This window comes from Paenarthrobacter sp. FR1 (assembly GCF_051106045.1).
GTDB lineage: Bacteria > Actinomycetota > Actinomycetes > Actinomycetales > Micrococcaceae > Arthrobacter > Arthrobacter nitroguajacolicus_A.
This window is the reverse complement of record NZ_JBPFSF010000005.1, coordinates 1-55,186: the sequence shown is the minus strand read 5'-3', so window position 1 is coordinate 55,186 and position 55,186 is coordinate 1. Positions and strand designations below refer to the sequence as shown.

Sequence of the window (55,186 nt, the reverse complement as noted above, 5' to 3'; positions counted from 1 at the left end):
TTCTCGTCCCAGTCGAGGGTCATGAAGGCCCACTGCGGATCAACTGTGGGGTTCACTACCGTCAGGTTGAGCTGGTGGCGCTCGCCGATCTCGCCCCAGTAGTCCACGGAAGCTCCGCCCATGGGGTCGGCGCCGATGCGGACGCCGGCCTCGCGGATGGCGTCGAGGTTAAGCACGGACGGGAGGTCGTCCACGTAGCTGCTGAGGAAATCGAACTTGCCGGTTGTGTCGGCGGCCAGGGCATCGTTCAGCGGCATCCGCTTGACGCCGCGGAGCCCGTTCTCCAGAAGTTGGTTGGCGCGGTCGGCAATCCAGCCAGTGGCGTCAGTGTCTGCGGGGCCGCCATGCGGAGGGTTGTACTTGAAGCCACCGTCGCCGGGCGGGTTGTGGCTGGGAGTGACCACGATGCCGTCGGCCTGGGGAGTGCCCGGCCCGGCTTCGCGGTTGTACTTGAGGATGGCGTGGCTCAGGGCCGGTGTCGGTGTGTAAGCGTGGCGGGCATCCACCAAAACGGTCACGCCGTTGGCGGCCAGCACCTCCAACGCAGAGTTCTGCGCCGGCTCACTCAAAGCGTGGGTGTCACGTCCAATGAACAGCGGGCCGGTGATGCCCTGGCGTCCGCGGTATTCAACGATTGCTTGTGTGATCGCAAGGATATGCGGCTCGTTGAACGACGCTTTCAAGCTGGATCCACGGTGTCCCGACGTTCCAAACGCCACACGCTGCGCGGGATCGCCCAAGTCCGGAGCTACGTCGAAATACGCGTCCAGCAGTGCTGTGATGTCAACAAGGTCCTGGGGAAGGGCAACTGTGCCCGCTCGGCTAGCCATGGGGTCCAGCATGCCAGACCGCACGGCTTGCTGACAGGAAATGTCCGGGATCTGGCCCCTGTGACGCTGAATGGCGGAGAACCGGCCCAAAAGGCAGCAAGGTTTACCCCGCGTTCAGGCAACGTTGCTAGCCACAAGGAAAAGCTCCCTCCCGGTCCGAAAACCGGGACGGAGCGAACTCATTCCGAAAGATCCCGAGCGTTAGACGGCGGTGTAGCCACCATCAACCAGTACGTACGAACCCGTCATGAAGCTGGCCTTGTCCGAGAGGAGGAACGTGGTGACGTTCGCGATCTCCTCGGCCTGTCCCAAACGGCCCAGGGGGTGCTTGGCTTCGAGTCCGTTGATGACTTCCTTCGGAGCAGCGGCCAGCAAAGGTGTATCGATGTAGCCGGGGCCGATTGCGTTGACACGCAGGCCTTGGGCCCCATATTCGGCCGCAGCGTTCTTGGTCATGCCCACCACGCCGTGCTTGGCTGCCGTATACGCGGCATTGCCGGGAGCTGCGACGGCACCATGAATCGACGCCATGTTCACGATGGCACCTTCGGACGCGCCAGCGGCAAGGATGGCCGGTACCTGATAGCGCATTCCGTAGAGGACTCCGCTCAAGTTGATGGCGATGACCCGATCCCAGTCTTCGATGTCGATTTCTCCAACAGGAGCGCTGGCCCCGCCGATACCGGCGTTGTTGACGGCGTAGTTGAGGGCGCCATAGGTCTCCACGGCGAAGTCGACGGCCTTCTTGCTGTCCTCGGCCACCGCAGTGTTGCCTTGGAACGGAACTGCCGTGCCGCCGTCGGCCGTGATCTGGTCCGCGACGCGTGTGGCGGCGTCGAGGTTCACGTCTACCACCACAACGTTGACGCCGTTCTTTGCGAGGTCCTTGCTGATCGCTTCCCCGAGCCCTGAACCGCCGCCAGTGATGAGCGCGGTCTTGCCTTCGAAGTTACCCATGATTCCTCCTTCGCGGGACGGATCCCGCAAATTTCCTTGGTGAGCGCTGCTTAAGTCGCTACTGGTACAAACCAAGTGGGACTCGGAAAAATTCCATGCGTATGCATGAATATGACCTACATCGCATTTACTGCCCTGCTCATGGGCCAGCCGCTACCTTCTGCGGCACCCCGGACGGCGGTAGTGTTGGGATCAAAGACCAAGATGCAGGGGGATTCCTATGTCAGATCAGCCATCCAAGGGCAACGAAGACAAGCCGGCCGGTTACGAGCCGCCGCAGTACGTTCCGCCCGCACAGTTCAGTGCCCCGGAGAGCGCTCCCGGGGAGAACGTTCCCGGCCAGGGCGTGCCCGAGCAAGGCGCCAACCCCACTCAGCCGCTCCTGCCATACGAGCAGAACGCCTACACGCAGAACGCCCAGGGCCAAAACGACTTCTACACGCAGCCGCAGCCGCCCACCAGCCAGGGTGCGTACACGCCGGGCGACTACAGCCAGCAGCCTCCGTCGCCCTACGGCCAGCCGCCCAGCCCATACCAGCAGCAGGCATTCGGCCAGCAGCCGTACGGCCAGCCCCAGTCGCCCTACGGCCAGCCGGCCTACTATGCCATGCCCACGCAACCCAAGGGCCTGAGCATTGCCAGCATGTGCTGTGGCATCGCTGTCTATGTGGGCTTCGGCTTCTTCATCCTTCCGCAGATCGCGGCCGTGATCCTGGGCCACCTCGCCCTGAAGCGCGAGCCCGCGGGCAAGGGCATGGCGATTGCCGGCTTGGTGATGGGATATCTCGGTGTGGCGCTGACCATCATCTTTGGCATCATCTTCTTCGCTGCCATCGGCGCCTCAAGCAGCAGGTACAACTACTAAATCCGTAGCAGACAAAGAAACGGACCAGCGACACCCGGATGTGGGCGTCGCTGGTCCGTTTGTGTGTCGTCAGCCGGGAGCGCTAGCTGTACTAACCCGGTAGGTTGTTGACGCGGTTGGCTGGGGAGGCGCCTTTGAGTGCGGTGTGTGGCCTGCTGCGATTGTAGTGCTCGATGAAGTCCTGGTAGCAGGCTTGGCGTTCGGTTTCTGATGTGTAGTGCCGGGCGTAGGCCCATTCCTCCAGGAGGATGCGGTTGAAGCGTTCGACTTTGCCGTTGGTCTGGGGTCGGTAGGGTCTGGTGCGTTTGTGTCGGATGCCGGCTTCCGTCAGGGTTTGGGCAAAGAGGCGGGACCGGTAGCAGGAGCCGTTATCGGTGAGGACCCTTTGGATCTTCACGCCGTGGGCGGCGAACGCTGCAATCGCGTTGCGCATGAAGGCCGCGGCCGTTTCCTTGGTCTCATCCGGGCAGATTTCGGAGTAGACGTAGCGGGAGTGGTCATCGACGGCGTGGTGGATGAACGTGAAGCCGCGGAGCAGGCCCCTGTTCTTCCGGGCGCCTTCGGACAGGTTCCGGGCACGGGCGTTGGCTTCCCCTGCTACCCGGCCCAGGCTTCGGTGGCCTCCGCCGTCGGGGATCCTGCCGAGTTTCTTCACATCAACGTGGATCATCTCGCCCGGCTGCGTGTACTCATAGCGGTGGGCGTGTTCCCGGCGGATCCTGATCCCGGTGGAACGGTCCGTGAAGCGCAGCGGCGGGCAGTGGTAGCGGCGCAGGATCCGGTGGACCGTGGAGATGTTCAAGTGCAGGTGGTAGGCGATCCTGGCCGGTCCCCAGCGCTTGGAGGTTCTCAGGCCCACCACCCGGCGTTCTGTTCGCATTGCACTGCGGTGCGGACAGCTCAACGGTCGACAGGGCCGGTCCTGCATCCCGGCTTCGCCGAACTCGACGTAACGCTTCGCCCAGCGGGCCGCGGTCGGGACAGAGACGTTGAACCGCTCAGCCGCGCGGCGCAACGGCCAATGATCGTTCACCACGCACCGGGCGAGCTTCAACCGGCCGGCAGGGGCAAGGATCGCGTTAGAGTGGGACACGAGGACCTCCTGGACATTGTGTTTGCTCTCGACAAGCTCCACACAACACCCGGAGGTCCTCTTTATCGCGTTACTCCCAGCCCCGTGTCATCAACCTGCCGGGACAATACAGCTAGCGGACGCCGCCCATGAGCTTCTTGATCGCCGGCGAAGCCGCAGCCAGGCCAAGGGCGAGGACCATTGCCACACCGCCGATGCCCAGGAAGTACGGGAGCTCGTCCTCGGGGTTGTACAGGCCGGCAAGGATGCCCGCCAGCGTGGTACCGAGGGAGACCGACAGGAAGAACAGTGCCACCATCTGCGTGTGGAAGGCCTGCGGGGCAAGCTTGGTGCTCACGGACAAGCCGATGGGGGACAGGAACAGCTCCGCCAACGTGAACATGAACAGGATGCCGACCAGTGCCAACAGCGGCGTCTTGCCGTCGCCGGCCAGCGGGATGAACGCAAGGAAGGCCAGGCCCATGATGAACAGGCCTGCGGAGAACTTCAGCGGTGAGCTCGGCTGCTTGGAGCCCAGCTTGGTCCAGAGGGCTGCCATGACGCCGGCGAAGATGATGATGAACACCGGGTTGATGGACTGGACCCACGCGGCCGGCATTTCCCAGCCGAAGAGGTTGCGGTCCAGCTTCTCCTGCGAGTAGACGGCAATAAACGTGAACTGCTGCTGGAACAGCGCCCAGAACGCAGCGGAGGCGATGTACAGCGGAATGAAGGCGACAACGCGCTTTCGCTCCACCCCCGTGACCAAGGGGCTGCGGAAGATCAGGAACAGGTAGATCACCGAGGCTGCAATGGCTGCGTACGCCATGCTGCGGGCCAGGTTGTTGGCATTGACGAAGCCCGTGCCGAGCAGAACGCCGATGACAATCAGGATGCCCAGGAAAATCAGTCCGTAGCGGGTACGGTCCTTGGCAGGCAGCGGGTTGGGAACGCGGTGCGCCTCTTCGGGAAGGCGCTTCCGGCCCAGCGAGTAGATGACCAGGCCGATCGCCATACCTACGGCAGCGGCGCCAAAGCCGATGTGGAAGCCGTAGCTGGTCTGCAGGAAGCCGGTGACCAGCGGGCCGATGAGGCCACCGATGTTGATGCCCATGTAGAAAATGGAGAAGCCGGCGTCGCGACGCTCGTCCTTCTCGCTGTACAGGGTGCCCACCAAGGCGGTGGCGTTGGCTTTCAGGCCACCGGAGCCGATGCCAACCAGCACCAAACCGGCGATCAGGCCCGGAATGCCCGGGATGAGGGCCAGTGCGATGTGGCCGGCCATGATCATGATGGCCGAGCCGAACAGGACCTTTTCGGAGCCGAAGAGACGGTCGGCGAGCCAGGCGCCGAGGATCGTCGACAGGTAAACGCCACCACCGTATGCACCCACCAAACCAGCGGCGAGGCCCTGGTCAATGGAGAGACCGCCCTGCTCGGCGGTGAAGTACATGTAGTAGAGCAGGATTCCCTGCATGCCGTAGAAGGAGAATCGCTCCCACATTTCCACGGAGAAGAGGCTGGCCAACATCTTTGGGTGGCCGAAGAATGACGTATCGCCCGCTGGCTTGGCGGACTCAGCCGTGGTTTGAGGTGTGCTCATTTTCTCAATGCTGGCACTGACTGCGGGCATTGTCACATCGATATATGCCCGGGGCAACCACTTTCCATATGTTAGACGCTCTTCTTACCGGGCCTCGAGGGCGGCCGCGATCTGGAGAAGCAGCAGTTCAGATCCCATGCGGCCAATGATCTGAATCCCCATGGGCAACCCGGTGGCAGTGGTGTGCACCGGGATGCTGATCGCAGGCAGCCCGCATACGTTCACCATGGAGGACCACGGCGCGTACTCGCACTGCCGTTTGTAGTCCTCATCTGCGTCGCCGGCCCACTCGCTCGGCCACGGTTCGCCGCTGTGCCCGCCACCGGTGAACCAACCAATGGGACGCGGCGTCTGCGCCAACGTCGGCATGAGCATGAGGTCCCACTCCGAGTACTGCGCGATGGTGTCGTGTTGGAACTGCCGGAGGAAACCCAGGGCTTCGTTGACCTTCAATGCGCTCCGCTGTTGCGCCCGACGCCGGAACGTCCGGGTCAGCGGGGTCAGCAGCGCCTCCCGCTGGGGTGCTATTCGGGCACTCCCGACGCCGGCAGTCCAGGCAGCGGTGAACGCCTCGGGATAGCGGTTGTCATAGCGGATCTCCGCCTCGGCGATGCTGTGGCCGGCCTCTTCAAGCAGCTTGGTGCCGTGCGCCAGGGCATCCAGCGCCTCCTGCTCGATTCCGAACGGAAATGTGCCCGCCCACGGACTGTCCAGGCTCAAGCCGATCTTCAACGGTTCCGGCGCCCGTCCAACATTGGCGAGGTAGCCGCCGTCGGGCGCTTGCTCCAGGGGAACCAGCGCGTCCATGAGCAGGGCTGCGTCAGCAGCCGTCCGCGCGAGTGGTCCGGCAACCACCAGCTTGGCGGAGTCACCCGCGCTCGCGCCGGACGGCACCACACCCCGGCCCGGCTTCAACCCGACCAGACCGCAGGCGCCGGCCGGAATGCGTATGGACCCGCCGCCGTCGGTTCCTGGCGCGAACGGAACCAGCCCCGCGGCCACCGCGGCAGCGCTGCCGCCCGACGACCCGCCCGAGCTTCGTCCCAAGGCGTGAGGATTGCGCGACGGCGGTGCGACGCGGTTCTCGCTGTAAGCCGTCAGACCAAACTCCGGAACCTGGGTCTTACCAAGCGAGATGACGCCTTGGCCCTTCAATGCTGCCGCCAGGGCACCGTCTTCCGGCGCGGCCTTGTGCTCCAAGGCTGCGCTGCCGTGCGTCGTGGGAACGCCGGCCACGTCGGTGAGGTCCTTGAACGCCGTGGGTATGCCATGAAGCAGGGGCAGCTGTTCCAGGCGGCCTTCCCGGGCGAGACTGGCGTGCAGGTTATCCGCGGCCTTGGCATCCATGAGGGCTTGTTCGGCAGTCACAGTGACGAAGGCACCCAGCTGCTTATTGTGGGCCTCAATGACCGAGAGGAAGTGCGCCGTGGCCTCACGTGCCGACAGCTCGCCGGACCGGAGGGCATCGCGGAGTTCAACAGCGGTCAGACGCGAAAGGTCCTGCAGGGAAAGATCAACCAAGGAAACGCGACTCCAACCGTTCCTCCACAGCAACAGCGTCCACGCTCTCGCCAGCGCCGGCGGTGACCCGGAAAGCGGCCTTGTTCTTCACTTCGGACACCACCTCCACTAGCTCGGTTCCCCGGTAAACCAGTCCAACGCCGTCGTCCGTGCAGTGCGTTTCGCCCAGCGTTCCGCTGGCCACCAGCTTATGGATGGCCGGCGCGCGGCGCGGTTCCGAGTCGTAGTGGACGCCGTTGCCGTAGGGAAGGAAGCCCAAGGCGTTGGTGACAGGGCGCAGTTCAGGTCCGAACGAATCCGTCACCCCGCCCTGGAACCAGCAGATGGAACCTGCGGAGACTCCGGCCAGCACTGCGCCGCCCTCCCATGCCTTTCGGAGGATCCGGTCCAGTCCGTGCGCACGCCAAACGGCAAGCAGGTTCACTACGGAGCCGCCATTCACCCAGACAACGTCCTGTTCAAGAAGGTGCGCCTCTGGGTCCTCGATATTGGGCATGGTGAAGAGGTTGAGGTGGCTGAAGTCGAATCCCGCAATGCGTGCAGCCTGATCCATTTCCGCGGCCCACCATCGCTGATCGCCGGATGCCGTCCCGAGGTGCGTAACCCGGGGCGCGCGGCCGGAGACCCCGGACAGTTCCACGGCGTAGTGCATCAAGTGGTTGAACTCGATCCTGGTACGGTCGCCCGGTTTGTATCCGCCGGATGTCGCCAGAATGGTGGGTTGCCCAGCAGCCATGGGTTACTCCTTAAAGCTGATCGCGGGGGAGTGCTTGGGTCCCAGTCTTAACGTCCGGGCAACCGTTCGCAAGCGCAGGCACAGTGTCCCGCTTGGGGACTAGGCTGGATGCTGACCTTAATCGATGGGAAGGACCCGCCATGAGCGACTTCGAAACCGTGCCTGTGGGCGACATTCCGGCCGACGCCAGCATCCTGGACGTCCGCGAAGACTACGAATGGGTGGCTGGCCACGTGGAAGGCGCGCGCCACATCCCCATGGACCAGCTGCCGGCACGCCTGGACGAACTTGATCCGGACGACGACCTCTTCATTATCTGCCGCACCGGTGGCCGGTCCTTCCGGGCCGTGCAGTGGCTGGTGGGGCAGGGCTACTCCGCGGTGAACGTGGCCGGCGGCATGGATATGTGGTTCGAAGCAGGCAAGCCTATGGTGTCCGACAATGGCCTCAAGCCGGTAGTTTTGTAGCCCACGTATATAACCAGCAAGGAATATTGGATGTCAGCTACGTATACCTTCCTCGGCCCCGAGGGGACCTTCACCGAGGCTGCCCTCATGCAGGTTCCGGGTGCTGCCGACGCCACCCGGATTCCTTGCACCAACGTGAACACGGCACTGGAACGGGTTAGGGTCGGCGAAGCTGACGCAGCAATGGTTCCCATCGAAAACTCGGTGGAAGGCGGGGTGACCGCCACACTGGACGCGATTGCCACGGGCCAGGAGCTTCGGATCATCCGAGAGGCCCTTGTTCCCATTACCTTCGTGCTCGTGGCGAGGCCCGGCGTCGAACTTTCCGACATCAAGCGGATCTCGACGCACGGCCACGCGTGGGCGCAGTGCCGCCTGTGGGTGGATGAGCACCTGCCCAACGCCGACTATGTTCCCGGGTCGTCCACGGCAGCATCTGCCATGGGCCTGCTGGACGAAAATGCACACTATGAGGCCGCCATTTGCGCTCCGTTGATCGCCGCCGAACAGCCCGGCCTCAACATCCTGGCCGAGAACATTGGTGACAATCCTGATGCAGTCACCCGGTTCATCCTGGTGAGTCGGCCGGGACTGCTGCCGGAACGCACCGGCGCGGACAAGACCACGGTTGTAGTGCCGCTGCCCGAGGACCATCCCGGTGCGCTCATGGAAATCCTGGACCAGTTCGCCTCCCGCGGAGTGAACCTGAGCCGCATCGAATCGCGCCCTACCGGACAGTACCTGGGCCACTATTTCTTCAGCATCGACGCCGACGGTCACGCCTCGGACTCACGCGTGGCTGACGCCCTGGCCGGCCTGCACAGGATCAGCCCGGCAACGCGGTTCCTGGGCTCCTACGCCCGCGCGGACAGGCAGGCGGCCGTCGTTGCTCCGCATACTTCGGACGCTGCCTTCGCCTCGGCCCATGCGTGGGTTGATTCGATTCTCAAGGGCCAATAGCGACGCCGCGGGGCGGCAAATCATTGACGCTTCAACCCCTTTCGCAGCCATGCAAGTGTGCGTATGCTTGCCTGATCCATAAACGATGGATGAATACCAAACGAAGGGAGCGGTCATGACTGTCCACAGCGATGACAAAGACGGCCAGGGCATGATCGTCAATCCCAAGCCCTCAAGTGAAAACAACGATGACTGGGACGGCGACGAAGCTGATCGTGCGGATCGCCTGCGCTTTGAAGAAGAACAAGCCATGATCAAGGAGCAGTCCGAGGCCCGCGCGGCGGCCAAGGCGGCGGCTGAAGAAGCCGAGAAGACCGCAGCGCAGCCTGACAAAGGCGCTGTCTAAACGATTTTGGCCTTTGGCACCCGGACCAGCAGGGAGCCTGGTTGCACGCGTACGGTGACCTCTGTCGCTTCACCGGAGGGGTCGCCGTCGAGCTGTGTAGCCATGGGTTCCTGGCTGCTGATGGTGACTTTCCCTGAGCGGTAGAAGCTCATCATGGGCAGGTTGCGGTTGTGCTTGAACAGGACCTTTGTGTACATCAAAAGCCAGCCGAACGCACTGCGCGGGCTCATGACCACGATGTCCAGCATGCCGTCGTCCACCATGGCTTGGGGAATGAAGTCGATACCCCCGGGAATCAAGCCGCAGTTGGCAAAGAGCACGCTGCGGATCTTCCGGGCCTGCTCCGGTTGATCATCCATGGTGATGGTGACCCGTTTGCGGCGGCCGGGCAGGTGACGGACACCGGCCTCCGTGTAAGCCAGCCAGCCAACTGTCTTCTTGAGGTCTTCCTTGGTGTCCCCAACAACCTCGGCATCCAGGCCCATCCCGGCGATGACCAGGAAGGTGTGGGCAGATGCTTCACCGGTGATGCTGTTGGCGATGTTCATGGTGGCGGTGTCAATGAACCGCTGATGCCCAAACAAGGCAGTCTGGATGCAGTCCTCCATGTTGGTCACGTCCAGGTCGACGTTGCGTGCCAGCAGGTTTCCCGTGCCCAGTGGGATGAGGCCCATCGCAACGTTCTTGTGCGCCAGGCACTCAGCCACTACGCGGACTGTGCCGTCGCCCCCGCACGCCAAAACGACGTCGGCGCCGTGCGCCAAAGCCTGCCGGGACTGGCCGTAACCCGGGTCATCCACGGTGGTTTCAAAAAAGGTGGGGGCATCCCAACCGGCGAGTTCGCAGGCGTCGATGATCGCTTGCCGAGCTTCCGCCGCGTTGTTCTTCACGGGGTTCAGGATCACGGCAACTTTCTGGTCCCCTGCGCCTGGCTTGTGGGCGTCCTCCCGCACCGCGCTCCTGATGTGCCGGGCTTTCAATCGGCGCACACCCCACCAACTGGAGACGGCAAACGCCACGCCCCCAGCGAGAATCACGTACAGGATCCAGTCGCTCATGGTACTCCAACACTATCCTCCTGGGCAGTGCTGCCTTTGCCTCCCACTTGGAGCGGCCCGCCTTTACCCGTCCCGGGCCGGAAATCCGCGGCTGATTCGATACTCTTGTGTGGTGATCGACGTAAAAGACCTCAGCGAAAATCCGGACAAGTTCCGTGCCAGCCAGCGCGCCCGTGGCGCCGACGAGTCCGTTGTGGACGCGATCATCTCCGCTGACTCTTCCCGCCGCGCTGCTCTGATCCGCCACGAAACCCTCCGCGCGGAGCAGAACGCGTTCGGCAAGAAGGTGGCGCAAGCCAAGGGCGAGGAAAAGCAGGCGCTGCTGGCAGAGGTCAAGGAACTGGCCAACTCGGTCAAGGCCGCTTCCGCCGAGGCCGAAGCCGCGCAGGCCAAGCGGGATGAACTCCTGCGCGTCATCCCCAACCTGGTGGTGGACGGCGTGCCCGAGGGCGGCGAGGACGACTACGTGGTGGTCAAGACGGTGGGCACCCCGCGTGAATTCACCGACTTCGAGCCGAAGGACCACCTGGAAATCGGCGAACTGATCGGCGCGATCGACATGGAGCGTGGCGCCAAGGTTTCCGGCTCGCGCTTCTACTTCCTCCGTGGCGTTGGCGCCCGGCTGGAAATGGCGCTGCTGCAGATGGCCATGGAACAGGCCATCGACGCCGGATTCGTCCCCATGATCACCCCCACTTTGGTGCGCCCCGAGACCATGCAGGGTACCGGTTTTGATGTAAAGCACGACGCCGAGATCTACCGTCTGGCTGAAGACGACCTTTACCTTGTGGGAACCTCGGAAGTGGCCCTGGCCGGCTACCACGCCGACGAAATCCTGGACCTCTCCGCTGGCCCCATCCGCTACGCCGGCCAGAGCTCCTGCTACCGCCGCGAGGCCGGTTCGCACGGCAAGGACACCCGCGGCATCATCCGTGTGCACCAGTTCAACAAGGTGGAGATGTTCATCTACACCACGGTTGAAGAAGCAGCAGCCGAGCACGAGCGCCTGCTGGCCTGGGAAGAGGAAATGCTGGCCAAGTGCGAGCTTCCCTACCGCGTGATCGACACCGCCGCCGGTGACCTGGGCATGTCCGCAGCCCGCAAGTTCGACTGCGAAGCCTGGGTGCCCACGCAGAACGCCTACCGCGAGCTCACCTCGACCTCCAACTGCACCACGTTCCAGGCTCGCCGCCTCAACATCCGCGAACGCGTGGTCAACGACGAAGGCGTAGCCAAGGGAACCCGTGCCGTTGCAACGTTGAACGGCACGCTGGCCACCACGCGCTGGATCGTGGCCATCCTTGAGCACCACCAGAACCCGGATGGCTCCGTCAACGTTCCCAAGGCGCTGCAGAAGTACCTCGGCGGGCTTGAGGTTTTGCCGGTTCTCTAGTGGTGTTTGCGGGCAACAACGATCAGCTCGCCGTGCCCGCTGCCGACTTCCTCCCCGGCCCATCCACCCAGGATCCGCTCAACCGTGAAGCCGGCCGTGCAGAGATCGTGCCGCAGCTGTTCCTCTGTGCGGAACTTCAGGACTGAGGTTTCGGCGTCCTCGGGATGACCGGCGCTGACGCGGTGCTCTGTGAAGGTGACCAACCCCGACTCCTCCACGGTTTCGCCAATCCAGGTTTCCACGGCTGACCCATCGGGGAGGGTCCGGGTGGCTCGTGTATCGGCTGGTGTCCAACGCTCCCACGCTCGAGCAGCAGGATCACGGGAATCGAAGGCCAATCGTCCGCCGGGTACCAGTGCCCGGTGTACGTCGGCAAGTGTGCGGGACCAATCGGCGTCGTTAGTAATCGCCTGGGCGACGTGCGCCGTCATGATCGCGACGTCGAAGACTTCATCTTCGGGGATCTGAGCCGACGTGCCGTCGATCCACGTCACGTCCTCAGCGCCGCGTTTCCCGCGAGCTGCCGCAAGGGAGTTGATGTTGGGGTCGATGCCGACAACGCGATGGCCTGCGGCCGCAACGGCGAGGCTGACCCGGCCCGTGCCGCAACCCAGATCCAGCACCCGGCTGTGGGGCCGCTCATTCACGAAACCCAGGAAGAAGTCGTCATCCGCCGCCCATTGGTTCTCGGCATCATAGAGGTCTGAGAGCTGGGCTCCGGTCATTTGTGGAAGCATCCGCCTACCCTACAGTTCCGGGCTGCATTCATCGGGCGAATGGGCACAAAAAAGGAAGGGAACTATCCCTTCCATATTCAATTTATAACGCACAGGGGGGCTTGCGGCAAGGGCCCCCTGGTGCCGAACAATTGATCCACGAACCCCATCACCCACGGAAAAGGGAGTCGTGCCATGCCCGAAACCAGCCCACTGAAAACCAGCGCTTTCGCCCTTCCGGAACACCTCGCACGCAAGGCGGATCCTGAGTTGATCAGCCGTGATGAACAGCAATTCGAGGCAATTGCCGCGAGCCTCTCCGAATCCATTGCCGAGATATCCAGCCGACTGGATATCACTCGTAAGCTGCCTGGTGGCCGAGGCCAAGCGGCGTTGGACCGGGATCAGGAGATCCACCGGCTCACTGCGCGGCTCCGTGCGCTCCGCCGCTTTGGATTGGATCTTTGCCTGGGTCGTATGGTCAGCGCCGACAACCCCGAGCCGGTGTACGTCGGGAGGTTGGGCCTCACCGACAACGAGGGGCGCCGGCTCCTGATCGACTGGCGGTCCCCAGCGGCCGAACCGTTCTTCGGGGCAACCCACGCCAACCCCATGGGTTTGGTGAGTCGCCGACGTTACCGCTGGACACGCGGCCGGATCAGTGACTACTGGGACGAAGTCTTCACCGCTGACGGACTGGAAGCCAACGCAGCCCTGGATGACCAGTCCGCGTTTATCGCCAGTCTGGGCAGCAGCCGCTCACCGCGGATGCGGGACGTGTTGGGCACCATTCAAGCCGACCAGGACCAGATCATTCGCGCGGGCTCGCGTGGGGCGTTGGTGGTGGACGGCGGTCCGGGTACCGGTAAGACCGTGGTCGCCTTACACCGGACGGCTTATATGCTCTACTCGGATCCCCGGCTGAGCCATCGCAGCAATCCCCGACGGAGCGACGTCCTGTTCGTGGGTCCGCACCAGCACTACCTCACCTACGTGGCCGACGTCCTTCCAAGCCTGGGGGAGGAAGGAGTTCAGACCTGCACGCTGAAGGACCTGGTCCCGGAAGGTGCCGTGGCCGCCGTCGACAGCGATCCGGAGGTGGCCCGGCTCAAGTCGTCCGTTGAGATGGTGAAGGCGATTGAGTCCGCCGTGAGGTTCTACGAGAAGCCGCCATCCGAGGAAACGGAAGTCGAAACGCCCTACGCCGACGTCCGGCTCAGCAGCGAAGACTGGGCCGAGGCGTTTGACGCAGCAGAGCCGGGAACACCGCATAACGAGGCACGTGACGACGTCTGGGAGGCCCTGCTGGCCATCCTTGCCGACAAGCTGGACGAGCACGACCTCCCCGGGAATGTGCTCCGGAGGTCGTTGTCCCACAACGCCGGGCTGCAGGAGGCATTCAACAGGGCGTGGCCGATCCTCGATTACGCCCTGTTGGTGGCTGACCTGTGGCGGGTGCCCGCCTATCTACGCCTGTGTGCGCCATGGCTGCAGCCGGAAGACATTGCCAAGCTGCAACGCCAGGACCCCGCCGTCTGGACCACCGCAGACTTGCCGCTCTTGGACGCGGCCCGTCAACGGCTGGGCGATCCCCAGGCCTCCCAGCGACGGAGAAAGCAGGAGGCCTTGCAAGCAACCGAACGCGAACTCATGGACCGCGTGGTGGATGACCTGATAGCAGCTGACGACTCCGAAAACATGGAGATGTACATGCTGCGCGGCGATGACATGCGGGACAAGCTCGTGGATGACGAGGCCTTGGAACCAGTCGATCCGGATGTTCTCGCCGGGCCGTTCGCGCACATTGTGGTGGACGAGGCCCAAGAGCTGACGGATGCGGAGTGGCGGATGCTGCTGCTTCGCTGTCCTTCCAGGAGTTTCACCGTGGTGGGGGACCGCGCCCAAGCCCGGCACGGGTTCACGGAGTCCTGGGACCAGCGTCTCAAGAGGGTAGGCATGGGCAACGTGACGCTGGCGGGGCTCAGCATCAACTACCGCACGCCGGAAGAGGTCATGGCGGAAGCGGAGCCCGTGATTCGGGCCGCCCTCCCGGATGCCAATGTGCCCACATCAGTCCGCAGCAGCGGCATCCCCGTAGGTCACGGAGCAACCCACCACCTGGACGCGATCCTGGACACCTGGCTTGCCGGGAACAGTGAAGGGACCGCATGCGTCATCAAGAAGCCCGGGGGAAGGCCCGCGAATCCGGATCGTGACCGCGTCAGGTGGCTCACCCCGGAGCTGTCCAAGGGGCTGGAGTTCGACCTCGTGATCCTCATCGACCCGGAGGGATTCGGAGTGGGCATCGAAGGTGCCGTGGACCGGTACGTGGCAATGACTCGCGCAACCCAGCAACTCGTCGTCCTCCGGAGTGCGGAGCAACCATCAAATGCCGACTGTTCACGGTCCGTTAATCCCCCGCTGTGGCGCCGGTCCTAGTTGAGTGTCGGAGGAGTCTGCTCTACTGGAACCATGACTATTTTGACTGACACTCCAGTTGCTGGCATCGATGACCAGCCAAATAACACCAACAAGCTCATGGTTGCCTTGGACGTTGACGGCACGCTGGTCGATCACGACGGCCACATGTCTCCGGGGGTCCGCTCCGCTGCCCAAGCAGTAGTGGCCAGCGGCCACGACGTCATGATCGCCACCGGCCGCTCACTCAACGCGACGCTTCCGATCATCCAGCAGATCGGTCTGGAACGCGGCTATGCAGTGTGCTGCAACGGCGGCGTGACACTCCGACTGGATCCCACCTTGGAGACCGGTTACGAGATCATCCATAAGGCAACCTTCGATCCTGCTCCGGCACTCAAGGCCCTGCGGGAACGGCTGCCCAATGCCAAGTACGCGCTGGAGGACGAGGATGGAAACTTCCTCTCCACCGAGCGCTTCCAGGACGCCAGCTTCGGCGTGGAGTCCATCGGCGTGGATTTCCAGACCATGCTGGACGCCACGGCGGTCCGCGTTGTGGTGTTCAGCAGCGACAACACCTCGGACGAGTTCAACGAAGCTATCCGACACATCGGCTTGTCCGGCGTGACCTACTCGGTGGGGTGGACGGCGTGGTTGGACATCGCGGCCGAAGGCGTCACCAAGGCCAGTGCCCTGGAAACACTGCGCAAGAAGCTCGGTACGGACCAAGCCAACACGATTGCCGTGGGCGATGGCCGGAACGACATCGAAATGCTCACGTGGGCTGGCCGCGGCATTGCCATGGGCCAGGCTCCCGACGAGGTGCTCGCCGTCGCGGATGAGGTCACCGCGTCAGTGCTCGACGACGGCGCCGCCCTGGTTTTGCGCGGCCTGCTGTAACAGCCACTCGCCGCAGCCGGGGACGGGTTCCGTGGGCGTGCTGCCTAGACTGGGGCTGTGTTCTACGAAGAGTGCCCCGCTCCGCCGAACCTGCAGCCGTTCGTTACCCGGCTGTGGTTCGTTCGCGCCAAGCCCCAGGCCCGGTACGAGAAGATTCTCCCCGGGCCTGAGGCGCACCTGATCCTGAACCTTTCGGACCCCTACCGGCTCATCAGCCCGGACGGGAACGGCGGGGAAACGGGAGCGACGGAAGTTTCCGCAGGCTTCTACGCGGGGCTGCAGCGCAGCTACCTGATCAGCGAGAACCCGGACCGGCTCTTCAACGTCGGCGCCCGCCTGACTCCCTATGGCCTTGCAGCGTTCACCAACCAGCCGCCGTCGAAATTCCAGAACCGGGTGGTGGACGCGGAAAGCGTCTTTCCGGGCTTCACCGAACTGCGCTCGCAGCTAGGGGACGCTGAACCGGGCCAGGCATTCGAAGCCCTGGCAACATTCCTGCAGCACCAGATCAGGCCCGGTTACAGCGCAGACCCCAGGGCCGTCACAGCAGTGGAAACACTAGCCCGGGAAGACCTCGAAATCAGCGTGCTGGCCGCGGAATTGGGAATCAGTACCTCTACGCTTGAACGCATCATGATGCGGGAATGCGGCACTACTGCCAAGGCCTACTCGGATGTGTGCCGCTTCAACAGGATCGTCACCCATGCAGCAGCACTGCCCAAAGGGTCAGTTCCCGGCCGGGAACTCCTGCACTTGGCCGACTACTACGACCAACCCCATCTGATCCGGGCCTTCAGGCGTTTCAGCGGGTTCACGCCTACGCAGTACCTCCAGGTGGTTCAGAGCTACGGCGCCGAATATGCCACGTTCGTTCCGTTGGAAGAAGTAACCCGGTAACTTGCGGGTTTTATACAAGACCGGCTGCTCCGCCCGGGCGTACCGTCCTTTCAGGTACTTTTGAAAGGACACCCATGGACATTCAGATCAATTGGCTCGCCGTGCTGTTGGCTGCCCTGGCAACGTTCGTCGTGGGTGGGCTCTGGTACTCACTGCTTTTCGCGAAGCCCTGGCAGAAAGCCGCGGGCGTCAGCGATGAGCAGCTGAAGTCCGGGACGGCGCGGGTGTTTGTGGGATCGTTCATCCTTGCCGTGGTGATGGCTGTCTTCCTGGCGGCGTTCATTGGCGGGGGCGGCTTCGCGTTCGGCACTTTCGCGGGCCTTGCTGCGGGCTTGGGGTGGGTGGCCACGGCGCTGGGCGTGAACTACCTGTTCGAACGCCGAAGCCTGACGCTGTTCGCGATCAACGCCAGCTACAACGTGGTCACCTTCACGGCCATGGGCGCCATCATTGGCGTGATGCAGGGCTAAGGCCTACTTGAACACGGTCTGAATGGGGCCGCCGCCAGCCGATTCGACGATGGCCTGGGCAACCACGCGCAGTTTGACGTTCCGGTTGCTGGAGGCCTTTTTGATGAGTTCCATTGCCTCCTCCTGGGTACACCGGTTCTGGGCGATGATGATGCCCGTGGCTACGTCGATCACCGTCCGGGACTCCATCGCCGCGCGCAGATTCGCGGCTGTCTGGCTGTGCTGCGCGATCAGCACGGCCAGCTGAAGGCCCTTGGACGCCTGCTCCACGTAGTCGTTGGCGCGCTGCACGGCTGCTGGGCCAAAAGCGTTGGGCCGATCTGAATACAGATTGAGCCCCGCCATGGAAGTGTCGTCCGGCAGGGGGAAGGGAACCGCCAACACGGAGCGGAGCCCATGGCCAGTGATGGCCTCGTTGTACTCGGGCCAGGTGTTGTCCTTCTCAAAGTCGGGAATAAGGACCTGTGTACCTTCGCGGCAGGCGTGGAGGCAGGGCCCGTCGGCAAACGCGTATTGGACCTCATCCAACAGCCGCGCCCGTTCACTGCTGCTGGCCACAGTGCCGGCTGTGCGCTGACGCATCAGCGTAATTCCGCAATAGACCTCCGCCCCATCGCTGCTGAACATGCTGGCCGAGTGCTGGGCCAACTCCTCGAGGAAAGCCTCGACGTCAGGCGTATTGAGCAGCAGGTCCTGAATGTCGGACAGGACCGTACTCGGCTCTGCGAGCTGTGGTTCTTCCATGTACATCTCCGATTCGGTGGACGCGGCCTACCTTTTGAGCCTAACCCCGTTGAAAGCTAATAGTAAGTGTGCTTCTCTTTTTAAGGAGTCTTGCCGTGGGCTCACCTAACCAGCAGGTTTGAGGATTGAAGCCCCATGCGACAAATCCCGCCCTTTGACGTCCCCCCACGTCCCCCCGCCGACGCACCCGAAGGGAGCATCCGGCAGAGCTTCCAGGACAGCCTGATCCTGGACCACCTGAATCTGGCCAAGTCCATCGCCTCCAGGTACTCGGCGCACACCCACGACCTCGACGACGTCAGGCAGGTGGCCTACATGGGTCTCATCAAGGCATCACGAGGCTATGACGAAGCCAAAGGGGTCAGCTTTCCCGCCTACGCCGCCCCCACCATTGCCGGGGAGGTCAAACGGTATCTCCGCGACCACTGCTGGGTTGTCCGCCCGCCGCGAACCATCCAGGACGTACGCCGCCAAGTGCTGGCACGGACGGAAGAGCTGACCCAGGCACTCCAACGGACTCCGTCCCCGGAAGAAGTCGCCGAGGACCTCCAGCTTGAGCCCTGCCAAGTCCGCGAGGCACTGATGGCTGGCACCAGTAAGCGCCCGGATTCCCTGGACGCTCCGGCATCCGAGGGGCGTGAAGGGCTTCAAGGCTCCCTGTCCGCCTTCGGGTGCCCTACCGACCGGCTCGAGGACGTGTTGGCGTTGCGCAACGCCATCCGCGGGTTGAGTGTGGAGGACCGCCACCTGCTCTACCGGCGCTACTACCGCGAAGAGACACAGTCCACCATCGCCGAAGCCCTCGGGATGTCACAGATGCAGGTCTCCCGGAAGCTGTCCAAGATCCTCGTCTCACTCCAGACGCAATTGTTGGACGAAGAAGCCCAACTGCAGGACGGAACAGCCCCGTAACGGTCAACCGCCCAGCCGCTCCACCGCATCCAGAACATCGCGGACGCTGACCGCCAGCAGTGCGGGGTCGGGATCGGTTGAGAACACGTCACCTCTGCGGAGCTCGACGGCGGTCAGCACCACGTGCGGTCCCGGCGGCGGGCCCCACTCTTCAGCGGGCGCAGGTCCGAACAGCACCACCGAGGGACGTACGTAGGCGGATGCCAGGTGTGCCGCCCCAGTGTCCGCGGACACCACCAACCGGGCCTCGGCTATGGTGGCCGCAAATTCAGCGAGCCCTTGCCGTCCGGCCAGCAACCCGTCGTCGAGGTTTGCTCCTTTGAGCCTGGCCAGCGCGGCAGTCTCCTCGGCGCGCCCGCGCTCCGAAGCGCCTCCTGTGAGGACCACCTCGTGCCCAGCAGCCGCGAGTTCAACAGCTACATCAGCGAACCGCTCCACGGGCCAGAGCCTGCTGCCGTATGCGGCGCCCACATGGATCACCGTGGCACCGGGACGTGGAGAAGGAACGGCAGGTCGGTTCAAGAGGTAGTCCAGCGGATCGGCGTCGATGCCGTGCCAGCTGAGCAGGCGGGTCCAGCGCTCGCGCTCGGGGAATCCGGTGGCCCATGGTGGCCCATCGACGCCCGGAGCTTCATGAGCAAGCACCCGCCTGGCCTGCAGTTCATTGATCCGCAAGCGACTTTCAGGGCCGTTTCCATGCAGGTTCACGGCAACGTCCACGGCTCCGCGGGGAACGGTCAGGGGCTCGTCAAGTCCCGGCGTCGGAAGGTGGTGGAGACCGCCCACCAGTTCCAAAGCCTCAGCAATCCAGGCCGGTGCGGCGTACAGAATCCGATGCTCGGGAAAAGCCCGGCGCAGTCCGCGGAGCGCCGGAACGGCAACCAGCAGGTCGCCGAGCTTCAGCGCCCGCAGCGCAAGCAGCAGGGGTTGATCATTGCTGTCCGCAGTACCCAAGGCAGTGTCCATGGTGGCCTCCCGCTAGGAGTCTAGCGGTAGGAAACTTCTCAAGGCCGCACTGTTTAGCCCCCGGAGAACCGGGGAACGTTGCGGGTATGGGAGCAACCGGAACGTTGAAGGCGGTCCTGTTTGACCGCGACGGAACGCTGGTGGTTGACGTGCCCTACAACGGCGAGCCGCAGCTGGTACAACCCATGGAGGGGGCCCTTGAAGCGTTGCAGAAAGTTCGCCGGGCAGGCCTGGCCACGGGAGTCGTCAGCAACCAGTCCGGCATAGCGCGCGGCCTGCTGTCTTTGGACCAGGTGATGGCGGTCAACCACCGCGTGGAGCAGCTGCTGGGAATGTTCGAGGTGTGGAAAATCTGCCCGCATGGACCGGAAGACGGCTGCGACTGCCGCAAGCCCGCCCCCGGGATGATTCTTGACGCCTGCAGCGCCTTGGGCATCGAACCGAGCGAGGCAGCCTACATTGGCGACATCGGCTCTGACATGGAAGCGGCTGGGGCTGCTGGCGCGCTGGCGGTGCTGGTGCCAACGCATGTGACCCGGCCCGAAGAGATCGAAGCTGCCGGGATCGTGGCTGACGATCTCGGCCACGCGGTGGACATTCTTCTCTCCATGGCCTCGGAGACGCGCGCAACAGAGGACGCCCCCGTATGAGCCGCGTCCTGGTGGCCCGCCTGGACAGCATGGGCGATGTCCTCCTGTCAGGACCAGCCTTGCGAGCCGTGGCCAACGGAAGCCGGACCGATGGCAGCCGTCCCAACGATGTTGTGCTGCTCTGCGGTCCCGAAGGCGCAAGCGCCGCCGAGATGCTCCCCGGGGTTACCCAAGTGCACACGTGGGCCTGCCCGTGGATTATGAACCCGGCACCCGCCGCCACGCACGAGATCACCAACGGCCTGATCGAGTTCGTCCGCAATTCCCGCATCGAAGAAGCCGTGATCCTCACGTCCTTCCACCAGTCCCCGCTTCCGCTCGCGCTGCTCCTCCGCCTGGCCGGCGTCAGGAAAATCACGGGCGCGTCCACGGACTACGCCGGCTCGCTCCTGGATGTCCGGCTCAGGCCAGGTGAAGACTTCCAGGAGGACCAGCCGGAGGTAGTGCGTGCCCTCGCCATCGCGGACGCAGCCGGCTTTGTCCTGCCCAACGGCGACGATGGAAAGCTGCGCATCACGCCCGCACAGGATCCGGAAGGCGTGGCGGAGGAGCTGGCCGAGGACGGCCCCTACATCGTGGTGCACCCGGGCTCGGCGGCACCAGCCCGGGCCTGGCCCGCACTGCACAACGCGGCCACGGTGGAACTGCTCGAAGCGTACGGGCACCGCGTGGTGGTGACAGGCGGGCCCGGGGAAACCTCGCTCACGGCAACGGTGGCCGGCCCGTCGGCAAGGAACCTCGGCGGCGGAACCAACCTCAGGACGCTCGCAGCCGTACTCGCCGGCGCCGCCGTCGTGGTGACAGGCAATACCGGACCCGCCCACTTGGCCGCCGCGGTGGGCACGCCGGTGGTGTGCCTGTTCGCGCCCGTGGTTCCGGCCATTCGCTGGGCACCGTATGGCGTCCCCCTGGAGCTGCTGGGGGACCAGGAAGCGGCCTGCAAGAACTCCCGCGCCCGCATCTGCCCTGTTCCCGGGCATCCGTGTTTGAGTTCGGTCACCCCGGAGCAGGTCCTGGAAGCGGTCGAAAGGCTGCTGGGAGGCGTGTCTTCCCTGTCCACGCGGCGAAAGGTGTGGAAACCATGAGGCTCCTGGTGTGGCACGTCCACGGCGGCTGGATGGAGGCCTTCGTCCGGGGCAGGCATCAATACCTCCTTCCAAAACTGCCCGACGGCGGCCCGTGGGGTTTGGGGCGAGGCGGCCGCGAGTGGCCGGTCGCCGCGCAGGAAGTGGACCTGTCCACCCTCGACCCCGACAGCGTGGACGCGGTGATCCTGCAGCGACCCGAGGAAATCGCCGCCGTGACCCAAACACTCGGACGGCGTCCCGGGGTGGACATGCCCGCCGTCTACCTCGAACACAACACTCCCAAGGGCGACGTCCCGTTTACGCTCCACCCGCTGGCGGACCAGAACACCATCCCCGTAGTGCACGTGACGCACTTCAACCAGCTGTTCTGGGACACGGGCACGGCCTCCACCGTGGTGGTGGAGCATGGAATCCCCGACCCCGGACACCTGTACACGGGGGCTCGCGAGGAGATGGGGGTGGTGGTCAACGAGCCCGTCCGGCGCGGACGGGTCACCGGTACGGACTTGCTCCCCGGCTTCGCCCGGGTAGGACCTTTGCGGGTGTTCGGCATGGGGACCGAGGAACTGCCCGCGGCCCTGAACCTGCAATCCCACGGCCTAAACGAGGACAGGCTCCGCATCGCCGGTGACATGCCTGCGGCGAAACTCCACCAAGAGCTGGCCAGCTGCCGGCTCTACCTGCATCCGCTCCGCTGGACATCGCTCGGCCTTGCCCTGCTGGAAGCCATGCACCTCGGTATGCCCGTTCTTGCCCTCGCCACCACAGAGGCGAGCCGCGCCATACCGCACGGTGCCGGCTTGGTCTCCAACGACGTCGACGACCTCCACAGGTTCGCCCGGCGGCTCCTGGACGATCCCGACGACGCCTACGCGATCGGCATGGTGGCCCGCCAAGCCGCCCTGCAGCGGTACGGGCTGGGCACCTTCCACCGCGCCTGGGATGAGCTCCTGGCCGAGCTGCCCACCGCTGCCAAGTGCACCACAGCCATGACACAGAACAGCCATGACACAGAACAGCCATGACACAGAGAGGACGCACCCATGAAAATCTCCATGGTCTCTGAACACGCCAGTCCGCTGGCCGCCTTGGGAGGCGTCGATGCCGGAGGGCAGAACGTCCACGTGGCGGCCCTGTCCTCAAGCCTGGCCGAGCGCGGCCACCAGGTCACCGTGTACACACGCCGCGACGACCCCCAACTCCCTGCAAAGGTGCAGGTCAGGCCGGGGCTCACCGTGGTTCATGTTGACGCCGGACCCGCCCAACATATCCCCAAAGACGGGCTGCTGCCGTTCATGGGCGAACTGGCGGACGGGATCTGCGCGGACTGGGGCGATCAGCTTCCCGACGTGGTGCACGCACATTTCTGGATGTCCGGACTTGCCGCAATCCAAGCGTCCAGGCGCGCGGGAGCCGACGATCCCGTGCCCGTTGTCCAGACCTTCCATGCCTTGGGTTCCGTGAAACGCCGCCACCAAGGCGCTGCTGACACCAGCCCACCGGCCCGTGCGTGGCTGGAACCGTGGGTGGGCCGGACGGCGGACTGGGTCATCGCCACCTGCCCGGACGAAGTCTTCGAGCTCAAGGCACTGGGCATCAGCCGGTCCAAGATTTCCATCGCCCCCTGCGGTGTGGACCTCACGCTCTTCCCGGGAACGTCCGACGCCGAACCCAAGTCCCGCACGCACCGCCTCCTGAGCGTGGGTCGCCTCGTACAACGGAAAGGCGTTGACCTCATCATCCGGGCCCTGCCGCTCCTCGCGGAGGCTGGCTTCAACGACGTCGAACTGCTGATTGTCGGTGGCTCCGGCGATGCCCTGACCCTCGAGGAAGACCCGGAGGCCCAGCGGCTCCACGCTTTGGCCAAAGAACTAGGGGTGGCGGACAAGGTGACATTGCGGGGGCAGGTCCCACGAGACGCCATGCCGGGTATCTTCCGCAGCGCCGATGCCGTGGTCTGCGCGCCGTGGTACGAGCCGTTCGGCATCGTGCCCCTGGAAGCCATGGCGTGCGGCGTGCCCGTGGTGGCAGCCGCAGTGGGCGGACTCCGCGAGACGGTGGTGGACCAGAAGACCGGGTTGCAGGTCCCGCCCCGCAACCCGGAAGCCCTCGCGGACGCTGTGGGCAGGCTCCTTGCCGATCCCGAGCTCCGGGCGGAGATGGGCCGCGCCGGCGCACGCCGTGCACGCTCGCGCTACACCTGGGACCGGATCGCCGCAGACACGGAGAAGGCCTACCGTTCTGTCCTTGCCGCCGGGCTGTCCCGGCAGGCCGACGAGGGCCTGGAACCATTGGAAGGAACAGCGCTGTGATCATCAAAGGTCCTGTGACTACTGAATCCACTGTCCCGGATACCCTGCCGCCCCGGTGGGCTCCCGACGTCGGCAGTCCCAACCACCACACCGCTGTCACCACCCATCTGGACAACGTCATGCCCGCTCTGGAGTCACTTCGCTCGCAGTCCGGACGGCTTTCCGAATGGGGAACCGAACTTGCCCAACGCCTTCTGGCCGGGCAGAGACTACTGGCAGCAGGCAACGGCGGATCCGCGGCGGAGGCACAACACCTCACAGCCGAACTCGTGGGCCGGTTCGACGACGAACGGGCACCCTTTTCCGCGATCTCCCTCCACGCCGAGTCGTCTGCCGTGACAGCTCTCTCCAACGATTACGGCTACGAAGAAGTGTTCGCCCGCCAAGTCCGGGCCCACGGCCGTGCCGGCGATGTCCTCATCCTCCTCTCCACCAGTGGACGCAGTCCAAACCTGCTCAAGGCCGTCCGCGCCGCCCGCGAACGAGGCATCACCACGTGGGCCCTCACCGGTCCCGGCCCCAACCCACTCGCGGATGCCGCACATGAAGCCATCACCGTGGATGCCATCGCAGCCAACGCTCAGGAAGGCCACCTCATCGCCGTCCACGCCGTGTGCCGGGCCTTCGACGCGGAGATCGTACGACGCTCCGGCGTGCAGCTGGGCGGTCAACCATGAGGATCACAGTGGTGGGGGATCTCCTCCTGGACGTCGACATCAACGGTGCCGCCACCCGGCTCAGCCCCGACGCGCCGGTGCCGGTAGTGGACGTCGCGGACATCCGGCGTCGAGCAGGCGGCGCAGGCCTGGTGGCCACCGTCCTGGCACGGGACGGCCACAGCGTTTCGCTGGTCACCGCGGTATCGGACGACGACGGCGCCAGCCACCTCAGGCGTGCTCTTGCCGGTGTGGAGGTGCTCGCCGGAGCCCCGCTCGCCCCGACGCCCACCAAGACGCGGGTCCGGATCGGGACGCATCCCGTGGTCCGCTTCGACCAGGGGTGTGCGCCGGCCCCAGTCCCGACCATCACCGGGAAGATGCTGGCAGCGATCGCTTCGGCGGAGGTGATCGTGGTGGCCGACTATGGCCGCGGCATCACGGCGAACCAAGCCATCCGCTCTGCGCTCGCTGACGCAGCTTTCCGCGTGCCGGTGGTGTGGGATCCGCATCCTGCCGGGTCGAAACCCGTGCCGGGAGTCGCCGCAGTGACGCCGAACCTCTCCGAAGCGCTGGCGGCCGCGAATGCCGGTGGACTGGAGCTGGCCCGCGCGGAGGCGGAACAAGCCGGCCGGCACTTGATGGGTACCTGGCAGTGCAACGCCGTCCTGGTCACCAAAGGCGAGGACGGAGCGGTGCTGCTGGAAGAGTCCGCGGTGACGAGCATCCCCGCCCCGCCCACCACCGTGGTGGATCCGTGCGGAGCGGGAGACCGGTTGGCAGGGAGCTTGGCCGTGTACTTGGGCCTTGGTCTGGAACTCCCTCAAGCCGCAGCGAGGGCGGTGGAGGACGCGTCCGGGTTCCTCGCCCGGGGAGGGGCGGCAGCCTTGGCGGAGGCACCCGAACAGAGTCCCGCCGTCGAACGTGACGAACTGCCACATGCCCACGCCGGCCACCACCATCCCGACGGCCCCCAGCTCGCCAAGGCCATCCGTGGCTCGGGCGGGACCGTGGTGGCAACCGGAGGCTGTTTCGACCTCCTCCACGCTGGCCACGCCCGGACCCTTGCCGCAGCCCGCAGCATGGGGGACTGCCTCATTGTTTGCCTGAACTCCGATGAGTCAGTGAGTCGCCTGAAGGGCAAGCATCGGCCCATCGTCAGCGTGGAAGACAGGGCTGAGTTGCTTCTGGGGCTCGAATGCGTCGACGCCGTGGTGATCTTCGGCGAAGACACCCCGGCAGCCTGCCTCCAGGACATCCGGCCCGATATCTGGGTCAAGGGCGGCGACTACGTCCCCGACGAACTACCGGAAGCCCAAGTCATGGCCGCGTGGGGAGGGCGTTGCGTCACCGTGCCCTTCCAACCGGCCCGATCCACCAGCGGCCTGGCTGCAGCACTGGCCAAGGTCGGCTGACTCACTGGAAATCAACCGAAAGGAACCGCATGAACACGCAAACACCCGGCCGCGTCATCGTCACTGGAGGCGGCTCCGGCCTCGGAGCAGCCATAGTGGAGGCCATCCGCGACGCCGGCGGCACGCCGTTCGTCTTCGACCGCGACATCAGCAATGTCTCCGGAGCCAAGGCCCTGGAACTGGATGTCTCCAACCGTGAAGCCGTGGAAGCTGCGGTGAAGGAGGCAGCCGAGGGCATGGGAGGCCTGGACGGAGTGGTGACTGCCGCCGGCATAGATCGATGCGGCAAGCTGGGCGACGTTCCGGCTGATGAGTGGGAAAAGGTGATCGGCGTGAACCTCCTCGGCACGGTCTCCGTGATCCGGGCGGCCTTGCCGTACCTCAAGGGATCCCGAGGGCGTGCCGTCACCATCGCCTCCACACTGGGCTTGCGGGCACTGCCGGACGCCACCGCATACTGTGCGTCAAAGTTCGGCGTGATCGGCTTCAGCCGCGCGCTCGCAGCCGAAACCGGGGGAGTCATCGGCGTCACCACCATCATCCCGGGTGGCATGAAAACCCACTTCTTCGATGACCGCGACGAACAGTACAAGCCGCAGGACGATTCCAAGCTCAACGATCCCGCCAATGTGGCTCAGGCCGTGGTGTTTGCACTCTCGCAGCCGTTCGGCAGCGAGGTCCGCGAACTCCTTATTTGCCCCGCAGAAGAAGGCTCGTGGCCGTAAGGTCCAGCACGTCCTGAACAACGTCGGCCACGGCGATGCCCCTGATGAGGGTGTCGTCGTGGCCGCAGTGCGGAGCTGTCCAGCCCACCTGGGTGACGTCCGATCCGCAGCGTGGGCATCGTGTCACCCAGGACATGTGGACGCGGTGCAAGGCACGCCCGCGTGGGCCGGCGCTAATGGCGTTGCCTATCCAGAAGACGCCGACGGTGGGAGTGCCGAGTGCTTGGGCCAGATGCCGCGGGCCGCTGTCGCTGGCCAGCAGCACTGTGGCTGCGTCCAACAGCGCCGCCAAATCGCCCAGATCCAGTTCGCCCGCGACGGAGCGCACTGACTGCCTGTCCGCTTGCGGCAGCCTGCGGACCGCCAGTTCCGCCACTTCCCGGGCCAAGGCTTTCTCGGAATGGTCGCCCACGATCAGCACCTGCGCCCCTTTGCGCGCGACGCCCGCCGCAGCGTCAGCAAAGTTCGACGCCGGCCACCGCCTCCGCGGATCGGTGGCCCCCGGGTGGACCACCACCAACGAGGCTCTCCGCACGTCCCGCAGTCCGGCTACGTTCTGCTGGTGCCCAGGTTTTGGGCGAAGGGGAGGAGCGGTGATGCTGGGTGCACCGGCCAAGCCCGCGAGTTCCAGCCACCTGTCCGGTTCTTGCTGGTAGTAGACGTAGTCCAGGTTCCGCTCCAGGGGTTCTGCATCCCTGGTGCGGGTCCCTGCGGTGTGCCGTGCGCCGAGTTTCAGCAGGAAGGGGTTGGAGTAGCGCCCGCCGCCGTGCATCTGCAACGCAAGGTCGAACTTCCGTGCGCGCATCTCCTGGAAGAAGGCCTCCTGTGCTGCCGTGTCCTCCGCTCCGGCCTCAAAGCGCTGGCCGTTGCGGGGACCGTCATGAACGCCGCGGGCTGCAGGCAGCAGTTCGACGTCGTCAACGGGCCCGCCCGCCGCAGCCACCACAGCCGCATGGATCGGCGTACCCAGGAGGGTGATGGTGGCCTCTGGGTAGGCCAGCTTCAGCGCGTTGAGGGCCGGGTACGTGTAGATCAGGTCGCCCAATCCGCCTCCCCTGAGCACCGCGATCCTGTTGACGTGGCTGAATTTTTTCAGAAGGGGCCCGATGCCGGGATTCCCAGGAACATCCATGAGCGATTTCCTTCTTCAGGGTGGCGAAACTCGCGGGTCCGGCGTGTGAAGCGCGTGCCGCGGGGTACCTGTCGGGAACAGGAACATGCCGTTCTACCGGAAGGTACCCCGTGGCACGCCTATCCAATCAAGAAGGTTTGGCTGACTGGTTGCCAAGTCGCTTGGCCGAAGAACGCCCTGTTGTGACGGTCATCGGCGATTCCATCCTGGACGGCTGGTGGGAGGGGACCATTGAGCGGTTTTGCCGCGAAGCGCCGGCCCCCGTGGTCCAAGTCCAACGCCGGGACTTCGCTCCGGGCGGGGCCGCCAATACGGCCATGAATCTTGCGGCCATGGGAGCGCAGGTCCGCTTCGTTTCCCTCGTTGGTGAAGATTCCGGCGGGCAGGAGCTTCTTGGAAGGCTCCGATCCGCAGGGGTGGACGTCCAGTACGTGGTGTCCCATCCGGGGATGACCACCACCACCAAATTCCGTGTGAGCAGCGGCGGGCAGGTGATGCTCCGCCTTGATGATGCAGCCACTGAACTTCCCGCCCATGGACTTGAAGGGGTGGCCGCCGCCATTCCGCACGCCATCGCCGACGCCTCTGCCGTGGTGCTCTGCGACTACGGGGCCGGTGCATTGGGCGGGCCTGTTCGGTCCGCTCTCCTGGGACTCTTGGCTCCGTCGAACGATGACGGTCCGGCCTCGCTGCGCCGGGACGCCTTGGTGGTGGTGGATGCGCACCATCCTGGCAGTTGGGCTGAACTCAAACCCGACCTCACCACGCCCAACGCCCAGGAAGCATCCCGGCTGCTGGGCGTCGAACTTCCGGGCGGTGCGGCCCGGTGCCCCTTTGTGGAAGCCCACGCAGAGCAGCTCCTTCGCGCCTCAGGGGCGGCTGCCGTCGTCGTGACCCTGGACCGGGAGGGAACGCTGACGGTCCGCTCGAACGGCGCCAACCGGCGGCTTTCCACGCACCGCACCTGGGCACGGCCGCAGGCTGAAAAGCAGGCTTCGGGTGCCGGCGACACGTTCGTGGCCGCCCTGACCCTGGCCCGGGCTGCCGGCCTTCCGCTGACCACCAGCGTGGACCTCGGGCAGGCGGCCGCCGATGTCGTCGTGCACAGGCCGGGTACTTCGGTGTGCACCACTGATGAGCTGACCCGGCACCTTAGCGGGTTCGCGGATACGGCACTGACGGCCACGGAACTGGCCCAACAGGTGGAGGTGCATCGCCGTGATGGAAAGCGGATTGTGCTGACCAACGGCTGCTTCGACGTCCTGCACCGCGGCCATACCCGCTATCTCAACCAAGCCAAGCAGCTGGGCGACGTCCTGGTGGTCGCCTTGAACAGCGACTCTTCGGTGAAGCAGCTCAAGGGTCCGGATCGGCCGGTCAACCACGAGGCCGACCGTGCCGCCGTGATTGCCGCCCTTAGCTGCGTGGACCATGTGACGGTTTTCGATACTCCTACGCCTATTCCTCTGATCGAGCTGCTGAAGCCCGATGTCTACGCAAAGGGTGGGGACTACACACCCGAAATGCTGGCGGAAACGGTGGCCGTGGAACGCTGGGGCGGTACGGTGGCCATCCTGGACTACGTGCCGGAACACTCCACCACCGCGGTGCTGGAACGCATCCGCGCCACGGGCGACACCCCGGAATCCTAAGGAAGAATGCCATGCGAATTGTGATCACGGGAGCCACCGGGCACGTCGGCACCGAAGTCCTGAAGCGGCTCCAATCGGCCCGCTCCGAGGAGGGTGCCGATCTTGAACTGGTGGGGATTGCGCGCCGCGCACCTGACCAGGACTCAGCCCCCTACCAAGGCGTTGAGTGGCACACCCTGGATATTGGCTCCAGCGAGGACCAAGTGGATGTGGAGGTCGCCATGGCCGGAGCCGACGCCGTAGTGCACCTGGCCTGGCTCATCCAGCCCAACCACAACCGTCAGCTGCTACGGCAAACCAACGTGGCCGGAACAGCCCACGTCTTGGCCGCAGCCAAGAAGGCAGGGGTAGGGCACATCGTTTGCGCGTCCTCGGTGGGGGCCTATTCGCCGGCGCCCAAGGACCAGCGCACCAAGGAGGGCTGGCCCGCAGCTGGAATTCCCAAGTCCCACTACAGTGTGGACAAAGCTGCGCAGGAGAGGCTTTTGGATGGCTTCGCCAAAGACAATCCGGACATTGTGGTGGCCCGGCTTCGTCCCGCGCTGACGTTCAGTGCCGGGGCGGGGAGTGAGGTGGGCCGGTACTTCCTGGGCCGGATTTTGCCGCGGCTCGTCCCACGCAAGCCGTGGTTGCCACTGCTCGCCGTCCCCCGGGAGCTGGTCTTCCAGGCGGTGCATGCAGCGGATGTCGCCGACGCCTACTGGCGCGTGCTGGAGCGCAAGGCGGAGGGCGCGTTCAACATTGCAGCCGAACCGGTGATCGACCCCAACGCCTTGGCGTGGATCTTCAGCGCCCGGCGGGTGCTGCCGTTCCCGCTGCCGCTGCTGCGCGCCGTCGTCGAGGTCAGTTGGCACCTCCGGCTCCAGGTGACCGACGGCGGCTGGGTGGATATGGCTGCCAACGCACCCATCATGGACACCGCCCGGGCGCACAGCCTCCTGGGGTGGTCGCCGAAGCACTCGTCTTTGGAGTCGCTGGCCGAGATGCTGGACGGACTTGGCGCGGGCAAGGGCTGGAAGGCTTCGCCCCCGCTCGAGCCGCGCTGAGTCACTCCGAGGACAGCACCACCGTGAGGATGCGGCGCAGGCTCATGGCCACCGACGCCGGAGCGTTCACCGGAGACTGCCCCGCAGCGGCCTCGGCCACGGCATCGCTGAGGGCCGCTATGGCATCCTTGGCTTCCGCCAAGCGGCTGGCGAGCTCACTGGATTCCGCGTCCCGCCAGTGATCGATCACAGCTGCCACGGACTCCAGCGACTCGGACAGATTGCCCACCACGGCGTCCGGGATGACTGTCCCGGCATCCTTTTCCCAGATGGCACTTGCCAGGACGTCGGTGATGTCCTGGACGTGGAAAGTCAGCCGCTCAAGGGTCCGTAGACCGGCCAGGTCGTTGGGCAGGCGGGTAGCCCGACGGCGGGACCTGGGGTTCGCTTTGGCGCTCAGTTCAGCCTGATGAACCGCGGTCCGCACGGCTGCCGCGGTGAGCGAGAGTTCGTCGCTGCGGCTGGCCCAGGCCTCGTGATTGGGTGGCCAGGACTCCTGCATTGCCTTGGCCATGTCCTTGAGCTGCCGGGACAACGCGCTTTGGTGGCCGGCGATGGCGGGGTCGATGTCGTCCAGGTGCAGGGGCGGGAAGATCAACCAGTTCACTGCGAAGCCCACGGCCACGCCCAGTGCCATCTGGAGCACGTAGGCAAAGGAGAAGCCTTCCGCGTTCGAGTCGCCCAACACCAACACGAACAGCGCTGCCATGGGAATCCACTCCGAGGCAGTTCCCAACCTGGGTAGGCCGCCAATGAGCACGCCGAGGCCCACCACCAGGGCTACAGCCAAGGCGGTCGGGGCGGCCACAGTAGTGATGGCGAAGGCCATGCCGATGCCCAGGACCAGTCCAGCCAGGCTCTGCAGCCCGTGCTTGGCGGAATCCGCCACGGTGGGGTGCATGCTGACCAAGGCACCGAGGGGAGCGTAGTAGGGATAGGCGGCAGCGGACCCGGGCATGAAGGGTGCCAGATACCAGGCCAGTCCGGCCGCGACCGCAGTCTTGGCGGCGAAGAGGAGTCGGTGGCGTGTAACGGTCTTGCGAAGCGCGGGGATCAGCCGTCGCCTTGAGGGCAGTTGGCTCATCAAGCCAACGTTGGCAGGTAAGTTGCCGCCTGTCGAGTGGAGAGCCCTGTATGTGGGCCATGCCATCTTTTTGGATTGGCTGGCGATTAGAACCCCCGCATCCGGGTACACACCCATTGATAGTAACGATACTTACTATCCCGGCTGCTGTCCGCAGCCTGCCAACTGTGGAAAGAGAGCGACAATGACTGAGAGCCAATCGCCGCAGGACGGAAGCTTCACGACACCAAGGGGCGGTGCCCACGCAGGGACCGAACCCTTTACCGGAAGCTACCTGGACTCGCCGGACGTTGAAACTGAAACTGTCGGAACCACCACTACCGGTTCAACCACCGGTTCTGCAGGTTCCGGAACTGTCGAGACCGCCAAGCAAGAAGCCGCAGGAGTGGCCGGTGCCGTAGGTGACGCCGCTGGCGGAGTCGTAGATACCGCCAAGACCGAGGCCGGGCATGTAGCCCACGAGGTCAAGGTGAATGCCCGCCAGCTCCTCACCCAGACCAAGGGGGAGCTGTCCGATCAGGCCCAAGCCCAGCAGCAGCGTGTTGCTGAAGGGTTGCGTTCCATCTCCGACGAGCTGTCCACCATGGCAAATTCGACTGAAAACGGTGGCGTGGCCACGGATCTGGTCCAGCAGGCGGCCCAGCGTTCCTCGTCCGTCGCCCAGTGGTTGGAGGGCCGGGATCCCGGCTCGCTCCTGGATGAAGTCAAGGGCTTCGCACGCCGTAAGCCGGGAACATTCCTGCTGCTGGCTGCCGGTGCCGGTGTTCTCGCCGGCCGTCTTGGCAGGGGCATGGCCGGCAACGCCTCCGACGCTGCATCCGCAAGCAGCACTTCCGATGCCACATCGCAGACGCCCCGTGCTGTCTACTACCCCACCCAAGGCCAGGGTGGCGCCGTCACCCCTCCGGCCGTGGACCTCCCCGGACCCACCGCGACCACCGCCGGATACGGTGCAGCTACCACCACCGGTTATGACGCAGGCACCACCGGCGGCTACGACGGATCCACGCTCCCTTACCCGGAAACCGAGGCCGGTGGCGTCAAAGCCCAAGGTGACCCCCTTGCAGGACCGCTTGATCCCGACGACCCCCAGTACGGAGGTCACCGATGAGCAGTCCTACCGAGTTGCCTCCCACGGAAGCCCATGTGAAGGCAGAGACCCTTCCCCTTGGTGAGCTCCTGAGCGACCTCACGCGCGACGTTTCCACGTTGATGCGCCAGGAAGTGGAGCTGGCCAAGGCGGAGCTCAAGGAGTCCGCCACCAAGGCCGGCAAGGGCGCTGGAATGCTGGGCGGGGCTGCCTACGCCGGCCACATCACCGTGCTGTTCCTGTCCATAGCCCTCTGGTGGGCCTTGGGTCAGCTCGTAGGCCTGGGATGGTCCGCGGTTATTGTCGCGGTCATCTGGGGCATCGTGGCTGCAGTCCTGGCAGCAAAGGGCCGCAAGGAATTGAACACCATCAAGGGCATGCCGCAGACCGCTGAGACGGTCAAGGAAATACCTCCCGCTTTGAAACCGAACACTGAGGAGACACGATGACGCAGAACCCCGACGCCCTGCGCGCCGATATCGAAGAAACTCGCCGGCGGCTCAGCACCAACGTTGATGCCGTGGCTGACAAGGTCACCCCGTCACACATCGTCAACCGCCGGGTAGACAAGATCAAGACCGCCGTGTTCGGCGCCCGCGATGATGTCAGCGATGCCGCAGGCAACGTTGCACACCGGGCCGGAGACGCTGTCTCTGATGTCGCCGGCAGTGTTTCCGGTGCTGTCTCGGATCTTGGCGATACTCCGCAGGTCATCACCCGTAAGACGCAGGGCAGCCCGATCGCAGCTGGCCTCATCGCTTTCGGCGCAGGCTTGTTGGTGTCCTCCCTGTTCCCCGCTTCGGACAAAGAACGCGAGGCTGCCCAGGCGGTCAAGGAAGCAGCCCAGCCGCTTACCGACGAACTGAGCCACGCTGCGCAGGAAGTCGCCGAGCACATGAAGGAGCCTGCACAGGATGCCATGCAGAATGTGAAGGACAGCGCCACCGAGGCAGCGGCCAACGTGAAGGACGAGGGCCAGGCAGCAGCCGCCGACGTCCAGCAACGTGCCGAGACGGCCAAGGACAACGTCAGCAACCAGTAAGCTGGCCCGCCCACCCAAGCAGGGGGCAGCACATGTCGCATTGAACCCTCATTGCGACGGGTGCTGTCCCCTGTTTGGGTTTGTCAGCGCACTTCGAGGATCAGCTGCAGCAGGCGGGCCGCGGCGGGCCGTGCCGCGTGCTCCTCGGCCCACTGAGCGCGTGCCAACGCCTTGCTGACCGCTTGGGTGGTGATGCCCAGCTCCTGCGCCACGGTTTTCTGCTGGCCGCGAACCCCGGGGGTCAACAGATCCAGGACCCTCCACTCCGCCGCGCTGCGGTGCTGCACAATGTGTCCCAGCAGCCGGAGTACAGCTTCGGCTTCCGAAGCGAGGGCGGCCAAGGGGCCATCCACGGCAACGGGGATCCGCTCTTTGCCGTTGCGCAGCCGGTCCACGGCCCTGCGGGCGTAGACGAGCCCATGCCCCGATGCGTCCTTGACCAGGTTGGGGAGCGGCTCGTTGATGGGTCCCACGCCGATTCCCACGTACCACTGGCTGGACCTGAGGGCGATCAGCGCCGTCTCTACGGCCTGATGGCTGGATTCGACGATTCCCTGCACTTCATCTTCAACCGACCGGTCAAAATCGAGCCGCGCAGGAATGTGCCGCAGGTCCTTGAGCAGCTGCGGCACAAGGTCGCCGTCGCGGCGGCTGTCGCGTTGGTTGATGGTGAGAGTGAACATAGTGGATCACATGCTACCGGCTGGTAGTCGGTCTGCAAGGGCATAATTTGCCTGCTGTTCAGTCAAGAGCCACTTGCCCGGTCAGTACGACGGCGGGCAAGGCACCCGCTGCTGCCCGCGCCGCGTCAGGTATCCCGGCGTCGCGCATTGCCCCTTGGATGGCGGTGACCAAGGGAGCTGGATCTTCGTTGGAGGCAAAGACCCAGAAGGTGTCGCGTGCCTGGAATACCACGGCATTCCGGCCGCCGGCACCCAACGAAACCTTCCGGCGGGCCACCAGGCGGCGGTCCGGGTCGGTACCGTCGGCCGTCGTGACGGCCTTGATGGTTCCGGGAACGATGTCGTTCCAAGGAAACACCAACTGCGTACTTGCCTGTGAGTACTTGGCAACGATTCCGCGGTCGAAGACCAGCAGTTTCCGGAAGCTGCCCAGAAACGTCATGGACCACAACACCAGTCCGGTGAGGATGCTGGCCGTGGCGAACAACGCGGGATCGTTGAAATGTCCGGGCTGGCGCGTTGAGCGGATAGGGCTGACGAACTCCGCGATGGTCCCAAAGACGAAACCCACTATCAGGCAGGCGACCAGGGCCTTCCAGAAGATGCGCCGCGAAGAAGCGACATAACGGAGTTGCCCCAGCTCGGTTCCGAGCCGGCGCTCAACGCGTCGAACCAGCCAGTTACGGCCGTGCATCCGGGCGCTGGCCGTAAAGGTTGGGGAGGTTCTGCTGCTCGGCGTCGGCGGCCTGCTGCGAGGCAACGATCTTGGGATCGGGAACCGGCGGCTGGCCTTGAGCCAGGCCGGACCGGCGATCGACGGCGGCGAATTTCGGGTCCCACGTGTCGCCGCTTCCACCACTCAAGGCTGAAGCAATGACCATCACCACGAAGAACGGGAAGAAGGACCAGCAAATGGCGCGCCAACCGCCCAGCCACGCACCCGCCGTCGTGCCGTCCTTAATCCGGACGGAGCGCATACCCGCAGCGGCGTCACCCACGCTGCCGGCAGTGCCCCAGATCATGCCATAGACGAACAGGCCGACGAACCACAGGACAACGTAGAGGGTCAGCCAGAAGCCGTCGTTGAATCCCAGCATCGAGCCACTGTTCATCATGGACTCGCGGACCATCACCGCGATCACGGCCAGGACCACGTAGCCCACCAGGAAGACGAGCGCGTCCAGGGCCCGGCCCCAGAAGTGCGAGCTTCCCGACGCCTTGACGAAGTATGCGCCGGTATCGGGGTGGCGGCGTATGGGACGGCCAGTGGCGGCATCAACCAGACCGGTGGCGGTGGTGGACTTCGAAGTGCTCATGAGGGGCTTTCAGCTCGACGGCGGTGGGCGGCGTGGGTGCGGGATGTCAGGCCAGGCCGGCGAGTCCGCCGAGGACGCCGGCCAAGGACGCTGCCGAGGTTTCTTTCAGTTCAAGCTTGACGGACTCGCCAGTTACCTGGGGGGTCAGCACATGCACGCTGGACGGGCCAGTGTAGACAGTGACGGTGGGGAAGTCGTTGGTGTCGGAGTTGAACGCCACCACGTTGCTCGCGGCCTGGGTGTCGGCCAAGACTGTTGCGGCGTGGTCCTCGAACTGGGCTTCTGTGTACACGGTGGGATCGGTGTCCTTGGCCGCGGCCTTCTCAGGGTCCACGAAGTCCGCCAGGCGCGGGACCAACTGCTCGCGGGTGACAACGGTGAAGCCGTGCAGGCCGCTTTCGTCCACTTCCTCCAGCAGCACGCCGTCGTCGTGGACGTAGCCGTAGAGCCACCGCTTACCCGTGGACACGGTGCGCTCCACGGAAACAACGCTGCTGCCGCTACGGCGCAAGGTCAGTGCACCGGTGATGTCCTCGGTGGCGTGGAGGCGGGAAGGCTCGGTCTCGCCCTCGAACACCACCGGGTACACAAGCTCCTTGGCCAGCAGGCCGCGCAAGGCGATGGCGCACATCAATTCCTTGCTGGCATCCTGGGCCGAAAGCCAAGGCAGGGCCACCAGTTGCTCGTGTTGGACACCATCAAGGGCCACCACTTCTTCGTCGGTCAAGGTGGGCAAGGGCGCTCCCACGGCGCTGGCCGATGCCAGGACCTTGGCAGCTGCCTCAATGTCCCGCTGGGTCCATTTCATGGTGCTGGTGGTCATCCGAATATCCCTCCGACAAAGTTTCCGACTGACTTGGCGGCGTCACTGACCCCGTCTGCCACCTTACTGCCTACATCCTTGGCGAAGCCCGCCACTTCCTTGGCGCCGTCGGCTATGTAGCTGCCGGGGTTCCTCGCGAAGTTGCTGATGGAATCCCAGTTGTCGGCCACGAGGTTGCCCAGGGCCCAGGCTCCGGCCACAATGCCCGCGCCAATAACGATCGGCGCTCCAATGGGTCCCAGGAGTGCCGCGCCACCGGCTGTCATGAGCATGATGCTGCCCACTCCACCCACCACGGACAGCCCGCCTGCAACCCGGTCACCGGTGCCGCGCCAGCCGTCGTGCTCAGGGCTGATCATGTCGCTGATGCCACCCACGATGTTCAGTGGTGCCGCCACGGCTCCGGCGATCCGCAGTCCCTTGGAGAACTTGCTGGCATCCTGGAACGCCTGGCTGTAAGGGATGTTGGCCTTGAGGTCGGTGATGACATCTGTGACCTTCTCGCCGTTGCGCAGGGCGGTCAATGCGTCACGAACAACCGTTCCGCCGGCACGCCAATTGGTGAGCACTTCACGGGTTTTGACCCATTCCGCGTGGCCCAACTTGCCGTACTTGTAGGCGGTCCACAGCTGCGCGCCGAGTTCCTTGACGCCCATTCCGGTGTCGTAGACATCCTTGAGCACACCCACGGACGTGCCCGAACCGTCATTGTGGCTGGCGAACTCCTGCTGGTTGGCGTGCTTCTTCAGCTGGCTCGCATTTTCGCGAAGCATGTTGGCGGCCTTCACCAGGCTCTGCCGGTGCTGGCTGTTCCAGTCGCCCTTGAACACTGTGGCGTCCCTGCCCTGCCACGCCGTTGTGGAATTGATGGCGTTGGACAGCTGCGCGCTTTCCAAGTTGATGGCGTCTGCAGCCTTGCCCATCACGCCAGCCAGACTGCGAAGCTGCGCGATATCCGCGCCGTAGAACCCAGCCATATGGAACCCCCTGTGTGCAAGCATCGAAAAGTCTCGTCCCAGCCTAGGCGGACCTGCAAGCCGCCGCGATGGGGAGACATGCCCATGTGCACAAACAGCTGTTAAAGAACGACGGCGGCCGGTGGGGTTCGCAGGGAACCGCACCGACCGCCGTCGAGACCCAACCGGGTAACTGCGACTCGGTTGGGTGAGAACTAGTGTGCTGCCGGAACGTAGCGCTTGATGGAGGCTTCCAGCTCAGCTTCGGCAGCGGCGCGGTCGCCCCAGCCTTCGGCCTTGACCCACTTGCCGGGCTCCAAGTCCTTGTAGCGCGTGAAGAAGTGCTCGATTTCCTTGATCAGGAACTCGCTCACATCGCTGACTTCCTGGATGTGGTCGAAGCGTGCATCAACCGGGACGCAGAGGACCTTGGCATCTCCGCCGCCGTCGTCCGTCATGTTGAAGACGCCGATGGGGCGGGATTCAACGATGACGCCCGGGTGCAGATCGAAGTCCTGCAGGAGCACCAGTGCGTCCAGCGGGTCGCCGTCTTCGCCCAGGGTGTTCTCGAAGAAGCCGTAGTGCGTGGGGTACTGCATGGAGGTGAACAGGACGCGGTCCAGGCGGACACGGCCGGTTTCGTGGTCAACTTCGTACTTGACGCGCGATCCCTTGGGGATCTCGATGGTCACGTCGTGCTTCATGGAATGCTCCTTGACGGGTGTGGGTGGGGCGTCGCTCCGCCGAAGCGGCCGTCACGGGTGACGGTGCCTCAGGCAGGCTGCTTAGCCCGGGGCTGGCGGCAGGCAAAAGTACAGCCGGTGCCGCCGACTACTATTGAGGATATAGCGAGAGGCCCGGGTTTCTTGAACCGGCGGGGACATTTCAGGACTGACAGGACCAAGCGGCTGCATGAAGGGCGTTAAGAACGGGGGTGCCCGGAAGCGGGTATCCGCGGCGTGGGGGCGCTTGAAGTGGCCAGGGCTTTTGGCGGTTGTCCTGCTGTGCCTCGGTGCAGTGGTGGTAGTCGGAATGGTGCCGGGGCTGCTAAGTATTCCCAAGCCTTCGCCAACCATTCCCGCTTGGCAACAAGAGCCTGGGCACCTCACCGACGCCAATGGCGTGCTCCCCTTGGACGCGGATGCTCCAATCCCCCTGCCAGCAGAAGTCACGAAGCTCCTGGATGCCACCCTGAAACCCGACGGCGCGGGCACCATCAGCGGCGTCGTCATGGACGCCTCCACCGGCCAGGTCCTCTTTGACCGCAACGCCAACGACAACCGCATCCCGGCCTCGAACATGAAGCTGCTGACCGCCGTCGCCGCCTTGAAGGCGCTGGGCCCCGAGTCGCGTTTCACCACCAGGGTCCTCGCGTCCGACGACCCCTCCACAGTGGTCCTGACCGGGGGAGGGGACGTCCTGCTGGGGTCTTCCGCGTCTGATCCTTCAGCCCTCCTGGGGCGGGCCGGGTTGGCTTCCTTGGCTAAGGACACCGCTGAGGCTTTGGCTGATGCCGGGGTGAAGGGGCCCGTTACCGTCCAGGTGGACGACTCCCTGTTCGCCGGAGCGCCCCTCAACCCGGCGTGGAGCCTGGATGACGTCGCAGCAGGCGAGACCGCGCCCTTGTTCTCCCTCGCTCTGAACTCCGGACGCTTTTCGCCGGGCGTCGTGACCGGTCCGCGGCCACAGGATTCGGCCGTCACCACCGCCCAGGCCTTCGCCGAGCAGTTGGCCGCCGCCGGCGTTTCGGTGACGCCCGGCGTCGAACGCGGCAAAGGCCTCCCCGCCAAAGTGCTGGCCACAGCAGAGTCAGCCACAGTCAGCGAACAAGTGGACTTGATGCTGGAGACCTCGGACAACTTCCTCGCCGAGGCACTCGGGCGGATGACCGCAGGCGCTTCCGGCCAGAAGGCGACGTACGACGGCGCCACTGCGGCCGTGCGGCAAAGGCTGGGGGAGTTGGGAATCGCCACGGATTCGATGCAACTGGCCGACGTTTCCGGCCTGGCGCTGGAGAACCAGGTCAGCGCCCGACAGTTTGCCGACGTTGTCCGTGCCATCACCAGCGGACCGGATCTTGCCTTGCGGACAGCGCTGGACGGCTTCCCAGTGGCCGGCCTGACCGGCACGTTGGATGACAGGTATGTGGACGCCAGCACCGCCGAGGGTGCCGGGTTGGTTCGCGCCAAGACAGGGACGCTCAACACGGTGATCGCGCTGAGTGGTTACGTGGTGGATGCGGATGGCAGGTTGCTGGTGTTCTCGTTCATCGGCAACGGCCTGGACCCGGGGGCCGCCGGGAACAAGGTGGCGATGGACCGCTCGGCCTCGGTGCTGGCCTCATGTGGTTGCCGGGGTTAATGCTCAGCGTGGAGCGAACTTAAGGGTTCACTGTCGGTTACGTGTGGTGTGATGGACCGTATGGTGTCATCTGCCCGAGATTCGTCAGCAGGGGCCCCGTCCCTGATCAACTGGGACCTGGCCGCCTCTACGGCTGCCCGGCTTGCCCCTCCCGGCCCTGAGCTCAGCGCCGGAGAGATTGGCAAGGCGGTGGAGAACCTGCGCTTCAACGCGGATATCTCCGTCCCACACGTGCACGACATCACGGGGCTGGATGCCGCGCGGGACCTGCGTGATTCGCACGTCCTGGTGGTGGACCGCGCCTCGTGGTCGAAGGCCAACACGCAGAGTTTCTCGGTGATGCTGCAGCCGGCGCTGAAGAAGATGCTGGAGAGCCGCAGCGGTGTGGGCATGACCCCGGCCGCCGCTGCTGCCAGCGGCGCCATCACCGGTACGCAGCTGGGCGCTGTGCTCGCTTTCCTCTCCAGCAAGGTCCTCGGCCAGTACGATCCTTTTGCTGCCTTGGCCCCTGACGCCAACGTTCCGCCCGGCGGTCGCCTCCTGCTCGTGGCGCCGAACATCATCTCCGTGGAACGTGAACTCAACGTCCACCCGGACGACTTCCGGCTTTGGGTCTGCCTGCATGAGCAAACGCACCGCGTGCAGTTCGCCGCCGCGCCGTGGCTCCGGCACCACATGCTGGACGAAATCGAGAAGCTCAGCGGGAACCTCCTGGGCAACATGGATTCTTTGATGGAACGGGCTAGCGCCGCCGCCAAGTCCCTGCGCGACCGCACTCCCTCGGACAAAACGCCAGGCCGTGGCGCCATTCTTGACCTTCTGCAGAACCCCGAGGAAAAGGCGTCCCTGTCCCACATCACCGCAGTCATGAGCCTCCTCGAGGGGCATGCCAATGTGGTGATGGATGCCGTGGATTCCAGCATCGTCCCCTCCGTGAAGACCATCCGCCAGCGCTTCAACGAGCGTGGCAAGGACCGTGGCGTGGTGGAGAAGTTCATCCGCAACCTCCTGGGCCTGGATGCCAAAATGCGCCAGTACACGGACGGCGCCAAGTTTGTCCGCGAGGTGGTGGCCGTCGCCGGTATGGAAGGCTTCAACCGGGTCTGGGAGTCCGCCGACTACCTTCCCACCGAGGAAGAGATCCACAACTCCAAGCTTTGGCTTGAGCGGATGGGGCTTTGAGCGTTCCTGTCAGTCACGGCGGTACGTCAGCAGCTAAGGGTCGACGCCGGCCGGGTCGTTTGGCGCCGGTCGTCGGCAAAGCGCGTAAGCAGTTGCAGAACGCCCTGGCCGCTGCCGGCTATCCATCACGTGTGCTCGTGGCGTGCAGCGGAGGCCCGGATTCTCTGGCGCTCGCAGCAGTTGCCGCCTACTTTGCCCGGCGCGGGCACGTGGACGGGCATCCGGTGACAGTGGCCGCCGTGGTGGTTGACCATCAGCTGCAGGTCGGGTCGGCGGACGTCGCTTCGCATACTGCGTCTGTGCTGCGCCAGCTGGGGATCGATCCCGTGGAAGTGCGCACCGTGGACGTTGCTTCCACAGGATTTGGGCCTGAAGCTGCTGCCCGGGACGCCCGTCACGCCGCATTGGAGTCTGCCGCTGACGACCTCGCATGTGAGACGATCCTGCTGGGCCACACCCTGGATGACCAGGCGGAGCAAGTGCTCTTGGGGCTGGCCCGCGGTTCCGGAACGCGCTCGCTGGCCGGTATGAGGCCAGCCCGCGGACGCCTGCTCCGCCCCTTCCTGGGCCTTCGACGCGAGGAGACCCTGGAAATCTGCGAGGTTGAGGAACTGGACCCCTGGCACGATCCGAGCAATGCCGATCCTGCGTTCGCCCGCTCCAGGACCCGCGTGGAAGTCATGCCGGTTCTGGAGGAAAAGCTCGGGCCGGGCGTCGCTGAGTCGCTGGCACGGACCGCCGCGATCCTCCAGCAGGATGCAGATTTCCTTGAGGATTTGGCCAACGAGACCTATCTCTCACTTGTGCAGAGGGAAGCCGGTGGCGCCTGGTTGCCGGAGGACGCCGTCCGGGAGCTGCCCGCAGCACTGAGGTTCCGTGTGATCGCCAAGGCGGCCGCCGACGTCGGGGGTCAACAGCCCGGTTACGGGCGCCTCCAAGCTGCGGAAGCGCTGCTTCGACGCCAAGGGTCGGCCGGACCCGTGGAGCTACCCGGCCACGTCAGCGTGTACCGCCTATCCCTCAGCGATTTGGAGCAGCAGCGGACCGTTTCCACAGGTGCTCCGGAGGCCGATGCGACCGGTGAATCAACGGAGGCCGGTCCCCGTGAAGCCGCGCGCTGTGGGAAGCTAGTATTCCGGCATCAGAAACCGTCCCAACAGTAGCCGCACCCGAGCATCAAAACAGGAGCCATTGGTGGATTCAAACGACGTCCAGGCAGATCTCAAGCACGTTCTTTACACCAAAGAGCAGATCCAGACGCGCATCGCGGAACTCGCGGCGCAGATCGACAAGGACTACGAAGGCCGCGACATCCTTATTGTCGGTGTGCTCAAGGGTGCCGTTATGGTCATGGCTGACCTCGCGCGTGCGCTGCACAGCCACGTCAGCATGGACTGGATGGCTGTCTCGTCCTACGGCTCCGGCACCCAGTCTTCCGGCGTGGTCCGGATCCTCAAGGACCTCGATACCGACCTCATGGGCAAAGACGTGCTCATCGTGGAGGACATCATCGACTCCGGCCTGACCCTGTCCTGGCTCAAGTCCAACCTTGAGTCCCGAGGCACTGCCAGCGTCGAAATCTGCACGGCTTTCCGCAAGCCGACCGCCGCCAAGGTGGAAATCGACGTCAAGTACGTCGGCTATGACATCCCCAACGAATTCGTGGTGGGTTACGGCCTGGACTACGCCGAGAAGTACCGCAACCTGGACTTCGTGGGCACCCTGGCTCCGCACGTTTACGAGTAAACTTCCTGCGCTATTCGCCGCACCGCTTTCCGCCGTTCGCCCCAGTAACCACTGGTGGGCGTGGCGGGAGTCGGTGCGGCATTCGCGTTTAAGGGGTGCCCTGCCTGAGGGCCCGGAGCTAGACTGAACCATGACCGGTGCCCCTGCCCGTCTCCTGGCGTGGCTCGCCGTCCTTGCCACCCTCCTCACGGCCTGCACTCCCGCGGTCGATCTTGACGAGGCCGCCGGCCAGCCGACCACTACCTCCTCGGCGATGCCAAGCGCACCCTCCGCTGGCACATCACAGGCCCCGAGCCAGGCACCCGTCGCCGCACCTCCGCCCGCCCAGGCTCCGCAGCCTGCCCCGCCGCCCGCCCTGCCCCTTGTGCCGGAGGCGTTCGCCCTCAACCTCTACCAAGAGGGGGACTTCGTTCCGCAGTACACCTTCGATTGGTGTGTGGCCGCGAGCATCCAGATGGCGCACAACCTCATTGACGACACCGGTGGCGGTTCCTGGGCTGCTCCTGCGCAACAGAGTGAGTTGTGGGAGATGGCGCGGGCGCGGTCGTCCAATTCGTTCAACGGTGCCAACCCACGCGGCTGGGCGCAGGTGTTGACCGAGGTGGGTATGGGCCCGTATTCCGTGGTCAGCATCGCCAACTACGAGGACACGCTTCAGGCGGCTGCGCGTGCCATCGCGCAGACAGGCCGGCCTGTTGGCCTGGTCATGTGGAGCGGCCGTCACGCTTGGGTGATGAGTGGCTTCGAGTCGATCGGTGATCCTGCCCTTTTTCCGGAGTTCCAGGTCACCGGCATCCGCGTCCTTGACCCGCTGTACCCGCACGGAAGCGGGCAGTGGGGGCCCTCACCTGAACCCAACAGCTTGCTGACCCCGGAACAGTTGGCCCAGCAATTCGTAGTCCGCGAGCCTCGACGCTGGAGCACGGACCTGCCTACCGGCTACCTGCTGGTGCTCCCTGTTGCCGCGGCCTGACGAGTTACCTCCCACGAAAAGGGACCGCCGCTGGCCATTGGAGCAACAAACCCTGTCCTGATGCGCCTGACGCGAGTATCCTGTGTACGCCCAGAGGGAACTTTTGGACTTTCCAGTGCGTGAATTACTGGGAACGGTGTATAGCTTGAAACTGAAGCAGCACCACTCGCGCGCAGAAGTTGCGCCTTGCAGCACTACCAGGAGGGACGGGGCAAAACCCCGATCAGATGAAAGCTAAGAGTTTCTTCAAGGGCCCGGGCATCTGGATTGTTGTCGTCGTTGGCTTGCTCCTGGTGGCATTCGCAACACTGGCTCCGGGCGGTTCCACGCGCATTGACACCAAGGATGGCCTCGATCTCCTTTCCCAGAGCGGGAAGGTTGAGCAGGCCAAGATTTTCGACGCCGAGAATCGCGTCGACCTGGTGCTCAAGGACAACCTGAATTTGGACGGCCAGGACAAGGGCAAGAACGTTCAGTTCTTCTATGTCACGGATCGCGGCCCGGATGTGGTGAAGGCTGTTACCAGTGCCAACCCTGACAAGGGCTTCACCGACCAACCGATCGAGAACAACTGGTTCTCCGGCCTGTTCTCTCTGCTCATCCCCGTGCTGCTGCTTGGTGTCCTGTTCTGGTTCCTGCTTTCCCGCATGCAGGGTGGCGGCTCCAAGGTGATGCAGTTCGGCAAGTCCAAGGCCAAGCTGGTCAACAAGGACATGCCGCAGGTGACCTTCTCCGACGTCGCCGGTGCCGACGAAGCCGTGGAAGAGCTCCAGGAAATCAAGGAGTTCCTCCAGGAACCGGCCAAGTTCCAGGCCGTCGGTGCCAAGATTCCCAAGGGCGTGCTGCTCTACGGCCCTCCAGGTACCGGTAAGACGCTGCTTGCCCGTGCTGTTGCGGGCGAAGCCGGCGTTCCCTTCTTCTCCATCTCCGGCTCGGACTTCGTTGAAATGTTCGTCGGTGTTGGTGCTTCCCGCGTCCGCGACCTCTTTGAGCAGGCCAAGGCGAGCTCACCGGCCATCATCTTCGTTGATGAAATCGATGCCGTGGGCCGTCATCGTGGCGCCGGTATCGGCGGCGGTAACGACGAGCGCGAACAGACCCTGAACCAGCTCCTCGTGGAGATGGACGGCTTCGACGTCAAGACCAACGTCATCCTCATCGCGGCCACCAACCGCCCGGACGTCCTGGACCCCGCTCTGCTGCGCCCGGGCCGTTTCGACCGCCAGATCACCGTGGAAGCCCCGGACATGATCGGCCGCGAACAGATCCTCAACGTTCACGCCAAGGGCAAGCCCATGGCCCCCGGCATCGACCTCAGGGGTGTGGCCAAGAAGACCCCCGGTTACACTGGCGCTGACCTGGCCAACGTCCTGAATGAGGCCGCGCTGCTGACCGCGCGGTCCAACGCCAACCTTATTGACGACCGGGCGCTGGACGAGGCAATCGACCGTGTCATGGCCGGCCCGCAGAAGCGCAGCCGCGTCATGAAGGAACTCGAGCGCAAGATCACCGCGTACCACGAAGGTGGCCACGCACTGGTTGCCGCTGCCCTGCGTAACTCCGCACCGGTCACCAAGATCACCATCCTTCCCCGTGGCCGTGCGCTGGGCTACACCATGGTGATTCCCGAGGACGACAAGTACTCGGTGACCCGTAACGAGCTGTTGGATCAGATGGCCTACGCCATGGGTGGTCGCGTCGCAGAGGAGATCGTGTTCCACGATCCCTCCACCGGTGCCTCCAACGATATCGAGAAGGCCACCTCCACGGCCCGGAAGATGGTCACCCAGTACGGTATGAGCGAACGCGTCGGTGCGGTGAAGTTGGGCCAGGGCGGCGGCGAGCCGTTCCTCGGCCGCGACGCCGCGCAGGAGCGCAACTTCTCGGACCAGATCGCCTACGTCGTGGACGAGGAAGTTCGTCGCCTGATCGACCAGGCGCACGACGAGGCCTACGCCATCCTCACGGAAAACCGCGACGTCCTGGACCGTCTGGCACTGGAATTGCTGGAACGCGAAACCTTGAACCAGGCCGAGATCGCCGAGATCTTCCACGACATCCGGAAGCGCGACTTCCGCGAGATCTGGCTGTCCAAGGAATCCCGTCCCGTGCAGTCGATTCCACCTGTGGAGAGCCGCGCCGAGAAGGCTGAGCGCGAAGCCCAGGAGGAAGCCAAGAAGGCCCGCTTGGACGAGCCCTTGGACGTGGTGGCTCCGCATGCACAGGGGGTCAGCAGCCAGGATTCCTTCCAGGCCCCGCATCCCGACGGCGGCAACGACCACCCGCATCACGGCTAAGCTTTCTGCTGTGACTCATTTCGACGACGACGACGACCTCGCCGCCGCCCACGGCTCCGCCGCGGGCTCCAAGCACGGCCACAAAGTGGATCGACCACGCATTGAAGCGGCTGTCCGCGAGATCCTCCTGGCAATAGGCGAAGATCCTGACCGTGGAGGCCTCCAGGACACGCCCAAGCGCGTGGCCAAGGCCTACGCAGAGGTCTTCGCGGGGCTGCACCAGCACCCTGCGGATGTCCTCTCCACCACGTTCGACCTCGACCACGAAGAGCTTGTCCTGGTGAAGGACATTCCCTTCTACTCGACGTGCGAGCACCACCTGGTGCCGTTCCACGGAGTCGCGCATGTCGGTTACATTCCGTCACATGACGGAAAGGTGACCGGCCTCAGCAAGCTGGCGCGACTGGTCGATATCTATGCCCGCCGACCCCAGGTGCAGGAGCGCCTCACCACGCAGATCGTGGAGGCGCTCGTGAAGCACCTCAACCCGCGCGGGGCGATTGTCGTCGTCGAATGTGAACACATGTGTATGTCCATGCGCGGCATCCGCAAGCCCGGCGCGAAGACCGTCACCAGCGCGGTGCGCGGTCAACTCCATGACCCGGCCACCCGCGCCGAGGCCATGAGCCTCATACTCGGAAGGTAAGCATTATGGACTCCCTCGCTGCAGCACCCGGAACCGGCCCGGCCACAAGCCCGCTGCCGGTTCTCCGCAAGCCGCGGCCCGCGGCAAGGTTCGAGGACCTGCCCACGGACCGCACGCTCGTCATGGGAATCCTCAACGTCACCCCGGATTCCTTCAGCGACGGCGGCACCCACCGCACCCCGGACACCGCTATCGCGCTGGGCCTGCGGATGTTCTACGCCGGCGCTGACATCATCGACGTCGGAGGCGAATCCACCCGCTCCGGCGCCGAGCCCGTTTCGCCGGAAGAAGAACAGCGCCGCGTCCTTCCGGTCATCCAGGCACTGGTCAAGGCCGGCGCGCTGGTCAGCATCGACACCATGCATACGTCCACTGCTGCTGCCGCTGTGGAGGCCGGTGCTGCCATCATCAACGATGTTTCCGGCCTCACGATTGAACCGGACATGCCTGAGCTCGTGGCGCGCACCAAGGTTCCGTACATCCTTACGCACCGCCGTGGCGACGCCCTGACCATGGATAGCCTCACGGATTACGAGAACGTCACCGAGGACGTCGTCGCAGAGCTCAGCGGCGTCCGTGACAAGCTGTACGCAGCGGGCGTTGCGCCGGAGCAGATCATCGTCGATCCCGGCGTCGGCTTCTCCAAGAACGAGGACCAGAACTGGGAAATCCTGAAGAACCTGGACCACCTCTTTGGCCTCGGCCACAAAGTGATGGTGGCTGCTTCCCGTAAGCGCTTCCTTGGTTCGCTCCTCACCGTGGCCGGTAAGTCGGCCGCGCCTTTGGAACGCGACGCCGCCACTGCCGCCATTACCGCTTTGAGCGCCGCCAAGGGTGCTTGGGCTGTTCGCGTTCACGACGTCGGTCCCAGCCTTGACGCCGTCAAGGTCGCCGCCCGTATCGCCCGCTGATAGGAAAACGCTGTGGACAGGATCACGCTGACCGGCGTCACCGCCGTCGGTTATCACGGAGTGTTCGATTTCGAACGCCGTGACGGCCAACCATTCGTGGTGGACGCAGTGCTGTACACGGATTTCACCAGGGCTGCCGAGACTGACGACCTCCAGTACACGGCGCACTATGGCGAGGTGGCTGAACTGATCACCAAACACATCGAGGGTGAGCCCCTGAACCTCATCGAGGCCTTGGCCGTCAGGATCGCCGAGGGCATCCTCGAGAACTACAGTGTTGCCGCCGTCGATGTCACCGTCCACAAGCCCAAGGCCCCCATCGAGGTGCCGTTTGGCGACGTCACTGTCAGCGTTTACAGGGAGCGGTCATGACGTCCGGCTACACCAAGGCCATCCTGGCGCTTGGCAGCAACCTGGGGGAGCGGAATGACACGCTGTCCACGGCTGTGGCCGACCTCGTCGACCCGCCGGAGGTACGTCTCCTGGGCGTCTCGCCGGTGGTGCAAACCAAGGCTGTCGGCGGGCCGGAAGGCCAGCCCGATTTCCTGAACATGGTCATGGCTGTCGAGACCACACTTACTCCGTTGGAACTCCTGAAGCACTGCAACGACGTCGAAGCGAAGCACCACCGCACGCGGGAAGTCCGGTGGGGTCCCCGGACGCTTGATGTGGACATCGTGGTCTTCGGAGATGTCGTCAGCGACGATCCCATCCTCACCCTCCCGCACCCCAGGGCGGCAGAGCGTGCTTTCGTGCTGTACCCGTGGTCCCTGCTGGAGCCTCACGCGCACTTGAACGGCCAGAGCGTTACCGAACTGGCCGCCGTCGCCGCTGACATGCCGGACATTCGCCGTTTCGACGGCTACGGTGACGTCGCCGGTGTACCGGCGACGGGAGCAGTGGAGTAGCCATGAAAGCAATGCGCCCCGTGGTTCTGGTGCTCATCGCCGTCATCGCTGCCGTGATCGGCTGGTTGGCCACGGCCACCACAAACCGCTTCAGCATGCCCACACCGGTCCTGCCGGTCTCCGCGCTGATCACCATGGGCGTCATCGTCGGGCTCACACTGGTCATGGGCATCCGTGTCCTTCGCTGGCGGAACGGCAAGAAGAAGAACATGCTGAACCCGATCCTGGCTGCACGGACGTTGATCCTGGCCCAGGCCTGCGCTTACGCCGGGACGCTTCTCCTTGGCTGGCATGCCGGGATTTCGTTGGACCTTCTCCGGATCGGCAGCTTGCGTGGCGGTGAAGGCATCCTGTGGAACGCCTTGTTGATGGGCGGCGGCGGTGTGGTGATGGTGGTCGTTGGATTGGTTGTGGAACGGTTCTGCCGGATCCCTCCGGAAGACTTTGAAGGCGGTACCGCCGGACCGGAACCCCGTCGCGGCGAAACCAAAGGTGAAGGCGAGTATGCATACCGAGGCGATTGACCCTCCCGGCGTTCAGTGGCTACGGGTATCCCCCAAATACGTCACCGTTCGCTTGGTGGAGTGGGCCATCGGCAACGTCTTGATGGTGGCTGTCCTCAGCTTGCCGCTTATTTTCGTGTTGCTGGGCTGGTGGCGTTGGCCTCCCTTATGGCTCGCCATCACGGTTCCGGCGGTGATGCTGGTTCTGGCCCTGTGGCGGCTCGTGCTGATCCCGCGCCAAGTGCGCGCCATCGGGTACGCGGAACGCGACGACGACCTCCTCATCCGTCGTGGCATCTTCTTCCAGCGCACCATGGTGGTTCCGTACGGCCGAATGCAGTACGTGGACGTTGCCGTTGGCCCCGTTGAGCGTGGCCTGGGACTTTGCACCCTCAAGCTCCACACAGCTTCGGCTGGAACCAACGCGCATCTCCCAGGACTTCCCGCCGAGGAAGGCGCACGCTTGCGCGAACAGCTTTCGGCTCGCGGAGAAGCCAGGCTGGCCGGGCTGTGAGCCCGCAGGACAGTGCGGCGGTGAGCCTCCCCGACAAAAAGGTCGACGGCGGCTGGAACCGCGTCCATCCCGCGTCACCGTTTGTCCGGGGCTGGGTGGCGCTGGCCGCCGTCGGGTTCTTCTTTGGCCGCGACGCCTTCGAGCGCATGCTGCAGGGACGCGACTTCCTGGACCCGAACCTGAACGGCCGGGTGCCGTGGCTTTTGGCCGGCGGAGCCGTGGTGCTGCTCCTGACGGTGGGCGGGTTCATCCTGAGCTGGTACTTCACGCGCTACCAAGTGGCCGAAGGGTACGTCCGCGTCAACACGGGCTTCCTGTTCAAGCAGCAGCGGCAGGCCCGCCTGGACCGTGTCCAGGCCATCGACATCGTGCAGCCGCTTCTGGCGCGGATCTTCGGATTGGCTGAACTCAAGTTTGAAGTGGCCGACGCCGGTGAGTCTGCGGTGCGGTTGGCTTACCTTCCGCTCGACCAAGCCAAGCAGTTGCGCGCCACCATCCTGGCGCGCGCGGCTGGCGTGGTCAGCGGTCCCGAAGCGACCGAGGAAGTCCCCGAAGCTCCGGAGCATGTTGTGTTGTCGGTGCCACCGGGCCGTCTCATCGGTTCGCTGCTCCTGAGCGAGCAAACCATCGGTATCCTGGTCGGCGCCGCGGTGGTGGTAGCGGTTTCGGTCTTTACGCAGAACCAGACTCTGTTCCTGGCTCTGATTCCCGGCATCCTTGGCATCGGCGCCGCGTACTGGACGTCCTTCAACAAGGGTTACAACTTCACAGCCGCTATCTCCCCGGACGGTATCCGCCTTCGATACGGTCTCCTGGATACCCAGGCACAGACCCTCCCGCCGGGACGTATTCAAGCACTCATGGTGACGCAGCCGCCCCTCTGGAGGATTTTCGGCTGGTACCGGATGCACGTCAATGTGGCGGGGTACGGCGTTTCGGCCAGCACTGAAGGTGCGGCCCGAACCATGTTGCTTCCTGTTGGCTTGAAACCCGACGTCATGCGGATGATGTCCTTGGTGCTGCCGGATCCGGGTGTGGAGGACCCGGAAAGGGTGTTCACCGCCGGGCTTGAGGGGTTGGCGCCGGTGGGCTCGTCCAACCCGGCCCCGGACGAACAGGTTCCGGAGGTCCAAACTGATGGCTTCACCACCACCCCGCGTCGCGCCCGGTTGTTGGCCCCGCTTGGCTGGCGACGCAATGGTTTCCGCGCTACCCGAACTGCCCTGCTGATCCGGTCGGGACGCTGGTGGCGGGCGTTGGTCATGGTTCCGCATCAGCGGACACAGTCCATGGCCCTGCACCAAGGCCCATGGGCACGGCGCTTCGGGGTGGCCGATCTTGTCCTCCACACCACGGCAGGCCCTGTGTCTCCCCGTGTGTTCCAAGCCGGCGTCAGCCAGGCCGTGGAGCTCTTCGACCAGCAGGCAGCCCGTGCCCGCGAGGCGAGGAAACGGCAAACCAGCGAGCAGTGGCTGGCGCAGGTAGCGCCACAGGCTCCGGAAGTGGCGGCCGCAGCGGAGCTTGGGAAACCAGCGGAGCTTGGGAAACCAGCGGAGCCCGAACAACACCAGACTTCAACCCACCAGGAGGACCGCCACGATGGCTAGGCCAGGACGACTCGGAGTCGGCATCATCGGCGCAGGCAAGGTGGGTTCCGTCCTCGGTGCCGCTTTGCGCGGAGCCGAGCACGCCGTCGTCGGAGTTTCTGCGGTGTCCGAGGCGAGCCGTGAGCGGGCCGAGACGCTGCTGCCCGGTGTGCCGATCCTCGAAATCCAGGACATTGTTGAGCGTGCCGAGCTCGTTCTGCTGGCCGTCCCTGACGATTCCCTTGGCGAGCTGGTCGCAGGTCTGGCCAAGCTGGGAGCCTGGCAGCCCGGCCAACTGGTGGCACATACGTCAGGCCGGTTCGGCGTCGGGATCCTCAACCCGGTCCGCGCGGTTGGCGCGATTCCGTTGGCGCTGCACCCGGCCATGACCTTCACCGGCATGAGTCTGGACCTGACCCGCCTCATGGATTGCACCTTCGGAGTCACGGCGGATGCCGCCATGCTGCCCATCGCGCAGGCGCTGGTGGTTGAGATGGGTGCCGAGCCGGTAGTGATTGCCGAGGGTGACCGCACGCTTTACCACGCAGCCCTCGCGCACAGCTCAAACCACATGGTCACGCTGGTGGCGCAGGCGTCGCAGATGCTCCGGGAGATCGGCGTCGAAAACCCGGAAACCATGCTTGGTCCGCTGCTGCGTGCCACCCTGGAAAACGCCCTCGCGTCCGGCGAATCTGCGTTGACCGGTCCCGTGGCGCGCGGCGATGTGGGTACTGTTTCCGCTCACGCCCAGGCGTTGCAGGAATACGACGGCGGTGCAGGCGGCGATGTCCTCGCGGCCTACCAGGCCATGGCGCGGGCCACAGCACGCCGGGCAGGCAACCGAGGCCTGCTGCGCCCGGAACAACTGAATGAGATCGACGATGCCTTGGGGGCCCACCCCAAGTCGCCGGAAGGACACTGAACAGCATGGCCATCAAACTCGTAACCACCGCGGCGGAATTGCGCGCCGAGAGCGCCAGGCTCCTGGCAGCCAAGGGTGGAAGTTCGCAAGGTTTGGTACCCACCATGGGCGCCCTGCACTCGGGCCACGCGGCACTTGCGCGGACCGCCGTCGCTGAGAACGACGTCGTGGTAGCCACCATCTTCGTCAACCCGCTGCAGTTCGGCGACGCTGTGGACCTTGACCGCTACCCGCGCACGCTCGACGCCGACATGGCCCTGCTTGACGCCGAAGGCGTTGACCTCGTGTTCGCACCTTCCGTGGACGAGGTGTACCCGGGCGGCCAGCCCCTGGTGCGGGTGACCTCCGGGCCGCTGGGCGAGAAGTGGGAAGGCGCCTCACGCCCCGGACACTTCGACGGCGCGCTAACCGTGGTCGCCAAACTGCTGCACTATGGACTACCCGGAGGTGCTGCGGCGGATGGTACGACGGCGGCCTACCGGGCTTACTTCGGCCAGAAGGATGCGCAGCAATTGGCCTTGGTGAAGCGCATGGTCTCGGACCTGAATTTCCCTGTGGAGATCGTTCCTGTGCCGATCGTACGCAGCGATGACGGCTTGGCGCTTTCGAGCCGCAATCGGTTCCTGTCGGATGAGGAGCGCGAAGCGGCGTTGGTGTTGTCGCGGGCTTTGCGCCTTATTGAGTCCCGCGCCACAGCGCATGAACCGCTGGATCTGGATTCCGCCGTCGCGCTTGTTGAATCCCAACCGTTGGTGGAACTGGACTACTTCGACGTCGTGGATCCCACAACGCTGGAACCGCTCGCAGAGAACTGCAAGGAGACGCCCTTCCGCGGCGAAGGCCTGGCAATCGTTGCCGCTAAAGTAGGGCCGGTTCGGCTCATCGATAACGCTCCGTTGTTCTCCTAACGTTTGGAATTTTCCTGCTGACGGGAATTGGATGGGCGCTTAGACTGTTTTAGTCTTCACCGGCACAGCTCGCCGGACACCAAATCCAACCCTTGGGGAACCCTCATGTCTACCGACGTCACGTCCGACGCCAACGGCAAACCTGAATCCGGCGCGCCCACTTCCGGTGCCGTCACCGTAACCGAGGCAGGGCGCCCACAGGCCCCTGTGTCGGGGAAGATGTCCCGCGAATCCGTGACTGTCATCGTGACGTTGCTGGTGGCCACCTTCGTGGTCATCCTCAACGAAACCATCATGAACGTCGCGCTCCAGCGGCTCATGACGGACCTGCAGGTCAGCGCTTCCACCGTCCAATGGCTCGCCACCGGCTTCATGCTCACCATGGCAGTGGTTATTCCTACCACCGGGTTCATCCTGCAGAGGATGAGTACCCGCGGGGCCTTCATGCTCGCCATGGGACTTTTCAGCGGCGGAACCTTGTTGGCTGCCTTGGCGCCGGGATTCCTGGTGCTCCTGCTGGCACGCATCGTCCAGGCCGGCGGTACGGCCATCATGCTGCCGCTGCTGATGACCACCATCCTCACCCTGGTACCCATGTCCAAGCGTGGCGCCGTCATGGGCAACGTCAGCATTGCCATTTCCGTGGCGCCCGCCATGGGCCCAACCGTTTCCGGCATCATCCTGGACCACTTCTCGTGGCGTTTCATGTTCGTGTTCGTGCTGCCGGTGGCCCTTGCAGCCTTCGCCATTGGCGCCAAGTACCTCACCAACGTTGGTGAACGCGAAAAGACCACCCTTGACGTCGCATCCGTGATCCTGACGGTGCCGGCCTTCGGTGGCTTGGTCTACGGCTTGAGCCAGATCGGTGGCGCGGACGCGGGCATCGTTCCAGTGATCGCTCTGGTGGTTGGAATCCTGTGCCTGGCACTGTTCGTCTTCCGGCAGCTCAAGCTCCAGAAGTCCGATGCCCCGTTGCTTGACCTCCGTGCCTTCAAGTTCCGCATGTTCACTGTGTCAACGCTGCTGATGGTGGTAGCCATGATGGCGTTGTTCGGTGGCGTGATCCTGCTGCCTCTGTACCTCCAGAACACCTTGCACCTTCAGCCGCTGGAGACCGGTCTTGCTTTGCTGCCGGGCGGGTTGGCCATGGGCTTGCTGGGCCCGGTCATCGGCCGGATCTTCGACAAGGTTGGCCCCTTGCCGCTGACGGTATCCGGTTCCGTCCTCATGGTCCTGACGCTGTGGCAGTTCTCCCGGTTGGATGAGGGCAGTGCGCTCGGTTGGGTGATTGCGCTCCACGTGACGTTGAGCCTTGGCTTGGCCCTGCTGTTTACGCCGGCGTTCACCACGGGGCTGAACCCGCTGCCCCCGCACCTCTACTCGCATGGTTCGGCCATCATCAGCACCGCGCAGCAGGTTTCGGGAGCAGCTGGAACTGCGCTGCTGGTCTCCATCTACGCTGTGGTCTCGGCTTCTTCCGGGCTCGTTGCCGGTATGCAGGCAGCGTTCCTCGCCGCCACCATCATTGCCGTCGCCGCAGTGGTGCTCGGTGCCATGATGCGCAAGACCGAGGGCGCCGGAGGCCACGGGGGTCACTGACGGCCGCTAGCCGCAGCCCCCTACCGACGCTCTCTCACCTAATCGCCGTTTTTGGCGGACGCTCTCTCACGTATTTGCCGTTTTCGGGCAGCGCTCTCTCACTTTGGTGGGGGAGCGTTGCTGTTTTTTGGGGGTGGTGGGTGTTCGACGGCGGTGGTTTGGGTGGTGTGATGGGCTTCACTGCTGGTTGTTGGGGTGTTTTTGGGTTGGTTTTGGGGTGTGGTGGGGGTGTTTGGCTTGTGTTTGCGGGGTTTTTGGGTGGTGTTGGGGTGGATTTGGTGCGGGGGTGGGGCGCGTGTAAAGTTATCTGAGTCGCCGCCGCTGATGCGGAAGGAATGGCGACCGACTCCCTTCGAATTGCCGGTTTCGGTGGTGCTTTTGTGTGCTGCTGGGTGGTGTGGGAGGCCCGGGGTTTGGTTTGCTTTGTGCGGCCGGTTCGGGTAAGTTTGAAAAGTTGCTCCGGAGCGATCCTGGACCCTGTGGGGTGTGGGTGGTGCCGGTTGTGTCTGTTGTTTGAGAACTCAATAGTGTGCCAAGTTTGTTGATACCGATTGTTTTTTGATTGGTTGAATTTTGCCAGGTTGCTGCGCACCCCCGTGTGTGGTGGTCTGGTTTTCAGCTGGTTTCGA

Annotated in this window: 56 protein-coding genes (1 of these 56 cut by a window edge); 38 read left to right on the top strand and 18 right to left on the bottom strand. The window is 64.6% G+C overall.

The window, feature by feature from the left end:
- Together pgm and ACR30Z_RS11235 are read right to left on the bottom strand one after the other, a co-directional pair.
- Positions 1-830, bottom strand: partial view of a phosphoglucomutase (alpha-D-glucose-1,6-bisphosphate-dependent) gene (gene pgm, locus ACR30Z_RS11240; protein ID WP_434372614.1) — the 5' end (the start) only. The gene continues 832 nt to the left of window position 1, outside the view; the window shows 830 of its 1,662 coding nt (coding positions 1-830); it begins with the start codon at positions 828-830; the stop codon falls past the left edge of the window.
- Positions 831-1,031: 201 nt separating this feature from the next.
- Positions 1,032-1,787 (bottom strand): SDR family NAD(P)-dependent oxidoreductase, encoded by a 756-nt coding sequence (locus tag ACR30Z_RS11235; protein WP_434372613.1) that lies wholly within the window; start codon positions 1,785-1,787, stop codon positions 1,032-1,034.
- 220 nt (positions 1,788-2,007) lie between these two features.
- Between ACR30Z_RS11235 and ACR30Z_RS11230 the strand changes: the two genes are divergently transcribed.
- The gene (locus ACR30Z_RS11230) at positions 2,008-2,652 is read left to right on the top strand and encodes a DUF4190 domain-containing protein (RefSeq protein ID WP_434372612.1); all 645 of its coding nucleotides are present in this window, start codon (positions 2,008-2,010) and stop codon (positions 2,650-2,652) included.
- Positions 2,653-2,743: 91 nt separating this feature from the next.
- Here the strand turns inward: ACR30Z_RS11230 and ACR30Z_RS11225 are convergent, their stop codons facing one another.
- From ACR30Z_RS11225 to ACR30Z_RS11210, 4 genes are all read right to left on the bottom strand, one after another.
- A complete protein-coding gene (locus ACR30Z_RS11225; protein ID WP_434372611.1) occupies positions 2,744-3,745 on the bottom strand; it encodes an IS481 family transposase in 1,002 nt (333 codons plus the stop codon).
- 112 nt (positions 3,746-3,857) lie between these two features.
- Complete coding sequence (locus ACR30Z_RS11220; protein ID WP_144653170.1) at positions 3,858-5,357, bottom strand: peptide MFS transporter; 1,500 nt, start codon at positions 5,355-5,357, stop codon at positions 3,858-3,860.
- A gap of 54 nt (positions 5,358-5,411) precedes the next feature.
- The gene (locus ACR30Z_RS11215; RefSeq protein ID WP_434372610.1) at positions 5,412-6,848 is read right to left on the bottom strand and encodes an amidase; all 1,437 of its coding nucleotides are present in this window, start codon (positions 6,846-6,848) and stop codon (positions 5,412-5,414) included.
- Complete coding sequence (locus ACR30Z_RS11210) at positions 6,841-7,584, bottom strand: Type 1 glutamine amidotransferase-like domain-containing protein (RefSeq protein WP_434372608.1); 744 nt, start codon at positions 7,582-7,584, stop codon at positions 6,841-6,843. Before ACR30Z_RS11210 ends, ACR30Z_RS11215 begins: the two co-directional genes overlap by 8 nt.
- A 140-nt stretch (positions 7,585-7,724) precedes the next feature.
- Here ACR30Z_RS11210 and ACR30Z_RS11205 point away from each other — a divergent pair, with 140 nt between their 5' ends.
- The 3 genes from ACR30Z_RS11205 to ACR30Z_RS11195 all read left to right on the top strand — a co-directional run bounded on the left by ACR30Z_RS11205 (position 7,725) and on the right by ACR30Z_RS11195 (position 9,357).
- Positions 7,725-8,051 carry a rhodanese-like domain-containing protein gene (locus ACR30Z_RS11205; protein WP_144653167.1) on the top strand — a complete coding sequence of 109 codons (327 nt, stop codon included), beginning with the start codon at positions 7,725-7,727 and terminating at the stop codon, positions 8,049-8,051.
- Positions 8,052-8,081: 30 nt separating this feature from the next.
- A complete protein-coding gene (gene pheA / locus ACR30Z_RS11200) occupies positions 8,082-9,011 on the top strand; it encodes a prephenate dehydratase (RefSeq protein ID WP_434372606.1) in 930 nt (309 codons plus the stop codon).
- 115 nt (positions 9,012-9,126) lie between these two features.
- Positions 9,127-9,357, top strand: a complete 231-nt coding sequence (locus tag ACR30Z_RS11195) for a hypothetical protein (protein ID WP_434372604.1) — start codon at positions 9,127-9,129, stop codon at positions 9,355-9,357.
- On the opposite strand, the gene ACR30Z_RS11190 is transcribed toward ACR30Z_RS11195, so the two are convergent.
- Positions 9,354-10,415 (bottom strand): diacylglycerol/lipid kinase family protein, encoded by a 1,062-nt coding sequence (locus ACR30Z_RS11190; protein ID WP_434372602.1) that lies wholly within the window; start codon positions 10,413-10,415, stop codon positions 9,354-9,356. The two genes, ACR30Z_RS11195 and ACR30Z_RS11190, sit on opposite strands and share 4 nt — an antisense overlap.
- Positions 10,416-10,527: 112 nt before the next feature.
- Here ACR30Z_RS11190 and serS point away from each other — a divergent pair, with 112 nt between their 5' ends.
- Positions 10,528-11,808: a serine--tRNA ligase gene (gene serS / locus ACR30Z_RS11185; protein WP_144653163.1), complete on the top strand. Its 1,281-nt coding sequence runs from the start codon at positions 10,528-10,530 to the stop codon at positions 11,806-11,808.
- Here serS and ACR30Z_RS11180 read toward each other — a convergent pair.
- Positions 11,805-12,545: a class I SAM-dependent methyltransferase gene (locus ACR30Z_RS11180; RefSeq protein WP_434372600.1), complete on the bottom strand. Its 741-nt coding sequence runs from the start codon at positions 12,543-12,545 to the stop codon at positions 11,805-11,807. The two genes, serS and ACR30Z_RS11180, sit on opposite strands and share 4 nt — an antisense overlap.
- A gap of 174 nt (positions 12,546-12,719) precedes the next feature.
- Here ACR30Z_RS11180 and helR point away from each other — a divergent pair, with 174 nt between their 5' ends.
- The 4 genes from helR (at position 12,720) to ACR30Z_RS11160 (ending at position 17,209) form a co-directional block, all read left to right on the top strand.
- On the top strand, positions 12,720-14,963 hold the full coding sequence (gene helR / locus ACR30Z_RS11175; RefSeq protein WP_434372598.1) for an RNA polymerase recycling motor ATPase HelR: 2,244 nt from the start codon (positions 12,720-12,722) through the stop codon (positions 14,961-14,963).
- A 33-nt stretch (positions 14,964-14,996) separates the two neighbouring features.
- Complete coding sequence (locus tag ACR30Z_RS11170; RefSeq protein WP_144653160.1) at positions 14,997-15,842, top strand: HAD family hydrolase; 846 nt, start codon at positions 14,997-14,999, stop codon at positions 15,840-15,842.
- 57 nt (positions 15,843-15,899) lie between these two features.
- The gene (locus ACR30Z_RS11165; RefSeq protein WP_434372596.1) at positions 15,900-16,739 is read left to right on the top strand and encodes a helix-turn-helix domain-containing protein; all 840 of its coding nucleotides are present in this window, start codon (positions 15,900-15,902) and stop codon (positions 16,737-16,739) included.
- Positions 16,740-16,813: 74 nt separating this feature from the next.
- Complete coding sequence (locus ACR30Z_RS11160; protein ID WP_434372595.1) at positions 16,814-17,209, top strand: DUF1761 domain-containing protein; 396 nt, start codon at positions 16,814-16,816, stop codon at positions 17,207-17,209.
- Positions 17,210-17,212: 3 nt separating this feature from the next.
- Here the strand turns inward: ACR30Z_RS11160 and ACR30Z_RS11155 are convergent, their stop codons facing one another.
- Positions 17,213-17,953 (bottom strand): GAF and ANTAR domain-containing protein, encoded by a 741-nt coding sequence (locus ACR30Z_RS11155; protein ID WP_144653157.1) that lies wholly within the window; start codon positions 17,951-17,953, stop codon positions 17,213-17,215.
- Between the two features lie 135 nt (positions 17,954-18,088).
- On the opposite strand from ACR30Z_RS11155, the gene ACR30Z_RS11150 reads away from it, so the two are divergent.
- Positions 18,089-18,865, top strand: coding sequence for a sigma-70 family RNA polymerase sigma factor (locus tag ACR30Z_RS11150; protein WP_144653156.1), 777 nt, complete (start codon positions 18,089-18,091; stop codon positions 18,863-18,865).
- Positions 18,866-18,868: 3 nt separating this feature from the next.
- Here ACR30Z_RS11150 and ACR30Z_RS11145 read toward each other — a convergent pair whose 3' ends face one another.
- Complete coding sequence (locus ACR30Z_RS11145) at positions 18,869-19,831, bottom strand: glycosyltransferase family 9 protein (RefSeq protein WP_144653155.1); 963 nt, start codon at positions 19,829-19,831, stop codon at positions 18,869-18,871.
- Between the two features lie 86 nt (positions 19,832-19,917).
- Here ACR30Z_RS11145 and ACR30Z_RS11140 point away from each other — a divergent pair, with 86 nt between their 5' ends.
- The 7 genes from ACR30Z_RS11140 to ACR30Z_RS11110 are packed head-to-tail and all read left to right on the top strand — an operon-like array spanning position 19,918 to position 26,677.
- A complete protein-coding gene (locus ACR30Z_RS11140) occupies positions 19,918-20,481 on the top strand; it encodes a D-glycero-alpha-D-manno-heptose-1,7-bisphosphate 7-phosphatase (RefSeq protein WP_144653154.1) in 564 nt (187 codons plus the stop codon).
- Positions 20,478-21,566: a glycosyltransferase family 9 protein gene (locus tag ACR30Z_RS11135; RefSeq protein WP_144653153.1), complete on the top strand. Its 1,089-nt coding sequence runs from the start codon at positions 20,478-20,480 to the stop codon at positions 21,564-21,566. Before ACR30Z_RS11140 ends, ACR30Z_RS11135 begins: the two co-directional genes overlap by 4 nt.
- The gene (locus tag ACR30Z_RS11130) at positions 21,563-22,594 is read left to right on the top strand and encodes a glycosyltransferase (protein WP_434372594.1); all 1,032 of its coding nucleotides are present in this window, start codon (positions 21,563-21,565) and stop codon (positions 22,592-22,594) included. The genes ACR30Z_RS11135 and ACR30Z_RS11130 overlap by 4 nt, the downstream gene beginning before the upstream one ends.
- Before the next feature lie 18 nt (positions 22,595-22,612).
- Positions 22,613-23,881 carry a glycosyltransferase gene (locus ACR30Z_RS11125; RefSeq protein WP_144653151.1) on the top strand — a complete coding sequence of 423 codons (1,269 nt, stop codon included), beginning with the start codon at positions 22,613-22,615 and terminating at the stop codon, positions 23,879-23,881.
- A 14-nt stretch (positions 23,882-23,895) separates the two neighbouring features.
- Positions 23,896-24,558, top strand: coding sequence for a D-sedoheptulose-7-phosphate isomerase (locus tag ACR30Z_RS11120; RefSeq protein WP_144653150.1), 663 nt, complete (start codon positions 23,896-23,898; stop codon positions 24,556-24,558).
- Positions 24,555-25,952, top strand: a complete 1,398-nt coding sequence (locus tag ACR30Z_RS11115; RefSeq protein ID WP_434372593.1) for a PfkB family carbohydrate kinase — start codon at positions 24,555-24,557, stop codon at positions 25,950-25,952. Before ACR30Z_RS11120 ends, ACR30Z_RS11115 begins: the two co-directional genes overlap by 4 nt.
- 29 nt (positions 25,953-25,981) lie before the next feature.
- On the top strand, positions 25,982-26,677 hold the full coding sequence (locus ACR30Z_RS11110; protein WP_434372592.1) for an SDR family oxidoreductase: 696 nt from the start codon (positions 25,982-25,984) through the stop codon (positions 26,675-26,677).
- Here the strand turns inward: ACR30Z_RS11110 and ACR30Z_RS11105 are convergent.
- Positions 26,643-27,809 (bottom strand): glycosyltransferase family 9 protein, encoded by a 1,167-nt coding sequence (locus ACR30Z_RS11105; protein WP_434372591.1) that lies wholly within the window; start codon positions 27,807-27,809, stop codon positions 26,643-26,645. The genes ACR30Z_RS11110 and ACR30Z_RS11105 overlap by 35 nt on opposite strands.
- 110 nt (positions 27,810-27,919) lie before the next feature.
- On the opposite strand from ACR30Z_RS11105, the gene rfaE2 reads away from it, so the two are divergent.
- Positions 27,920-29,461, top strand: a complete 1,542-nt coding sequence (gene rfaE2 / locus ACR30Z_RS11100; protein WP_434372590.1) for a D-glycero-beta-D-manno-heptose 1-phosphate adenylyltransferase — start codon at positions 27,920-27,922, stop codon at positions 29,459-29,461.
- A gap of 11 nt (positions 29,462-29,472) precedes the next feature.
- Positions 29,473-30,507, top strand: coding sequence for an NAD-dependent epimerase/dehydratase family protein (locus ACR30Z_RS11095; protein ID WP_434372589.1), 1,035 nt, complete (start codon positions 29,473-29,475; stop codon positions 30,505-30,507).
- 1 nt (position 30,508) lies between these two features.
- On the opposite strand, the gene ACR30Z_RS11090 is transcribed toward ACR30Z_RS11095, so the two are convergent.
- The gene (locus tag ACR30Z_RS11090; RefSeq protein WP_244296928.1) at positions 30,509-31,591 is read right to left on the bottom strand and encodes an FUSC family protein; all 1,083 of its coding nucleotides are present in this window, start codon (positions 31,589-31,591) and stop codon (positions 30,509-30,511) included.
- Positions 31,592-31,775: 184 nt separating this feature from the next.
- Between ACR30Z_RS11090 and ACR30Z_RS11085 the strand changes: the two genes are divergently transcribed.
- From ACR30Z_RS11085 to ACR30Z_RS11075, 3 genes are read left to right on the top strand one after another with little or no spacing between them, the layout of a single operon-like run.
- Positions 31,776-32,702 carry a hypothetical protein gene (locus ACR30Z_RS11085; protein WP_208760057.1) on the top strand — a complete coding sequence of 309 codons (927 nt, stop codon included), beginning with the start codon at positions 31,776-31,778 and terminating at the stop codon, positions 32,700-32,702.
- The gene (locus tag ACR30Z_RS11080) at positions 32,699-33,130 is read left to right on the top strand and encodes a phage holin family protein (RefSeq protein WP_434372588.1); all 432 of its coding nucleotides are present in this window, start codon (positions 32,699-32,701) and stop codon (positions 33,128-33,130) included. Before ACR30Z_RS11085 ends, ACR30Z_RS11080 begins: the two co-directional genes overlap by 4 nt.
- Complete coding sequence (locus ACR30Z_RS11075; protein WP_434372586.1) at positions 33,127-33,723, top strand: DUF3618 domain-containing protein; 597 nt, start codon at positions 33,127-33,129, stop codon at positions 33,721-33,723. The genes ACR30Z_RS11080 and ACR30Z_RS11075 overlap by 4 nt, the downstream gene beginning before the upstream one ends.
- 83 nt (positions 33,724-33,806) lie before the next feature.
- Here the strand turns inward: ACR30Z_RS11075 and ACR30Z_RS11070 are convergent, their stop codons facing one another.
- The 6 genes from ACR30Z_RS11070 to ACR30Z_RS11045 form a co-directional block, all read right to left on the bottom strand.
- Positions 33,807-34,406 carry a hypothetical protein gene (locus tag ACR30Z_RS11070; protein WP_144653142.1) on the bottom strand — a complete coding sequence of 200 codons (600 nt, stop codon included), beginning with the start codon at positions 34,404-34,406 and terminating at the stop codon, positions 33,807-33,809.
- A gap of 58 nt (positions 34,407-34,464) precedes the next feature.
- Positions 34,465-35,100: a hypothetical protein gene (locus tag ACR30Z_RS11065; protein ID WP_434372584.1), complete on the bottom strand. Its 636-nt coding sequence runs from the start codon at positions 35,098-35,100 to the stop codon at positions 34,465-34,467.
- Positions 35,087-35,722 (bottom strand): hypothetical protein, encoded by a 636-nt coding sequence (locus ACR30Z_RS11060; protein ID WP_434372582.1) that lies wholly within the window; start codon positions 35,720-35,722, stop codon positions 35,087-35,089. Before ACR30Z_RS11060 ends, ACR30Z_RS11065 begins: the two co-directional genes overlap by 14 nt.
- A gap of 46 nt (positions 35,723-35,768) precedes the next feature.
- Entirely contained in the window at positions 35,769-36,545 is a 777-nt protein-coding gene (locus ACR30Z_RS11055) for a hypothetical protein (RefSeq protein WP_434372580.1), read from the bottom strand.
- Complete coding sequence (locus ACR30Z_RS11050; protein ID WP_144653138.1) at positions 36,542-37,522, bottom strand: hypothetical protein; 981 nt, start codon at positions 37,520-37,522, stop codon at positions 36,542-36,544. The genes ACR30Z_RS11055 and ACR30Z_RS11050 overlap by 4 nt, the downstream gene beginning before the upstream one ends.
- A gap of 194 nt (positions 37,523-37,716) precedes the next feature.
- Positions 37,717-38,205 (bottom strand): inorganic diphosphatase, encoded by a 489-nt coding sequence (locus tag ACR30Z_RS11045; protein WP_024818962.1) that lies wholly within the window; start codon positions 38,203-38,205, stop codon positions 37,717-37,719.
- Between the two features lie 208 nt (positions 38,206-38,413).
- On the opposite strand from ACR30Z_RS11045, the gene dacB reads away from it, so the two are divergent.
- From dacB to ACR30Z_RS10965, 16 genes are all read left to right on the top strand, one after another.
- The gene (gene dacB, locus ACR30Z_RS11040; protein ID WP_434372578.1) at positions 38,414-39,862 is read left to right on the top strand and encodes a D-alanyl-D-alanine carboxypeptidase/D-alanyl-D-alanine endopeptidase; all 1,449 of its coding nucleotides are present in this window, start codon (positions 38,414-38,416) and stop codon (positions 39,860-39,862) included.
- A gap of 60 nt (positions 39,863-39,922) precedes the next feature.
- Positions 39,923-41,044, top strand: a complete 1,122-nt coding sequence (locus tag ACR30Z_RS11035) for a zinc-dependent metalloprotease (RefSeq protein WP_144653136.1) — start codon at positions 39,923-39,925, stop codon at positions 41,042-41,044.
- Positions 41,045-41,136: 92 nt separating this feature from the next.
- Complete coding sequence (gene tilS, locus ACR30Z_RS11030) at positions 41,137-42,207, top strand: tRNA lysidine(34) synthetase TilS (protein WP_434372909.1); 1,071 nt, start codon at positions 41,137-41,139, stop codon at positions 42,205-42,207.
- 31 nt (positions 42,208-42,238) lie between these two features.
- A complete protein-coding gene (gene hpt / locus ACR30Z_RS11025) occupies positions 42,239-42,790 on the top strand; it encodes a hypoxanthine phosphoribosyltransferase (RefSeq protein ID WP_011772910.1) in 552 nt (183 codons plus the stop codon).
- A 130-nt stretch (positions 42,791-42,920) separates the two neighbouring features.
- Positions 42,921-43,763: a hypothetical protein gene (locus tag ACR30Z_RS11020; RefSeq protein WP_434372577.1), complete on the top strand. Its 843-nt coding sequence runs from the start codon at positions 42,921-42,923 to the stop codon at positions 43,761-43,763.
- A gap of 227 nt (positions 43,764-43,990) precedes the next feature.
- A complete protein-coding gene (gene ftsH, locus ACR30Z_RS11015; RefSeq protein ID WP_144653134.1) occupies positions 43,991-46,060 on the top strand; it encodes an ATP-dependent zinc metalloprotease FtsH in 2,070 nt (689 codons plus the stop codon).
- Between the two features lie 10 nt (positions 46,061-46,070).
- On the top strand, positions 46,071-46,706 hold the full coding sequence (folE, locus tag ACR30Z_RS11010) for a GTP cyclohydrolase I FolE (RefSeq protein ID WP_090822646.1): 636 nt from the start codon (positions 46,071-46,073) through the stop codon (positions 46,704-46,706).
- 5 nt (positions 46,707-46,711) lie between these two features.
- Complete coding sequence (folP, locus tag ACR30Z_RS11005) at positions 46,712-47,617, top strand: dihydropteroate synthase (protein ID WP_144653133.1); 906 nt, start codon at positions 46,712-46,714, stop codon at positions 47,615-47,617.
- A gap of 12 nt (positions 47,618-47,629) precedes the next feature.
- Complete coding sequence (gene folB, locus ACR30Z_RS11000) at positions 47,630-47,989, top strand: dihydroneopterin aldolase (protein WP_434372574.1); 360 nt, start codon at positions 47,630-47,632, stop codon at positions 47,987-47,989.
- Complete coding sequence (gene folK, locus ACR30Z_RS10995; protein WP_144653131.1) at positions 47,986-48,525, top strand: 2-amino-4-hydroxy-6-hydroxymethyldihydropteridine diphosphokinase; 540 nt, start codon at positions 47,986-47,988, stop codon at positions 48,523-48,525. Before folB ends, folK begins: the two co-directional genes overlap by 4 nt.
- A gap of 2 nt (positions 48,526-48,527) precedes the next feature.
- Positions 48,528-49,049, top strand: a complete 522-nt coding sequence (locus tag ACR30Z_RS10990; protein ID WP_144653130.1) for a DUF3180 domain-containing protein — start codon at positions 48,528-48,530, stop codon at positions 49,047-49,049.
- On the top strand, positions 49,030-49,542 hold the full coding sequence (locus ACR30Z_RS10985) for a PH domain-containing protein (protein WP_144653129.1): 513 nt from the start codon (positions 49,030-49,032) through the stop codon (positions 49,540-49,542). Before ACR30Z_RS10990 ends, ACR30Z_RS10985 begins: the two co-directional genes overlap by 20 nt.
- Positions 49,543-49,562: 20 nt before the next feature.
- Positions 49,563-51,149: a PH domain-containing protein gene (locus ACR30Z_RS10980; protein WP_434372572.1), complete on the top strand. Its 1,587-nt coding sequence runs from the start codon at positions 49,563-49,565 to the stop codon at positions 51,147-51,149.
- Entirely contained in the window at positions 51,142-52,050 is a 909-nt protein-coding gene (locus ACR30Z_RS10975; protein WP_144653127.1) for a Rossmann-like and DUF2520 domain-containing protein, read from the top strand. The genes ACR30Z_RS10980 and ACR30Z_RS10975 overlap by 8 nt, the downstream gene beginning before the upstream one ends.
- Positions 52,051-52,055: 5 nt before the next feature.
- The gene (gene panC, locus ACR30Z_RS10970) at positions 52,056-52,958 is read left to right on the top strand and encodes a pantoate--beta-alanine ligase (RefSeq protein ID WP_144653126.1); all 903 of its coding nucleotides are present in this window, start codon (positions 52,056-52,058) and stop codon (positions 52,956-52,958) included.
- A gap of 105 nt (positions 52,959-53,063) precedes the next feature.
- A complete protein-coding gene (locus tag ACR30Z_RS10965; RefSeq protein WP_434372571.1) occupies positions 53,064-54,557 on the top strand; it encodes a DHA2 family efflux MFS transporter permease subunit in 1,494 nt (497 codons plus the stop codon).
- The last annotated feature ends 629 nt before the right edge of the window (positions 54,558-55,186 follow it).

What these genes read in the sequence shown, in the direction of transcription:
- ACR30Z_RS11235 (WP_434372613.1), bottom strand. Translation starts at nt 1,787, where the DNA reads ATGGGTAACTTCGAAGGCAAGACCGCGCTCATCACTGGCGGCGGTTCA.
- ACR30Z_RS11230 (WP_434372612.1), top strand. Translation starts at nt 2,008, where the DNA reads ATGTCAGATCAGCCATCCAAGGGCAACGAAGACAAGCCGGCCGGTTAC.
- ACR30Z_RS11220 (WP_144653170.1), bottom strand. Translation starts at nt 5,357, where the DNA reads ATGCCCGCAGTCAGTGCCAGCATTGAGAAAATGAGCACACCTCAAACC.
- ACR30Z_RS11210 (WP_434372608.1), bottom strand. Translation starts at nt 7,584, where the DNA reads ATGGCTGCTGGGCAACCCACCATTCTGGCGACATCCGGCGGATACAAA.
- ACR30Z_RS11205 (WP_144653167.1), top strand. Translation starts at nt 7,725, where the DNA reads ATGAGCGACTTCGAAACCGTGCCTGTGGGCGACATTCCGGCCGACGCC.
- pheA (WP_434372606.1), top strand. Translation starts at nt 8,082, where the DNA reads ATGTCAGCTACGTATACCTTCCTCGGCCCCGAGGGGACCTTCACCGAG.
- ACR30Z_RS11195 (WP_434372604.1), top strand. Translation starts at nt 9,127, where the DNA reads ATGACTGTCCACAGCGATGACAAAGACGGCCAGGGCATGATCGTCAAT.
- ACR30Z_RS11190 (WP_434372602.1), bottom strand. Translation starts at nt 10,415, where the DNA reads ATGAGCGACTGGATCCTGTACGTGATTCTCGCTGGGGGCGTGGCGTTT.
- ACR30Z_RS11180 (WP_434372600.1), bottom strand. Translation starts at nt 12,545, where the DNA reads ATGCTTCCACAAATGACCGGAGCCCAGCTCTCAGACCTCTATGATGCC.
- helR (WP_434372598.1), top strand. Translation starts at nt 12,720, where the DNA reads ATGCCCGAAACCAGCCCACTGAAAACCAGCGCTTTCGCCCTTCCGGAA.
- ACR30Z_RS11170 (WP_144653160.1), top strand. Translation starts at nt 14,997, where the DNA reads ATGACTATTTTGACTGACACTCCAGTTGCTGGCATCGATGACCAGCCA.
- ACR30Z_RS11160 (WP_434372595.1), top strand. Translation starts at nt 16,814, where the DNA reads ATGGACATTCAGATCAATTGGCTCGCCGTGCTGTTGGCTGCCCTGGCA.
- ACR30Z_RS11155 (WP_144653157.1), bottom strand. Translation starts at nt 17,953, where the DNA reads ATGGAAGAACCACAGCTCGCAGAGCCGAGTACGGTCCTGTCCGACATT.
- ACR30Z_RS11150 (WP_144653156.1), top strand. Translation starts at nt 18,089, where the DNA reads ATGCGACAAATCCCGCCCTTTGACGTCCCCCCACGTCCCCCCGCCGAC.
- ACR30Z_RS11145 (WP_144653155.1), bottom strand. Translation starts at nt 19,831, where the DNA reads ATGGACACTGCCTTGGGTACTGCGGACAGCAATGATCAACCCCTGCTG.
- ACR30Z_RS11140 (WP_144653154.1), top strand. Translation starts at nt 19,918, where the DNA reads ATGGGAGCAACCGGAACGTTGAAGGCGGTCCTGTTTGACCGCGACGGA.
- ACR30Z_RS11135 (WP_144653153.1), top strand. Translation starts at nt 20,478, where the DNA reads ATGAGCCGCGTCCTGGTGGCCCGCCTGGACAGCATGGGCGATGTCCTC.
- ACR30Z_RS11130 (WP_434372594.1), top strand. Translation starts at nt 21,563, where the DNA reads ATGAGGCTCCTGGTGTGGCACGTCCACGGCGGCTGGATGGAGGCCTTC.
- ACR30Z_RS11125 (WP_144653151.1), top strand. Translation starts at nt 22,613, where the DNA reads ATGAAAATCTCCATGGTCTCTGAACACGCCAGTCCGCTGGCCGCCTTG.
- ACR30Z_RS11115 (WP_434372593.1), top strand. Translation starts at nt 24,555, where the DNA reads ATGAGGATCACAGTGGTGGGGGATCTCCTCCTGGACGTCGACATCAAC.
- ACR30Z_RS11110 (WP_434372592.1), top strand. Translation starts at nt 25,982, where the DNA reads ATGAACACGCAAACACCCGGCCGCGTCATCGTCACTGGAGGCGGCTCC.
- ACR30Z_RS11105 (WP_434372591.1), bottom strand. Translation starts at nt 27,809, where the DNA reads ATGGATGTTCCTGGGAATCCCGGCATCGGGCCCCTTCTGAAAAAATTC.
- ACR30Z_RS11095 (WP_434372589.1), top strand. Translation starts at nt 29,473, where the DNA reads ATGCGAATTGTGATCACGGGAGCCACCGGGCACGTCGGCACCGAAGTC.
- ACR30Z_RS11090 (WP_244296928.1), bottom strand. Translation starts at nt 31,591, where the DNA reads ATGAGCCAACTGCCCTCAAGGCGACGGCTGATCCCCGCGCTTCGCAAG.
- ACR30Z_RS11085 (WP_208760057.1), top strand. Translation starts at nt 31,776, where the DNA reads ATGACTGAGAGCCAATCGCCGCAGGACGGAAGCTTCACGACACCAAGG.
- ACR30Z_RS11080 (WP_434372588.1), top strand. Translation starts at nt 32,699, where the DNA reads ATGAGCAGTCCTACCGAGTTGCCTCCCACGGAAGCCCATGTGAAGGCA.
- ACR30Z_RS11075 (WP_434372586.1), top strand. Translation starts at nt 33,127, where the DNA reads ATGACGCAGAACCCCGACGCCCTGCGCGCCGATATCGAAGAAACTCGC.
- ACR30Z_RS11070 (WP_144653142.1), bottom strand. Translation starts at nt 34,406, where the DNA reads ATGTTCACTCTCACCATCAACCAACGCGACAGCCGCCGCGACGGCGAC.
- ACR30Z_RS11065 (WP_434372584.1), bottom strand. Translation starts at nt 35,100, where the DNA reads ATGCACGGCCGTAACTGGCTGGTTCGACGCGTTGAGCGCCGGCTCGGA.
- ACR30Z_RS11060 (WP_434372582.1), bottom strand. Translation starts at nt 35,722, where the DNA reads ATGAGCACTTCGAAGTCCACCACCGCCACCGGTCTGGTTGATGCCGCC.
- ACR30Z_RS11055 (WP_434372580.1), bottom strand. Translation starts at nt 36,545, where the DNA reads ATGACCACCAGCACCATGAAATGGACCCAGCGGGACATTGAGGCAGCT.
- ACR30Z_RS11050 (WP_144653138.1), bottom strand. Translation starts at nt 37,522, where the DNA reads ATGGCTGGGTTCTACGGCGCGGATATCGCGCAGCTTCGCAGTCTGGCT.
- ACR30Z_RS11045 (WP_024818962.1), bottom strand. Translation starts at nt 38,205, where the DNA reads ATGAAGCACGACGTGACCATCGAGATCCCCAAGGGATCGCGCGTCAAG.
- dacB (WP_434372578.1), top strand. Translation starts at nt 38,414, where the DNA reads ATGAAGGGCGTTAAGAACGGGGGTGCCCGGAAGCGGGTATCCGCGGCG.
- ACR30Z_RS11035 (WP_144653136.1), top strand. Translation starts at nt 39,923, where the DNA reads ATGGTGTCATCTGCCCGAGATTCGTCAGCAGGGGCCCCGTCCCTGATC.
- ACR30Z_RS11020 (WP_434372577.1), top strand. Translation starts at nt 42,921, where the DNA reads ATGACCGGTGCCCCTGCCCGTCTCCTGGCGTGGCTCGCCGTCCTTGCC.
- ftsH (WP_144653134.1), top strand. Translation starts at nt 43,991, where the DNA reads ATGAAAGCTAAGAGTTTCTTCAAGGGCCCGGGCATCTGGATTGTTGTC.
- folP (WP_144653133.1), top strand. Translation starts at nt 46,712, where the DNA reads ATGGACTCCCTCGCTGCAGCACCCGGAACCGGCCCGGCCACAAGCCCG.
- folK (WP_144653131.1), top strand. Translation starts at nt 47,986, where the DNA reads ATGACGTCCGGCTACACCAAGGCCATCCTGGCGCTTGGCAGCAACCTG.
- ACR30Z_RS10990 (WP_144653130.1), top strand. Translation starts at nt 48,528, where the DNA reads ATGAAAGCAATGCGCCCCGTGGTTCTGGTGCTCATCGCCGTCATCGCT.
- ACR30Z_RS10985 (WP_144653129.1), top strand. Translation starts at nt 49,030, where the DNA reads ATGCATACCGAGGCGATTGACCCTCCCGGCGTTCAGTGGCTACGGGTA.
- ACR30Z_RS10975 (WP_144653127.1), top strand. Translation starts at nt 51,142, where the DNA reads ATGGCTAGGCCAGGACGACTCGGAGTCGGCATCATCGGCGCAGGCAAG.
- panC (WP_144653126.1), top strand. Translation starts at nt 52,056, where the DNA reads ATGGCCATCAAACTCGTAACCACCGCGGCGGAATTGCGCGCCGAGAGC.
- ACR30Z_RS10965 (WP_434372571.1), top strand. Translation starts at nt 53,064, where the DNA reads ATGTCTACCGACGTCACGTCCGACGCCAACGGCAAACCTGAATCCGGC.